Below are 57,671 nucleotides of genomic sequence, written 5' to 3'. Positions count from 1 at the left end.
TTAAATTAATATTTATTTAGCTAAAAAAGTATTAAAATTAATAAGAGGTGAAAATTAATGAACATATATAAAGCTAAAGATCTTATACAAAAAGAAAAAGATTATTGGGTTGAAGATTATACTAATTTAACATTTTCTATAAATGATATAATGGAGTTTGAAGAAGGAACAGATATTAAAACAAGATACTTTGTAAAAAATATAAAAGTTCTTGATAAATATATGGAAATTCTTGATAAGGGTGAAAGCATATTAAATAAAAAGAAAAAAGTATTATTTTTTACTGTAAATGATGCTGATTCTAATGAGATAAACAAGGCTATTAATGAATTTATGGATTATAAAAATAATTATAAAGATATATTAGATAAACTTAAATGTTGTTCTAAATGTGAATGCTTAAAATGTTTAAGAGATTGTAAGTTTCATAGCTGCTTATCCTGTGGGAAAACTGGAAGGGTAACTGAATGTGATAAAGAAAAATATAATATAACAATGTTTAAGGATTTTTATACTGAATTATATAATTCAGAAACTAATTCAAATGATAGAGTAAAGGTTCTTTGTCAAGTAGATATACTTTCAGAAGAAACTTCCTTTAGAGTTATTGAATCTTCTGGAGATTTCTTAATACTTACATATACAAATAGTATAGATGGTAAGGATAACTACGGTGCAGTGAAGGATAAAGAAATATTTAATTTTATAGCTGATTTATATGAAAGAAATACTGAAAATTTAGTATAAAAAAGTCAAAATAATAAACTTTTAAGAAGTAAAACAATTTTTTTATTGTAATACTTTTATTAGTTTATTATTTTGACTTTTTATTAATGTTAGATTTTAAAATAAATATTTACGTAAAATAGTATTTGTTAAATATTTTATATATTATCATTTAGAACAGAGAGTGTTTCTTCTTCACTATCTGTAACTTTAGCTTTATTTTTTTCAAAATTCTTATAAAGTAAATAAGCAATTACTCCAAATAGTAGAGGTCCACCACCTACCCAAAGGCTCTTTTGAACATTACCCTCTAAAGCTGGTTCTATAATTGAAAATATATTAGTAAATGTAACAACTACAAAACATATAACTCCAACTATTAGTCCCTTTTTCTTAGAGAAGAATTGATATTCTTTTACTATACTATCATTTTTCTTAAACTTTATATATGAGTAGATTATAAAAGAAAGAGGAACAGTTCCTGATACGAAAGTCATAAGAGTCATTTTATTAAATATAGCAGATACACTTCCACCACCAAAACCTAAAAGTAATATAAAAAATACAATTATACAAGTTTGAAGAATTATTGCATTTTGAGGCATACCATGTTTATTATCTTTTAAAAGTTTATTAGGTAAAATTCCTTTTGGAAGACCTTCAAACATATGCTTTATTGGAGTATAAATTCTAAGTGGAACAGAAGTTAATGCAATAAGAGATAAAATTTTCATAAGTCTATTTACCCATTGTCCAAGTAAAATAGAATCAGCATTATTCAATCCTAGTATTACACCTAATCTATAAAATTCTTGTTGGTATATATATACTGAAAAGTTAGCTAAGTTTACTTTATCAGATCCAAAAGTATCATTCCAATTACAAACCATACCAAGTATTAAAACTCCTAATATATAAAGAATTGTAATTACAATAGTTGATAGAATAATTGCTTTAGGAACATTTGTTTTTGCATTTTCAACTTTATCAACTAAACCGCCACTATTTTCCATTCCTGCAAAGGTGAATATAGAAAAGACTAAAAATGCAAGAGCTGGTAAGAAACTAGAATAACTAGGGTTTGGCCCGTAGAAATAAGAGCTAACATTTGAAAAATCAAAGCCTTGTGCAAAGTGACATCCTTGAAGAACAAATATTACTAAACCGCCACCTAAAATAAGTATATGTGATAGAATTACTGTTATCATTGATATATTAGAAAGAAAAGTTAATTTTTTTAATCCTTTTGTAGCAATAAAAGCAACAATTATCATATAAAGAGCACCAACTAAGGCTAATGTTTCAGGAGAGTTAAATCCTAAGAAGTGCCAATCTGAAGTGGTATCAACACCATAAACTGCAACTGATAGAGAGATACATATTGTTGAAGCACCAAACCATAGTATAACAAAACCGCCATACCAAATAAATGTACCTATAAGTGCAAATTTTTCATTTACACTTTCACGCATCCAAGAAAATATTCCGCCAGATTTATCTTTAAAAGCAGAACTCATCTCTGCAACTATAAATGAATAGGGAATAAAAAAGAATACTGCAGCTATTAAGAAATAAGTAATTGAAGCATAGCCCATTTGATAATAAACTTGAAGGCTATTACCAAGACCATATACAGTTAAAAATATCATTGAAACGAAACTCCAAAAAGAAATGGAATATTCTGTTTCCTCTTTAGTTTTTTCTAAATTTTTTTCTTTAGTTTTGCTCATGTCTTCGCATCTTTGATTTTAAGATAAGTTAAAAGTTATGATTAATCAAAAATGCTACCTCCTCCCAAATGTGTATATTTATACATTTTTACAATCTAAACATGTTTTTTCATGAAATACAAATGTTTTTATCACTTAAATTAATCTAATTCTACTCCATATTTTTTAATAAAAAATATATAAAATATAGATAAAGTATAAACTTTCCATTTTTATTTGTATAAAAAATGTATAATTAAACCTAAATATTGTAAATCTTAAATTTTGTATCAAGAAATTATTTCCATAAAATTTCCGTCATTAAATTGATTAAAAAATTTTCATATGATATTATTGAAAACAAAAGTCAGTAATAGAAAGGGTGTTTTTTTTGATAAATAAAAATTCTATTAAAGAAGTTGAAAGTAGTAGTTATGGAGAACTTAGAGTTCCTCTTTATGATAGTTATTGCTTTTCAAATATATTAGGTACAATAAAGAGTTTATTTAATATAGATACAATAAATTCATTACCAATAGATGTTCTTGGAAAGAAAAATATTTCTTCAAATAAAGTAGTATTTTTTTTAATAGATGCTTTTGGATGGAGTTTTTATGAAAAGTATAAACAATACTCAAAGTTTTTATTAGATATAGAGAAGGAAGGTGTTGTTTCAAAGTTAACATCTCAATTTCCTTCTACAACAACTGCCCATGTAACAACTGCCCTATCAGGAATTCCTGTTTATGAGCATGGTCTTTATGAATGGTTTTATTATGAAAAAGAGGCAGACGATATAATAACAGCATTCCTTTTTAAAGAAGCTAGAAATAATAAAAATCAAAGTTTAAAGGATAGAAATATAAATCCAAAAAGTTTTCTTCCAGATAGTATATTTAAAGAATTTAATAAATTTAAAATAAAAAGTACTGTTTATCAGCCTTCATATATAAATAATGGTGAATATACAAAAACTATGTGTGAAGGAGCCCGATTAAAAGGATATGAAAAATATGATGACCTATTTAGTAATTTAGCTAAAGATTTATATAAAAATAATAATAAAGAATATTATTATGTATATTTACCTGAAATAGATTCTGTGGCTCATGAGTTTGGGTGGAAATCAAAAGAATTTAATGATGAATTAATTAAGTTACTAAATTCTTTTGATAACTTTTATGAAAATATTAAAAAGGTTAATGATATTTCAATAATAATATCAGCAGATCATGGTCAAATAGAAACAGATTTAAATAATAAAAATTATTTAAATGAAATTTTACCAGAAATAAAAAATTATCTTAAGAAAAATAAAAATGGTGATTTTATGTCACCAGGAGGTTATTGTAGAGACTTATTTTTAATGGTTGAAGATAAGTATTTAGATAAGGCAAAAAATATAATTAAAGAAAAATTAAAAGATTCAGTTTATATTTTTACTTATGATGAATTAATAAATATAGGATTTTTTAAGGAAGATAGTAAAAGATTAAAGGATCGATGTGGAAATCTTATTATTATTCCAAAAGGAAATGATAATATTTGGTGGTATGAAAAGAATGTATTTGAAGTATTTCTTAAAGGAGTTCATGGAGGTTTAAGTCCTTTTGAAATGGAAATACCATTTTTATATTATAGAAAAGAAAAGTAATACAAAAAGAATAGGTAGCAATCTAACTAAGTTGTTGCCTATTATTTTTTTGTATAGGAATTGCTATTTTTTAGTACAATTTATTTGTTAACTTTTAGTTCATAAAGTTAACCAATTGACAATAAATATGGATTATGTAAAAATAAATATATATTTGGATTAAAATGTCGAAAAGTAAGGGGCTGGAAGTTATAAATAAGAAAAGATTATTAAGTTTAATATTATTGAGTATATTTTTATTAAGCAATTTTTTATGTATAAAAACATCAGCACAAGAAAATGATAAATATTTAAAATTTATTAATATGTCAACAAATGATGGATTATCTCAAGGCTCTGTTTATGCTATACATAGAGATGAAGATGGATATATGTGGTTTGGAACAAATGATGGTTTAAATAGATTTAATGGTTATGATTATGATGTTATTAAAGCAAATGATAAGGATGAAAATACATTATATCCTGGAATTATAGGTTCTATAGTTGAAGATAAAAATGGTTTTTTATGGATTGGTACAAGCTCTGGACTTTGTAAGTTAGACAAAAAGACGTTAAATGTTGAAAGAATTGGATCTGATGTTAATGATGCAAAAAAAACATCAAATAAACATATTTGGGATTTATATATTGATTCAAAAAATAATCTTTGGGTTGGAACTGAATGTGGATTAAATAAATATAATTTTGAAACTAAAGAATTTAAAAAGTATTTTAATGATAAAAGTAATAATGAATCTTTAAGCAATAATTTTATAACTAGTATTGTAGAAGGCAATAATGGAGAAATGTATATTGCAACTAAAGATGGACTTAATATTTTAGATACTAATACAGATAAAATTACAAGAGTTCCTAAAGAAAATTTACCAAGTGGTTATATAATAAAACTTTATAAAGACTCAAGAAATAATCTTTGGATAAGCACTCAAAACAAGGGTATAGTTAAATTAAATTTAAATACAAAAAAGTTTAATAAATTAGAGAAGATTAATAAACTATATGGTTTTGAAAAATTTGCAATAAATGATATGTATGAAGATTTTCAAAACAATATATGGCTTGGTAGTAAAGGTGGATTAATAAAATATTCTTTAAATGAGGATAAAGTGGAGAGGTATGTAAATAATCCATATGATAATGAAAGTTTAATAAATAATAGTATACAAAGTGTTTATAGAGATAAAGATGGCCTTATGTGGATTGGAACATATAATGGAATAAGTATAGCAAATCCAAATGAAAGATTTATTCATTATAAAAAGTTACCAGGACAAAAGGATACTTTAAGTGGTAACAGTATAGGTGGAATATATGAAGATAAAGATGGAGATATGTGGATTGGAACCACTAATGATGGATTAAATTACTTGGATAGAAAGACTAATAAAATAACCCATTATGAATACGATGATAAGAATAAAAACAGTATAAGTAGCAATACAATTTTCCAGGTAACTGGAGATAACTACGGGAATATTTGGGTTGGAACTAAAAATGGACTTTGTAGAATAGATAAAAAAACTGGAAATGTAAAAAGATATAAACATACAAATAATAAAAATTCATTAACTAATAATGATGTAAAAGAAGTATTTGTTGATGATAAAGGTTTTTTATGGATTGGAACTAGAGATGGGTTAGATGTATTTGATATTAAAAAGGAAAAATTTAAAAATTTAAATCATTTATTAAAAGAAAATAATATTGGGGAAACATTCATAAGAAGAATATATGAAGACTCAAAGGGAAATTACTGGTTAGGTACAGGTTGGAATGGTGGACTTATAAAATTTGATGTAAAGAAGCAAAAGGTAATAAACTATAAGTCAATTAAAGGTAATGAGAAATCTATAAGTGATAATGCTGTAAAAGGTATAGTTGAGGATAAAGATGGAAACATATGGGTTACAACATCCTTTGGACTTAATAGATTAAATCCAGAAACAGAAGAATTTAAAGTATTTACGGAAGAGGATGGACTTGCAAATAATTATGCTTATGGAGTTTTAACGGATAAAGAGGATAATATATGGGTAAGTACAAATGGTGGATTATCTAAATACGATAAAAAAAATAATATCTTTAATAATTTTACCTTTGTAGATGGAATACAAAATAATGAGTTTAATGGAACAGCAGAATATAAATGTAAAGATGGAGAAATGTTTTTTGGTGGAATTAATGGAGTTACAGCATTTAATCCAGAAAATATAAAAAATAATATAACAAGCTCACAAGTTACAATAGGAAATTTTAAAGTCTATAATAATAAAAATATAAAATTAAATGGAGATAGTGTAACTCTTAAAAACAATGAAAATACCTTTTCTTTTGAGTTTTTCCTTCCAGATTATAGAAGACTTAAAACTATAAATTATGAATATATGCTTGAAGGTTTTGATAAAGATTGGAATTTCTTAGATAAAAGAAATTATGTAAGATATACAAATATTGCTCCAGGAAATTATGTATTTAAAGTTAGAGCTAGAGATAAAAATGGGAATATAGGAGAAACTAAAAAAGTAAATATAAAAATTAATAAACCTTGGTATAATTCTAATTTAGCTTATATTATTTATTTTTCAATATTAATAGCAATAGTATACTTTGTATTAAACTATTTTAAAATATTAAATGGGCTAGTTAAGGAGAGAACTGAGGAGTTAAATAAGGAGCTTTTAGAAAATGAAAAAATATATAATAAGCTTTTAAAGTATGAAAAATTTAGAAATACTTATTTAGTTAATTTATCCCATGAACTTAGAACGCCTCTTAATGTAATACTTTCAAGTGAACAATTAATTTCCACATTAAATAATAGTGAATCTGGAATAGCTAAAAAGGATTTAGATAAATATATGAAAATAATTAAGAAAAATTCTAAAACCCTTTTAAAAGTTATTAATGATTTAATTGATAGTTCAAAAATTAGTTCAGGAACTTACAAACTTAATATGGAAGAAACTGATATTGTTTATTTAGTTGAAGAAGTTGCACTATCAATGAAAAGCTATATAGAAAGTAATGGACTTGAACTTATAATAGACCCTGAAGTTGAAGAAAAAGTTATTGAATGTGACAAAACAAATATAGAAAGATGTGTTATAAATCTTATTTCAAATGCTGTAAAATTTACAGAAGAAAAGGGAACTATATTTGTTGGAATTGAAGACCATGGTGATACAGTAGATATAATAATAAAAGATACTGGAATTGGAATACCAAAAGAACACCAAAATATAATATTTAATAGATTTTCTCAAGTAGAAACACAGGTTTCAAGCAAACATTGCAGTAGTGGAATAGGACTTACTTTAGTTAAAAGTTTAGTTGAACTTCATAATGGTAAAATAACTTTAGTAAGTGAAGTTGGAGTAGGTAGTGAATTTAGAATAACTCTTAAAGTAAAACAAGATAAAGAAAAATAAACAAAAAAAGCTTTACATTTTGTAGGGCTTTTTTGTTATTAATAGAAAGTTTATAATAAAGCCCTTTAAAGAAAATAATAAAGAGTTATTATGTAAGTATAAATAGTTTTTAAGGGGTGAATGAGAATGATTTTAAGAGCAAGGACCAAAACTTTAGAAGCAAAGTTAAAACAAGAATATAAAAAATTATCTAATAATGAAGCAACTATAGAAGAGATGGAAAAGGCTGTTACTGATCATTATTCAAGTGATGGAAAAATTATTGATGATTTATATGAATTTTTAGAGCAAAATTGCTAAGGGTATTTAAAAAGTTAGTTGATTATAAAATATAAATAAATTTTTAATCATCTAACTTTTTATTTTAAAGGTGTTTTGTACAATTTAATACAATTTTAATCTATAACTTAAAGGAAAAATGTTATCATATAATATGTAATATTAAAAGAAAAAACTTTACTATATAACTATATTCCTATATAGTTATATAGTGGAGGTGAAAGAATGGAAAAAATTGATTTAACAAAAGGAGATATTACTAAATCTCTTTTAAAACTATCATTACCTATAATAGCTACAAACTTTATACAAATGGCTTATGGAATGATAGATATGATTTGGATTGGAAGAGTTGGAAGTGGTGCAGTTGCAGCTATTGGTACAGCAAGTTTTTTTATAAATCTTGCAATGGCTTTATTTACATTAATAGTAATAGGAACTGGGGTTAAAATATCTCATGCAATTGGAAGAGGAGAAGAAAAAGAAGGTCAAGATTACATAGCAAATGGATTTATTCTATCTATTACATTAGCTATTTTATATACAATATTTATATTTATTTTTAAAGATAAATTAATAGGGTTTTATGAACTTTCTGATATTACTGTTGAAAAGATGGCAGAAAATTATTTAGTTATATCTGCTGTTGGAATTATATTTATGTATTTTAATTCTTTATTAACTACTATATTTAATAGTTATGGAGAAAGTAAAATGCCCTTTAGAGCAAATACTGTAGGTTTTATATTTAATATAATATTAGATCCAGTATTAATTTTTGGATTAGGACCAATTAAACCTTTAGGTGTATTTGGAGCAGCACTTGCAACTTTAATTGCAAGAATTATAGTATTTACAATGTTTTTGAGAATTTCAAAGGGCAGATTATCATTTTTAAGAAAAGGAATTAAATTAAATATAAAAAAAGCAAAAGAAGTTATGCAAATGGGATTACCAATAACAGCACAAAGGGTTATATTTACTCTTATAGCTATAACTATAGCAAAAATTGTTGCAAATTGGGGTGCAACTGCAATAGCAGTTCAAAAGGTAGGAGTTCAAATAGAATCAATTTCTTACATTACAATTGGAGGTCTTCAAGGTGCTATAGCTGCCTTTGTTGGTCAAAATTATGGAGCAAAAAAAGAAGAGAGAATAAAACGTGGATATTATAAAGCTTTAAAATTAACAGTTATATTTGGACTTTTAGTAACACTTACTTTCTTTATTTTTTCAAGACAGATATTTGGAATATTTTTATCCGAAAATGAAGCTTTAAATATGGGAAGTATATATATGAAAATACTTGGACTTTCACAAGTTTTTATGTGTATGGAACTTTTAACTGTTGGAGCTTTTAATGGACTTGGAAAAACCTATGCTCCACCTATTGTAAGTATAATTTTTAGTGGGCTTAGAATTCCAATGGCAATATTTTTATCAAGTGGAAATCTTTTTGGATTAAATGGTGTTTGGATGAGTATAAGTGTTAGTAGTTTATTTAAAGGAACAATACTTGTTACTTGGTTTTTAATAGAACTTAAAAGGTTAAAATTAGATATTTAAGAAAGGTAGAGGAGAATATGTATAGTGATTTATTAAATTTAGTAAAAGATAATAATTTAAGTAGAAATCTTTTAAAAAGTGGATTTGGTCTTGAAAAGGAAAATTTAAGGGTATCTGGTGATGGAAAGCTTGCAATGACAAAACATCCTAAAACTTTTAAAGAAGATAACCCTTATATAAAGAGGGACTTTTCTGAAAGCCAAGTTGAGATGGTTACTCCAATATGTAATTCAATAAATGAAGTTTATGATTTTATGGAAAATCTACATAATATAGTTTCAACAACATTAAAGGGAGAATATTTGTGGCCACAAAGTAATCCTCCAATAATACCAAAGGATGAAGAAATACCAGTTGCAATACTTCATAATGAAGATGAAATTAAATATAGAGAAGGACTTGTAAAAAAATATGGTGCAAAAAGACAATTAGTAAGTGGAGTTCACTTTAATTTTTCATTTAATGAGGATTTAATAAAAGAACTTTATAAACTTACAAACTGCAAAGAAGATTATAAAGATTTTAAAAATGGTATTTATTTTAAAGTAGGAAGAAATTTAATAAAATATAAATGGTTTTTAATATATTTAACAGGAGCAAGTCCAGTTTTTCATAGAAGTTATAAAGGAACTTGTAACAAACAATCTAGAAAAATAGGAAAAGATGATTATTATTTTAAAGGAGTAAATTCTTTAAGAAATAGTGAGTGCGGATATAAAAATGCAAAGGATTTTTATGTTTCATATAACAATGTAGAGGAATATGTAGAAGATATTAGAAGACTAATAGATGATAAATGTATTCAAGGTGCAAGGGAATATTATAGTCCAATTAGATTTAAAACTAAAGAGCAGGGAGATATGCTCCAAAATCTTATAAATGATGGAGTTAAGTATATAGAAATTAGATTACTTGATTTAGATCCTTTAAGTCCAATTGGTATAAGTAAGGATACATTAAATTTAATTTTCTTATTTATATTATTTACAGTATTTACTAAGGATGAAAAATATACAATTCAATTACATGAAGAGTATGTTGAAAATGAAAATAGTGCTATTGAAAATCATGAATATAAATTAATTAAACTTAATGGCAAAAAAGTAGGATTAAGAAAAGAAGGACTTAAATTATTAGACCAAATACAAGATATTTGCGATAAATTATTTAAAGGAAATGAAGAATTACAAAGAGCCATTAATATTTCAAGAGAAAGATTTAATAATTATAAAGAAACTATAGCAAGTAAACTTATTAATGGAATGAAGGAAACAAATTATATTGATTACTTTATGAATTTAAGCAAGGAATACTTAAAATATAGTGAAAAGAATGTATTTAAATTAAAAGGATATGAAGATTTAGAACTATCTACTCAAATTTTAATTATAGATAGTATAAAAAGAGGAATAGAATTTAATGTTTTAGATAGAAAAGATAATTTTATATCTTTAGAAAAGGATCATCATATAGAATATGTAAAACAAGCTACAAAAACTTCAAAGGATAGTTATATAACAGCTTTAATAATGGAAAATAAACTTGTTACAAAAAAAGTATTAGAAAAAAATAATATAAGAGTTCCTAAAGGTGGATATTATGATAATATTTCTGATGCTTTAGTAGATTTTTATAAGTATAAAAATAATAAAATTGTTATAAAACCAAAGTCTACAAATTTTGGAATAGGAATAACAATATTTAAGGGAGATTTTTCAGAAAAAGAATATAAAAGAGCTTGTGAAATAGCCTTTGAAAGTGATAATGAAATATTAATTGAAGAATTTATTGAAGGAAAAGAATATAGATTTTTAATTATAGATAATGAAGTTGTAGGTATACTTCATAGGGTTCCAGCTAATGTATTAGGTGATGGAATAAGTACAATAAGAGATTTAGTTAATGAAAAAAATAAAAATCCTCTAAGAGGAAAAGGGTATAAGACTCCCCTTGAAAAGATTTCATTAGGAGAGGCTGAAGAAATGTTTTTAAAGGAACAAAATAAAAACTTTGATTATATTCCAAAGAGTGGAGAAATAGTATACTTAAGAGAAAATTCTAATATAAGTACAGGTGGCGATAGTATAGATTATACTGATGATATTCACATAAGCTATAAGGAAATAGCCATAGAATCTGCTAAAAGTGTAAAAGCTAAAATAACTGGTGTTGATATGATGATTAAAGATATAAAAGAAGAGGCAAATGACAATAATTATGGAATTATTGAAATAAACTTTAATCCAGCTATTCACATACACTGTTATCCATATAAAGGACTTAACAGAAAGGTTGGAGATAAAGTATTAGATTTACTTTTTAAGGAGAAAAATTAAAATGGATGAAAAGACAAGTGAAATATTTAAAGCTTTAGCTCATCCAGTTAGAATAAAAATAATCAAACAGCTTTATGATGGACCTATATGCGTTTGTCATATTAATAGAAATATTGATTACTCTCAAGCTAATATTTCTAAACATTTAAAGATTTTAAAAAATGCAAAAATAGTAAAATCAACTAAAGAGGGAATGTATCAATATTATAAATTAACAGATGATAATATTAAAAAAATAATAACTTTAGCAGAAGAAATAATATTAAAATAAAAATAAATAGGAGTAATAGACGCAGCATGAAAATTAGAAATCCATATAACTACAAGGGAGAATTTTTAAAGGGAAATCTTCACACTCACAGTAAAAATAGTCCTTGTGGATATTATAGAGTAGATAAAGTAATAGAGATGTACACTTCATACAAAATGGAATATGATTTTTTATCAATTACAGATCATTTTTCCTTAACAGATGTTTCAAAGTTTAAAGATAGGGAAGATATTATAGTTATTCCAGGAGTTGAATATAAAAGAAAGAATCATCAAACTTTAGGAATTAATATAAAAGAATATGATGATGACTTAGATAATGATAATAATCATCAACAATTATTTAATAAAGTTACTTCAATGGGAGGAATAAATATAATATGCCATCCCCATGTGGAAAGAGATGATTACTGGACATTAGAAGAATTATTAAAGTTAGATAATTATACAGGAATTGAAATATTTAATAATAATGTTAGGATGGACTGCAAAGGAAGAGCAGTTGCAACAGATTTATGGGATGAACTTTTAAGTTCTGGAAAATATGTTTTTGGCTTTGCAAATGATGATATGCATATTTTTTCGAGAGTTGGGGGAGCCTATAATATGGTTCTATGTCAGGAGAAAACAACAGAATCAATAATAAATTCAATTAAAAGAGGAAGCTTTTATGCAAGTTTTGGAATGATATTAAAGGATATAAAATTAAATAATAATACAATATCATTAAAAAATGGAGATGAAAGAGTGCCTTATATATACTTTAAATTTATTGGTAAAAATGGGGTTACTCTAAAGGAAGAAAAGGGAAATGTTGGAACTTACGAAATCCAAGGTAATGAAGGTTATGTAAGAGTAGAAACCTACAGAGAGGATGGGGCAAGGGCTTGGCTACAACCTTTTATAATTGAATGTTAAAATTGAGAATATTTTGAAAATTATATTGAAATGATAAAAATAGTATGATATACTAAAATTGTAAATTAAATAAAGTTTCAAGTAGTTAAAGATTTTCTGGTTTTAGAGTTTTCTCCAAAGGTATAGAAAAGATTAATTATTTAGAACACTTTATATGTTTTGGAGGAATGAAAAATGGAAGATAAGACTATTGTATGTAAAGATTGCGGAAAAGAATTTGTTTTCACAGTAGGAGAACAAGAATTCTACAAAGAAAAAGGATTCGATAACGAACCAGTTAGATGTCCTGAATGTAGAAAAGCTAGAAAACAAAGATTTAACAATAGATAGTATTTGTTAATTACAAGTCATAGAACTTTTGTTCTATGACTTTTTTTGTGGCAAATTTTATATAAGATTATGTTAAAAATAATTAAAATAATAATTTATTTGATATAATTATTTCATAAATAAACTAAGGAGAGAAAATTTAAATGAACAGTTATTTATTTAATAATCATATAAATTTGGCTAGAAGTTTTAAAGAAGAAGGAAATAAACTTAAGGCACTTCAATTTTATAAAAAGGCTTATAATCTAGAAGAAGGAAAAAAGGATGTTGAACTTCTTTTAGATATGGCACTTTTATATCATGAGTTAGAACAAATTGATTTAGCAGAGGAAAAGTATAGGGAAGTTTTAGATATAGATAAGGAAGATGAGAGAGCCATTTATGGAATTGGAACACTTTATGATGAAGATGGTTTTTTTGAAGAAGCAAAGGAATATTATAAAAAGGCTATAGAACTTAATAAAAATTATGATAAAGCATATTTTTTTCTAGCAAATATTTATGATGAAGAAGGAGAAAAAGAAAAGGCAATAAGTCTTTATAAAAAGGTACTTGAAATTAATCCTATGGATCTTTGGGCAAATGCAAATCTTGCTTGTATAATGGAGGAACTAGGTAGACTTAAAGAGGGAGAAGAATATAATAAAAAAGCATTAGAAATAGAACCTAATCAATTTAGAATATTATTTAATATGGGAGTTATACAAAAAAGATTAGGAAATATTGAAATAGCTAAAGAATATTATATAAAGTCTATAAATAGTAACCCTAAATATCCTTTTAGTTATTTAAATTTAGGAGTTATTTATAGAGAAGATAAAAATTATACTAAAGCTATAGATATAATTTCAAAGGGAATAGAAGAAAATCCAGAGGTTGGATTTTTATATTATAATAGAGCCTGCTTTTATGCATTAATTGGTGAAAAGTATAAAGCACTAGAAGGTGTACTTAAATCTATAGAATTAGATGATTTTTTTGTAGATTATATGAAAAAAGATAAGGAATTAGATTGTATAAGAGAATTAAAAGAATATAAAGAAAAATTTTTATAAAATAATAAATATTAAATAAAATTAAGAAAAAAGACTAAGTAATAACCTTTAAAGGAGATTATTTAGTCTTTTTTATAGTATAAGATTTAGAATATAAATACATATAGGAATATGTATATAATATTGATAATCATTATCGTATATGGTATATTATTGTAGTAATTGTTAGAAAGGAGTAAGTTATTATGATGATAAATAAAAGACTAATAAATTTATGTAGTGAATCGAAAAAGTACATAGGACTTACTGTGCTGTCAAGTTGGATTACTACAATATGCAATTTAGTTATGATACTTTTAATAGGTAAAATAATAAATATTGTGTTTTATAATTTTAATTCATTAGAAGGATTAAGTTTTAAAGAATTTTTGGGAAAAGAAATAAGCTTATATTTAGGAATATTTATTATTTTATTAATAGTAAGGTTTTCTTCTAATATACTTTATGGATATTTTTCTAATAAATCTTCAGAAGTTGTAAAGGTGAAGCTTAGAGATAAAATATATGAAAAGTTATTAAAACTTGGATTAGATTACAACAAAGAGCTTTCAACTTCCTCAATTGTTCAAAGTGCAATAGAAGGTGTGGAGGCCTTGGAAATATATTTTGGAAAATATCTGTCACAGTTATTTTATTCACTATTAGCTCCAATAACTTTATTTTTTGTAATTTCATTTATTTCCTTAAAGGCTGCTATTATTTTTATATTATGTGTGCCTTTAATTCCATTATCAATTATTGCAATAATGAAATTTGCAAAAAAACTTCTAAAAAATTATTGGAATAATTATTCAAATCTTGGAGAAACATTTTTAGATAATCTTCAAGGATTAACAACTTTAAAGGTTTTTAATATTGATGAAGAAAGACATAAAAAAATGAATGAAGAAGCAGAAGGCTTTAGAAAAATAACAATGAAAGTTCTTAGTATGCAGTTAAATTCAATTACTGTTATGGACCTTATTGCCTTTGGAGGAGCAGCTTTTGGATCTATAGTAGCTCTTTATGCCTTTAAAAATGGGGAAATAAATTTAGGACAAACTATAGTTATAATATTACTATCTTCTGAATTCTTTATACCACTTAGATTATTAGGTTCATTTTTCCATGTAGCTATGAATGGGGTAGCTGCATCAGATAGAATTTTTAAACTTTTAGATAGTGAAGAAAGAATAAAAAATATTAATGATGATTCTAAGAATTTAGATAATATTAATATAGAAATAGATAATGTAACATTTTCCTATAATGGAGAAAGGGATATTTTAAAAAATGTTTCATTAAATATTAAAAATAAAGGATTTACTGCTATAGTCGGAAAGAGTGGAAGCGGAAAAAGTACTATTGCAAGCCTTTTATTAAATACATATGAAGTAAATAAAGGGAAAATTCTTTTTAATAATGTAGATATAAATAATATAGCTTTTGATGACATATATGAAAAGATAATTCTTATAAGTACTAATAGTTATATTTTTAATGGAAGTATATTAGATAATTTAAAGGTTGCAAAAGAAGATTTAAGTGATAATGAAATTCAATATGCTTTAGAAATATCAAATTTAAAAGGATTTGTACAGGGGTTAAAGGACGGAATTAATACTAAAGTTGGTGAAGGGGGATCACTACTTTCAGGAGGACAAAAACAAAGATTAGCTCTTGCAAGGGCAGTTCTTGCAAATAGAGAAATTTATATATTTGATGAGGCAACATCAAATGTAGATGTTGAATCAGAAGAAATAATTTGGAATGCAATAAATAAATTAGCTAAAGAAAAAACTGTAATTGTAATATCTCATAGATTAGCTAATGTTAAAAATGCTGATATTATTTATCTTTTAGAAGAGGGAGAAGTTTTAGAAAAGGGAAATCATAAAGAGCTTATAAATAAAAAGGATAAATATTATAAGATGATAAAAGAACAGGAATTATTAAAAAGAAGAGAGGTGATATAATGGAGAGAAAATCTGGATTTTATATTATGAAAAGATTAATTTTAGAATTAAAACCATTAATACCAGTTATGATAATTACTGTAACTATGGGAGTTTTAGGATTTTTATCATCAATTGCAATTACTTCCTTTGGAGCAGTTGCTATATTGTCTGTAATTAATAGCGGATTTAAAATATCTTTTATGGTATCTATTATAATAATGATAGTTTGTGCTCTTTTAAGAGGGCCTTTAAGATATGGAGAGCAGCTTTCAGGACATTATATTGCCTTTAAAATATTAGTTATTTTAAGGGATAAAGTATTTACTGCCCTTAGAAGACTTGCACCTGCTAAACTTGAAAATAAAGAAAAGGGAAATTTAGTATCATTAATAACTTCAGATATTGAACTTTTAGAAGTTTTTTATGCTCATACTATTGCACCAATTTCTATAGCTATAATTACAAATACAATAATAGCTATGATTCTTTATAATATTAATCCTTATTATGGGTTAGTATCATTAATTTTATATATTATAATTGGTTTTTGTATTCCTTATTTCACTTCAAGAATTGGTAAAAAAGCAGGAATGGAATATAGAAATAAATTTGGAAAAACAAACTCCTATCTTCTTGATTCTTTAAGAGGTCTTAAGGAAGTTTTAGTATTTAAAAATGGAGAAAAAAGAAAAGAAAATATACATAAATATTCAATGGAGTTAAATGAAAAACAAAAGAAAATAAAATTTCATGAGGGAGTTATAAGGGCAACAACTGATTTTACTATAATGATAGGAATGATTGGATTTTTATTATTAGGTATTTATCTTTACTTAAATGGAAGTATAGATTTTGGAAAGATGATATTAGCTATTGTTATTTTATCCTCATCCTTTGGACCTGTAGTTGCTTTAAGTAATTTATCCAATAATTTATTACAAACCTTTGCTTCAGCAGAAAGAATATTTAATCTTTTAGATGAAAAGCCAGAAGTTTATGAAAATGATGGAGATAGAGCTTTAAATAATACTGATATATCTTATGAAAATGTTACTTTTGGATATAAGGGAAGAGAAGAAATATTAAAGGATTTAAATATAGAAATTAAAAGAGGAGATAGTATTTCTATAGTTGGAGAAAGTGGAAGTGGTAAAAGTACCTTTGTTAAATTACTTATGAGATTTTGGGATGTAAATTCAGGAAGTATAAGATTTGGAGGAGAAAACTTAAAAACGTTAGAAACAAAAGCTTTAAGAGAGCATCAAGTATTAATGAGTCAGGAAACTTATCTTTTTAATGAAACAATTGAAGATAATATTAAAATAAGTAAGTTAGATGCAACTTATGAGGAAGTTAAAGAAGCTGCAAAAAAAGCAGCAATAGATGATTTTATTGAAAGTCTTCCAAAGGGATATAAAACGAAGGTTTTAGAACTTGGTGGAAACTTATCTTCAGGAGAAAAACAAAGAATTGGACTTGCAAGAGCCTTTTTAAGTAAGGGTGAAGTTTTAATACTAGATGAACCAACAAGTAATTTAGATACATTAAATGAAGGAGAAATATTAAAATCTATTAATGAAAATAGAAAAGATAAAACTATAATTTTAATAACTCATAGAAAATCAACTTCTTCAATATGTGAAAAAGTATATAGGCTTCAAAATAAAAATTTAGTTAAAGAATAAAATAAGGGGTGTTTTGATTTATGAATAAGATAAAAAAATGTTTTTATATTATTATAGGTTTTATTGCACTAGCGCTAGGAGCTATAGGAGTAGTCATTCCAGTTCTTCCAACTACCCCTTTTCTTTTATTGGCATCCTTTTGTTTTGTTAAAGGATCAGATAAGTTTGACAGATGGTTTAAAGGAACAAAACTGTATAAGAAGCATTTAGATGGCTTTGTTAAAAATAGAGAGATGACCTTAAAACAAAAGATAGTTATATTAGTATTTGCAGATACTATGATGATGATTCCAGTTATATTAATAGATTCTACAATTATGAGAGTGTCAATTTTACTAGTTATAGTAGTAAAACTATGGTATTTTATATTTAGGATTAAAACTGTAAAAAAAGAAGAATTATCAAAGGATGTAATGTAAATGAAAAAGAAAAATAGGATAGAAAAAGAAAAAGAGATAGTTAAACTTATGATAGAAATTTATTGTCATAAAAAGCATGGAAGAAAATCTGGAGAATTATGTGATGATTGTAAAGAACTTTTAGAATATGCTCAAAAAAGACTTACTCTTTGTAAATTTGGAAATGAAAAAAGTTCCTGTAGCAAATGTCCTATTCATTGTTATAAAAAAGATATGAAATTAAAAATAAAGGAAGTTATGAAGTTTTCAGGATGGAGACTTATAATTTATAAGCCTAATGAATTTATAAGACATATATTCAAATAGGTTAAATTTTTATATTATTTTAAAACCAAATTTTAGTTAAGTGGTTTTAAATATATTCTATTTTGAAAAAGGTGTTAATTATATTATAAACTGTATAATTAATGCCTTTTTTGAGGTAAACTTATATATAAGCTAGATTATATATTTTTTTTATTAGTATATGATATATATAATTAAAGGTGAAAATAAAGTAAGGTGACTTAAAGATGAAGCAAATAAAGAAAATTGTTTTTGTGATTTTAGGTATTGTATGTTTAATTTTAGCATTATTAGGTGGAATGCTTCCAATAATGCCAGGTGCAATATTTTTAGTTATTGCAGGAGTTTTTTTTGCTAAAGGATCTACTAGGTTTAACAATTGGTTAAAGAAAACAAAAATATATAAAAAATATTTAAAAAAATATATAGGAAAACATATTGGTGATAGCCACAATAAAAAAGAAGATAATAAAAGTTAAAGGAGTTAAGAGAATACTATATCTCATTAACTCTTTTTAAATGTTTATAAACTTTAAGTATTAGTGTAGTATAATAAAAGAAATAAGTTAAAGAAGAGGAAGGAAATAAAGATTTATGAAATCATTAGTTTTAGCAGAAAAACCTTCAGTAGGAAGAGAACTTGCAAGAGTTTTAAAGTGTAATAAAAAGGGAAATGGATTTTTAGAAGGTGATAAATATATAGTAACTTGGGCACTAGGACATTTAGTAACATTAGATGCACCAGAAGGATATAATCCAGAATGGAAGAAATGGAGCATGGAAACTCTTCCAATGTTACCTAAAAATATGAAACTTACAGTTATTAAAGGAAGTTTTAAACAATATAAGATTGTAAAAGATCAAATGTATAGAAAAGATGTAAATGAAATAATTATTGCAACAGATGCAGGAAGAGAAGGAGAGCTTGTTGCAAGATGGATTATAGATAAAGCACATGTTAAAAAGCCAATTAAGAGACTTTGGATATCATCTCAAACAGATAAGGCAATAAGAGATGGATTTAAAAATTTAAAGGATGGAAGAGCTTATGATAATCTTTATCATGCAGCACAGTGTAGAGCAGAGGCAGACTGGATTGTTGGACTTAATGTAACAAGGGCATTAACTTGTAAGCATAATGCACAACTTTCAGCAGGTAGAGTACAATCACCAACTCTTGCTATGATAGTTAATAGAGAAGAAGAAATTAAAAATTTTAAACCAAAGGAATATTACACAATAGATGTAAAAAGTGATAAGTGTAAATTTACTTGGGTAAATAAGGATAATAATTCAAGAATATTTAATAAGGAATTTGCAGAAAAGGTAGAAGGAAAAATTAGAAATTCTGAAGGAAAAATTGTAAGTATTACAGAAAGCAATAAAAAGACTTTTTCTCCAAAACTTTATGATTTAACAGAACTTCAAAGAGACTGTAACAAAATATGGGGATATTCTGCAAAGCAAACTTTAAATATAATGCAAAGACTTTATGAAAATCATAAGCTTTTAACATATCCAAGAACAGATTCAAGATATATTTCAAAGGATATTGTAGCTACAATTCCTGAAAGACTTAAAGGAATAGCAATAGGAGAATATAGAGCCATTGCAACAGAATTACTTAAAGGAAAAATAAATGGGAATAAAAGCTTTGTAGATGATACAAAGGTTTCAGACCACCATGCTATAATTCCAACAGAAGAGAGAGGTAACTTAGCAAATCTTAGCTTAGAAGAAAGACATGTTTATGATTTAGTAGTAAAAAGATTTTTATCAGTTTTAATGCCTCCATTTGAATATATTCAAACTACACTAGAGGGAGATGTAAATGGGGAGAGACTTATAGCTAAAGGAAAAGTCGTTAAAGCTAAAGGTTGGAAGAGAGTGTTTGATAGAGATGAAGAGGATGATGATTCAGATATTAAAGAGCAAAATCTTCCTAAATTTAACAAAGGAGATACCTTTAAAATAAAAGAAGTAAATCTTAAAAGAGGAGAAACAAAGGCACCTTCAAGATTTAATGAAGGAACACTTTTATCTGCAATGGAAAATCCTCAAAAGTATGTAAATATAGATAAAAATTCAGCTAAAACTTTAGGCGAAACAGGTGGACTTGGAACAGTTGCAACTAGAGCAGATATAATAGAAAAATTATTTAATTCCTTTGTTATTGAAAAGAAAGGAAAAGAGATTTTCCCAACATCAAAGGGAAAACAACTTATAGAGTTAGTTCCAAATGAGCTTAAATCACCACTTCTTACTGCAAAATGGGAAGGGGAACTTGAAAGAATTTCAAAGGGAAAAGAAGATCCAAATAATTTTATAAAAAATATGAAAAATTATTCAACTGCATTAGTGGAAGCTGTAAAGGAAGAACGTGTTAAGTTCCACCATGATAATTTAACAGGAAAGAAATGTCCAGAGTGTGGAAAGTATATGCTTGAAGTTAAAGGGAAAAATGGAACTATGTATGTATGCCAAGATAGAGAATGTGGTCATAGAGAAAATCTATCAAGAGTTACAAATGCAAGATGTCCTGAATGTAAAAAGAGATTAGAACTTAGAGGTAGTGGAGAGGGTAAAATATATGTTTGTCCAAACACTAATTGTAACTTTAGAGAAAAGGAATCTCAATTTAAGAAAAGATTTAGTAAAAATGATAAAGTAAATAAAAGAGAAGTAAATAAAATAATGCAAAAGATGAAAAAGGAAGCAAATGAAGATATAAATAATCCATTTGCAGATCTTTTAAAGGGATTTAATAAATAAAACTTAAAATATAAAGAAAGCAGTACAATATTTTTTGAACTGCTTTCTTTAATTTAGGTTTTATTTTTATGATCAATTTTATTATAACAGAATTAATGGATAATGTATATTACTTAATAATTATTTAATTAAGATGCAAGATGAAACTTATACTTATTTAGCTATTAAATGTTTAAATAATAATTCTATAATGTCTAATTTTCTAGTAAGCATAAAACTTATCTTGACAGTTTTTTATGAAATGATATGCTTTAAAAGTACATAGATATAAGTTTTGGAGTGGTAAGCTATGGAAAAGATTTTAAAAAACGAAATTTTTTTAAGGACTGTAATATATATAATTGGACTTTTAGTATTTTTTTCTTACTGGTATCTTCTTGGAACTATTAATGCCTTTGTTGGTGTTACTGTAGTTAAGGGATCATTAACATTATTAAATAAGGATTTAACAGCAAACCCAGTTAAAAATACTGTAGTATTTTTATTTGCATTTTTATATATAGGTATATTTTCCTTTTTAGGTTCACTTAATATATATGTAGGCTTTTTTATAAATTTTTTTGCCTTATTTTTTTTAACATATAATTTTGTATCAGATTTAAATATATCAATTTGGATACCCTTTGTTTTAGGATATTTATATCTTTTAGTTAAGCCAGTACCTTATTATGATATGCCAAAAAGATTACTAGCACTAGGTGCTGGATCTTTATTTATGATATTTAGTCAACTTATTTTAAATAAGAATAAATCAAAGGCAAAACTACAAAGTAATTTTTCTAAGCTTTTAGATAATATTTTAAATAAAATAGAAATACTAAAGGGTGGAAAAGTAAATGATAATAAAAAATTTAAATCACAGGATTGTTTAGAGAATATAACATCAACTATATATAACAGAAGAACTTCTTTTTTCTATATTGATGATAAAGATAGTATACTTTTAAATTTAATGGTATGTTTGGAACGTCTTGAATTTTCAATTAAAGAAATAAAAATTAATTCTAAAGATAAATGTGTAATGGAATTTTTAAAAGATTTATCAGATTTAATCAATAAGATGAAAACATATATAAAAGAGGATAATCCTACATTAGATTTAATTAGTGAAATTGAAAAGTTTTCAAGTAAATATAGTAAGTATTTAAAGGATGAGTATTCCTTTTATGATATTATACAAAATTTAGATATGCTTAAATTTTCTCTTACTAATTTAATGAAATATACTAATAAAAAGGAACATAAGTTAAAAACTATGTTTAGTTCTTTTAATAAATTTAAAATTAAAAATTTACTTAAATATAATTTTAAAAAATCAATAAAATTTACATATGCTTTTAGGCTATCATTCCTTTTAGCCCTTTCATATTTTTTAGTTGAAGCACTTAACATTCCAGAAGGAAAGTGGATAACTTTTACTATATTTACTGTAGTACAACCTTATATGGAGGATACTAAAAAAAGATTTGGTAAAAGATTTAAAGGAACTGTAGTTGGTATAATATTATTTAGTTTAATAGATATTTTTATTAAAGATGCTTATTTAAAGATAGCTATATTTGCTCTTTTATATTATATTTATGCTTTAGGAGTTAACTATACTTTAAAGAGCGTGTGTACAACTACTGTTGGAATAGGTGTATTTTCTATGATAACAGGAGCTCCAATTAGTGGTGGATTTTATAGATTTATATTTATGGGAGCTGGAATTGTTATAGGATATTTAGGAACAATATATATATTCCCTTATAGTTTAAAAGATTCAATAATTAATTTAAGTAAAGAATATTATAATATTAGTTTTAATATGTTTTACAAAGGACTTAAGGAAAAAATAAATTTATATTTTATAGATTATATAAATAGACAGTTACTATTATCAAAATTATTTGAAAGCAAAATAGTAGTAAATAATAGTACTTGCAAATTAAAAGATGTTAATGATTTTATTTATAATGAGAGATTTTTAAATAACGATATATATTTCTTGTTTTTTATTATTTTTGAAAGCAATGGAGAAAGTGATATATTTTTGAAAATAAAAAATATAATAATTAGTTCATTTAACATAAATAATGAATCTGTATCTATAGATTTAGCTTCTTTAGTAAAATTTAAAAATAATATGAAACCTCAATTTAATTCTATATTAGAGGAAGAGGATAAATTGATTTTTATTACTATATATAGAATAATATGCAAACTAGAAAAAGCTGATAGATTAGCTTCTACCATTGAAAGAAATTTAGTAAGAAAATAAAATTTTTAATATATTTATAAAAAGGCAAAATGATAAGTGGTTTATCATTTTGCCTTTTTATTTATATTATTTTAAATCCATTACATTTATTCCAGTTTCATCGTCTACATATCTTGAAACTTCACCATCAAATACAGTTAAGAAAATTTCAGAAGTTCCACTTATAGTACCTTCTACAAAGTGTCCACCATAAGTTGTACAATTTTCATCTGAAAAAGTTATATGAAGATGAAGATAAGGTTCACCATCTTTTGTAGTTATATTTCCTAAAAGACTTGTTACTTCATATTTATCATCAAATACTTTTTCGTTGTAAACCTTTGTATTTAGGTTAAAGTAACCTATTTTTATATCTGTTGCAGCACCTATTCCAGAGATTGAAGCAAGTTTTATATTATTTTCTTTGCAGAAATTTTTTATAGAACTTGCTATTTGTTCTCCTTTATTAATTTTTAAAATCCAGTCTTTGTTTACTTTTTTATAATCCATTACATTCCCTCCATTAACAAATTTTCTTTAGTTATACAATTTAATTATATACCTAGAAAATTTACTTTAAAAGAGAATTACATAGTTTATTTCTTAATCCATTCTATTACAGCTGGTGTTAAAGATGCAACAGAGTTTTCATTAACTTCTGTAACAAAAAGTAAATCAACCTTTTCTAAATAATTTTTAAGTTTATCTAAAATTTCATTTGCAGATAAATCTGATTTAAGTAAGAAACTAGTAGGCATAAAGTGAGCCCATGTTCCTAATTCCTTTATATGTCCTGTGATTTCATAGTCATCACGAATATCATGATGATGGTGATGATTTTCATCATTACAGTCACAAGAATGAGTTTCTTCCTTTAAATAATAAGTAATTGCAAAAATTTTCATAAGTCTATACCTCGTTAAATTCTTATTTTACATATATCATAATATATATATTATAAAAAATCTATAAATTTAGAAAAATAATTGAAAAAGATTTTCAATTGATAGAAATTAAAAATAAAATTATATATATGGTATAATAATATATAAAAAATTAGTTTTGGAGGAACAAAATGATAAATCCTAAAAGAGAATGGATAGAATTTAAATCAGAAGAAGAAAAGTTAGAAAAATTAAAAGAATTAAAAATAATATCTTCAAAATCAAAGGAAGTTAAAGAATTATATTATAAAGGTGTTTATACAGAAGATGCTACATTATGTGATGTTGTAGGTTTTGTAGATGATAATGAAATAATTTTAAATATAAATGGAGAATTTCATAGTATACATCCAGAATATTTTATAGACATGCAAAAAAAGGAAAGATTTATAATTGTTGATATAGAAACTCCAATGAGTTTTAAAAAAGAAGATGGAATAAGAGAAATAGCAGCAGTTGTAGTTGAGGATTATAGAGTTATAGAAACTCTTCATTTAGCAAAAGTAATTGATGAAGAAGAGTATAAAAAAGGTTATGGAAATGGCTTAGAGGCAATAGAAGAAAATGAAGAGTATAAAGAAAAGTTTAAAAAATTAGTAAAAAAATATAAGTGCCCATTAGTAGCTCATAATGCAAGGTTTGATAGGAAATTTTTATTACATTGGGGTTTTGTAGATAAAGACCAAAAGTTTTATTGTAGCTTAAATACAATAAAAGCTATGGTTAAATTAGAGAGCTATAAACTTGTTAATTTACTATCCTATTATGGAATAAAAGATGGACAAGACCATAATGCTATACAAGATGTATTAGATTTATTAGAACTTTTAAAGAAATTAAAGCCAGAAAAATGGAGTACTATAGAAAGAAGTAGTAATTACGGTTCATATAAGAGTAATGATACAAAAGAAATAAAGGAAAAGGCACCAGCAAAATTTGCAAGAAAGAGTAAGGCTGATAGGGAAGAAGAAAAAAGAAGATTAGAAAAAGCAAAAGAAAATATAATTAAAAATATATTTGATGGTAAAAAGATAGTTTTTACTGGAGATACAAAAAAGGATAGAATAGAGCTTCAAGAATTAGCAATAATGTATGGTGGAGCAGTTACTCAAAGTGTTAGCGGAAAAACTTACATGGTAGTTATAGGTGAAAATCCAGGAAGTAGCAAAATTTCTAAAGCTAAGGATCTTAATGTGAATATAGTTAAAGAAGAAGACTTTTTAGAACTTCTAAAATAATATATAAATTTAAAAAGCTATTGTAATATATTTTATTGTAATAGCTTTTATTTTGTATTAATTTTAGTTATTAAAAGATAATTGCATTTAAAATTTATTTAATTTTAAATTATAAAATAGAGGAACTAATTCTAAAAATAGTTAAATTTGTGATAAAATAAATAATAAAAGGAGGATGTTAATTATGTCTTTATTAGTTAAAAATGGAATTATAGTAACAGCAAGTGATACATATAAAGGAGATATTTATATTGAAAAGGGAATTATAAAAGAAATAGGAATTAATTTAAATAAGGAAGCAGATGAAATAATAGATGCAAAAGGAAAATATGTAATTCCTGGAGGGGTAGATGTACATACACATTTTAATTTAGATGTTGGAATTGCAGTTTCAAATGATGATTTTTACACAGGTACAGTTGCAGCAGCATGTGGTGGAACAACTACAATAGTAGATCATATGGGATTTGGACCTAAAGGATGTAATTTAAAACATCAAGTTGATGTTTATCATGGATATGCAGATAACACTTCTGTAATCGACTACAGCTTTCATGGAGTAATTCAACATATAAATGATGATATTTTAAAGGAAATGGAAAGTATAGTTAATGAAGAAGGAATACCAAGTTTTAAAATTTATTTAACTTATGACTATATGATTGATGATGAAGGAGCCTTAAAAGTATTAAAAAGGTTAAAAGAATTAAATGGTGTTATGACTGTACATTGTGAAAATCATGGAAGTATAAAATATTTAAGAGAAAAATTTGTTGAAGAAAATTTAAAGTCACCAAAATATCATCCATTAAGTAGACCTGTAGAAAGTGAAGGAGAAGCAGTAAATAGAATGATAAATATTGCAAAAATTGCAGGAGAAGGACCTCTTTATGTTGTACATTTATCATCAAGTTTAGGATTAGATTATATAAAACTTGCAAGAGAAAGAGGACAAAAGGTATATGCAGAAACATGTCCACAATATTTAGTATTAGAAGATAGCTTATATGAATTACCAAATAATGAAGGATTAAAATATATAATGAGTCCTCCACTTAGAAAAAATAGTGATAATGAAAATTTATGGGAAGGATTAAGAGATGGATATATTCAGACAATAGCAACAGATCATTGTCCATTTGCATTTAATAAGGACAAACAACTTGGAAAAGATGATTTTACAAAATGTCCAAATGGAGCACCAGGAGTAGAGGAAAGAATTCCTTTAATATTCTCAGAAGGAGTTATGAAAAATAGAATAAGTATAAATAAATTTGTTGATGCATGTTGTACAAAGCCTGCAAAAATATTTGGACTATATCCTAAAAAAGGAACAATACAAGTTGGATCAGATGGAGATTTAGTAATTATAGATAAAGAAAAAGAAGTAGTATTAAGTAATAAAAATCTTCATTCAAATGTAGATTATTCAGCATATGAAGGAATAAAGGTTAAAGGATATCCTGTATATACAATTTTAAGAGGAAAAGTAATAGCTAAAGACGGTGAGTTTGTTGGAAATAAAGGTTATGGAAATTTTATAAGAAGAGGAAAATCAGATTTTAATAAATAATTTAAAAGAAAGATTCTATCTAAATTTTTTTTATAGAATCTTTCTTTTTTTGCCTCTATAAATGAGACTAATAGTCAGTTGTGAACATTTTTTTAAAGTTATAATTTTGTGATTGATTTAACATACTTTTGTCAAGTATAATTAATTAACAAATTTATTAATATTTTAAAATACAAGGAAAATATTAATAAAATTTAAGTTAAAAGGGGGATTTGAAAATGAAAAAAATATTTAAATGCTTATTACTTTACATATTTATAATTAGTATTTCTTTTATTAGACCAATGCCAATAGCATTTGGAGATGAATTGGTAAATCAAACTGGATCAAAGATAAATGAAAGACAAGCTAATAGTACTGATATTAACAATGGAATTTATAATTTAAAATATAATCCTAATGAAGTATTAGCAACAAATGGGGAGAAAATAGAAAGCTTTGTAAAAAAGGAAGGAATAAAATCTGGAGGGAATTTTATAGTAGTTAATCATGAAAAGAAAAATATTTCATCAAAAACATCAGATATTTCTTTAATTGATGCTGTAAATGATAGAACTTATCCAGGAGCAATACAACTTGCAAACAGAGATTTAGTTGATAATAGACCAGATATAATAATAGCAAAAAGAAGACCTTTAACTGTAAGTGTAGATTTGCCAGGAATGGGATATGAAAATAGAGCAGTAGTAAAAAATCCTACATACTCTAATGTTTCAGCAGCTGTAGATACTTTAGTATCTAAATGGAACTCTAAATATTCAAAAACAAATACACTTCCTGCAAGAACACAATATTCAGAGTCTATGGTATATAGTGAATCACAGCTTTTAGCAGCACTTAAAGTTAATTCTAAAACAGTTGGAAGTTCACTTGGAATAGACTTTAATGCAATATCAAAAGGTAAAAAAACAGTTATGGTTTTAGCTTACAAACAAATATTTTATACAGCAAGTGTAGATTTACCAGATAAACCATCAGATTTATTTGGCAAAAATGTTACATTTAAAGAATTAACAGAAAAGGGTATAAATAATAATAACCCACCTGCTATAGTTTCAAATGTTGCTTATGGAAGAACAATTTTTGTAAAATTAGAATCTACATCAAAAAGCAAAAATGTAAAAGCTGCCTTTAAAGCATTAATTAAAAATGCAGATGTAGAAAGCAATGCAGAATATAAAGATATACTTAAAGAAAGTTCCTTTACAGCAGTTGTTTTAGGGGGAGATGCTAAGGAACATAATAAGATTATAACTAATAATTTTGATGAAATTAGAAATGTTATAAAAGCTAATTCTGAAATGAGTGCAAAAAATCCAGGATATCCAATATCTTATACTAGTGTACTTTTAAAGGATAATAAGATAGCTGCAATTAACAATAAAACAGATTATATAGAAACTACATCAACAGAATACTCAAATGGAAAAATAGTTTTAGATCATAGTGGTGGATATGTAGCTAGATTTGAAGTTAAGTGGGATGAAGTTTCCTATGATAAAAAAGGAAATGAAATTATAACACATAAAGAATGGGATGGAAACAATTGGAGTAGGACAGCACATTTTTACACTGAGATACCACTTGATGGTAATTGTAGAAATATAAGTGTTAAAGCTAAAGAGTGTACAGGTCTTGCTTGGGAATGGTGGAGAACAGTAATTGATGAAAGAAATGTTCCTTTAGTTAAGGAGAGAGTATTCTCTATTTGGGGAACAACTTTATACCCAGCAAAAAGTATAGAAGTTAAGGCTTAAATATTAGACTTAGAAGATATAGAAATATATTTTCTAAGTCTTTTTACTTTGTATAGAAATTTTTTTGTTTTAATATGTTTAAAAAGCTATTAATAGGTAGAAACTTGAAGTTATTAATTTATAATACTATAGTTAAATTATAGAAATAAATTAATAAATATTTTGGAGGTGTCCTATGTTATTACTATCTAGAAAAGATATTGAAAAGGTTTTTACTATGAGAGATTCCATTGAAGGAGTAAAAGATGCATTTAAAATTTTTTCAGAAGGAAAATCAGTTGTACCTCTTAGAACAAAAATTCAATGTCCAAAATATAATGGAGTATTTTTATTTATGCCAGCTTATGTTGAAGATATTGATTATTCTTCAATGAAAATAGTTAATATTTTCCCAAAAAATTTTGAAAATGGAAAACCTACTGCACCTGCACAGGTGTTTTTAATTGATGGAACTAATGGAATAGTTAAAGCAGTGTTAGATGGGACTTATATAACAAAACTTAGAACAGGAGCAGCATCAGGGGCAGCTTTTGATTTATTTGCAAAAAAGGATTGTAAAATTGGAGCCTTAATTGGAACAGGAGGACAAGCATCTTCTCAATTAGCAGGAATGCTTACAGCAAGAAACCTTCATGAAGTTAGAATATTTGATTTAAATTCTAAAAAATTAAAAGAATTTGTCTCAGACATGAATAAAAAATTTTCTAAGTTAAATACTAAAATAATTGCTGCAAAAAGTTCAGATGAAGCTATTTTAAATGCAGATTTAATAATAACTGTTACCCCATCAACAAAACCAGTATTTGATGGGAATAATGTAAAAAAGGGTGCAACAATAAGTTGTGTAGGCTCATATCAACCTAATATGCAGGAAATGGATCCTATAATTTTAAAAAGAGCAAGTAAAATTTATTTTGATTCAATGGATGCAGTTCTAGCTGAATCAGGAGATATAATAATACCTTTAAATAATAAAACTATTACAAAAGAGGATTTTACAGGTGAAATAGGAGATTATATTTTAGGTAAAATTCTTGGACGTGAAAATGATGATGAGATAATTGTATTTAAAACAGTTGGAATAGGAACTCAAGATTTAATTACTGCTAAGTATATATATGAGAAAGCCTTAGAAAAAGGCATTGGATTAAGTTGGGAAAGCTAAAAATAAGATTTCTAGTTCCTTTAAGGTTTACTAGTAAATGTAATTCATAAAGTTATTAGCTGAAAAATTAGACTGAAAAGGAGTTTTCATTATGAAATATTTAATTATTTTATTTGGGTTAATTATAATTTTAAAAGTATTAACTTCAAAAAAATCTTTAACAAAAATAAAAGGAGATTTAGGAGAAAAGAAAACAAAAAAAGTTTTGCTTTCATTAAAAGGATATAAGGTTTTAGACGATATTCTTTTAGAAGCAAAAAATGGAACGACTCAAATAGATCATATTTGTGTTGGACCTAAAGGAGTATTTGTAATAGAAGATAAAAATTATAGTGGTTGGATATTTGGTGATGAAAACTCAAAATATTGGACTCAAACTATTTATAAAGAGAAAAATAGATTTTTTAATCCAATTAGACAAAACTATGGGCACATAAAAGCTACAGAAAATGTAATAAAGGATGTAGTTGATATAGTTCCAACATCTATAATTGTTTTTTCAGATAGTTGTGAATTTAAAAGGGTAAATACAATTACTGAAGTTTTACATAGGGAGGATTTAAAAAGGTATTTAATTAGGTATAACTCAGAATATAATTTAAGTGAAGATGAAGTTAATAAGATATATGATGCTTTAAATAATGCTAATATAACTGATAGGAATCTTAGAAGGGAACATTTAGAGAGGGTTAAGAGTATTAAAGCTTCATAGTAAAAAGGTGCTAATAATTTTATTGGCACCTTTTTTAGGTGGCAAATAGATTTTTAAAATTAAACTTTTAAATTTTTTTGCTGTATAATATTTAGCGTGAATTATGGTATTAATAGAAATTTATACAAGGTGAATAATTAATTAGAATATAAATAATTTAAGTGAAAATAGGATATATATTATTAATAATTGGTAAATTATAAATAATATATATAAAATGTGGAATTAGATAATATACAATAGGAAATAAGTAGAATAAAATTATTAAATATTATTTATTTTAAACTTATATTTTATAAAAATATATCAATTTTAAAGTAATATATAATAAATTAAGGAGGTATTTATGTGTAATAATATTGAAACAATATTTAAAGCTAATGAAAAAAATACTAGTAGAATTCATTATGAAGATCATAAAGAACCTAGAAATGATTTTGATAGAGATAGAGATCGAATATTATATTCAAAAGCATTTAGAAGGTTAAGTGGAAAGACGCAGGTTTTTTTAAGTGGCAAAGACGATCATATCAGAAATAGATTATCTCATACTTTGGAGGTTTCGCAAATTGCAAGAACTATAGCAAAATCTTTGGGATTAAATGAATCTTTAACGGAAGCAATTGCTTTTGGACATGATATAGGACACACTCCATTTGGACATATAGGAGAAAGAACTCTAAATTATATTATGAGTGGTTGTGATAAATTAAGAGATTTTGATGATTGTTTGGAAAATGGCAAGGGCTTTAAACACAATTGGCAGAGTATTAGGGTAGTTACAAAGCTAGAAAGCAAAAATAAAAATTATAGAGGTTTAAATCTTACAAAATACACATTATGGGGAATATTAAATCATAGTAGTTTAGAAAATAATGAATGTAAGTCATATTACCGTTATAATGGAAAGAAAATGTGTACATTAAGAAGAAATAAAAAAGAATGTTGTAATAATACAGAAAAATTAGAATTAGATTTTTATGATAATTATAGAAAAGAAGTATTAGAGAATGAATCAGTTACTATTGAAGGATTAATTGTTTCAATTGCAGATGAAATAGCTCAAAGACATCATGATGTTGAGGATGCTCTAGAAATGGATATAATAAGTTTTGAGGAATTAATTGAAAAAATTAGTGAAAGTTATGGTGAATTTTCTAAAAATAGTAAAGGTAAAATAAATAAAATAAAAGAAGAATACAACAAAGATTTGCAAAAAATAATGTTAACCTCATTTATTGTTGATACATTAACAGAGACAGTAATAGAAAATTTAAAGGATAAGTTAGAATCATATAAAGACTTATATAATATAAATTCGATTGAAGATTTTAACGATAAAAAACAAAATGATAAATTTATTGAAATTTTAAAAAATGATATGAATTTTAATAAAGAATTAAAGAAAAAAGATGAGGAATTTCAAAATTTTATATGGAATAGAATACTTCACTCTCATAAAGTTCAGTGCATGGATGGAAAGGGTAATTTTATAATAAGAGAATTATTTAAGGCATATCTTACAAACCCACAACAGTTACCCGATAAAACTATTATAAGATTATTTGATAATTTTAGAGATGGAGAACATACATATGAAATTAAAGATATAGGTAAGTTAAGGAATGATTTGCAAAAGATTCACAATGATAATAATAAAAATTTAAAAGGCATTTTAATGAGAACCATATGTGATTATATTGCAGGTATGACAGATAATTATGCTTTAAATAGTTATTCTAATTTATACGAAAATAGATGATAATTAATAAAATTTTTAAGTATAAGAAGAATGTTAATAAAATAAATGAGATTTTAAATAATGATAATATAACTGATAAAAATATTAGAAAGAAATATTTAGATAGAGTTAAAAGTATTAAAGATTTATAGTAAAAAGGTATTAATTAAGAAACTTAATTAATACCTTTTTTAATGTTTAAATTTATACTTTATTCTAATATATGTTAAAATACTTACATAAAAACAAATAAGGAGAAAATTATGGATTGTTTATTTTGTAATTACAAAAAAGAAGACTACATAGCAGAAAATAATTTATGTTTTGCTATATATGATAAATTTCCAGTAAATGAAGGACATGTTCTTATAATACCAAAAAGACACTTTCAAAATTATTTTGATGCCACAGAAGAAGAAATAAAAGCAATGTATAGCTTATCAAAAGATATAAAAGAAATTTTAGATAAAAAATACAATCCAGATGGATATAATATTGGAGTAAATGTTGGCTTCTATGGTGGACAAACTATAATGCATCTTCATATGCACATTATTCCAAGATATAAGGGAGATATAGAAAATCCAAGAGGTGGAATAAGAAGAATAAAAGAGCAATTAGTTTTTTATAATGGTTAGGAGAAGTTATGAAAAATAAAGTAATAGAAAAAGAGATTAGTATAACAGAAATAAAAGAAAAGGGAATAGAAGAAAATATTAATTGTATAACAGGTGGAGATAGTAATTTTCTTATAAATAAATTAAGAGCTTCTTTTAAAAGAGCAAAAAGGGTTGATATAATTGTTGCTTTTTTAAGAGAAACAGGAGTTAAGCTTCTAAAGAATGATTTAAAGGTTGCCTTAGAAAATGGATGTAAAATAAGAATACTTACAGGTAATTATCTTGGTATAACAGAGCCATCTGCTTTATATTTAATGAAGGATATATTAGAAGATAAAGCTGATATGAGATTTTATAAGGACTCTAAAAGGTCTTTTCATCCTAAAGCATACATATTCCATTATGAAAATGGAAAGGGAGATATATTTATAGGTTCATCAAATATTTCAAAATCTGCTTTAACATCAGGGCTAGAATGGAATTATAGACTTAAAAAATCTCAAAACGAAGAAGATTTTAATTATTTTTGCAAAGAGTTTGAAAATTTATTTTTAAATGAGTCAATAATATTAAATGATCAGGAACTTAAAAAATATTCTAAATCATGGAAAAAACCTAAAATATATAAAACAGGGAATATAGAGGATAATAATTCTTGTGATAATAATATTATTATTCCATTATTTTCTCCAAGAGGTGCTCAAATTGAAGCTTTAGTAGAACTTAAAAGATTAAGAGAAGATGGAATGGATAAGGGGATTGTTGTAGCTTCAACTGGTATAGGCAAAACTTATCTTGCAGCTTTTGATTCTTTAGAATTTAATAGAGTATTATTTATAGCTCACAGAGAGGAAATATTAAATCAAGCTGAAGAAAGTTTTAAAAATGTACGAAATAACTTAAAAACAGGATTTTTTAGAGGGGAATCAAAGGATAAAGATGCAGATGCTCTTTTTGCTTCTGTACAAAGTCTTGGTAAGGAAGAATATTTAAATGAAAATTGGTTTTCTAAAGATTATTTTGATTATATTGTAATAGATGAATTTCACCATTCAGTTACAAAAAATTATCAAAACATAATAAACTATTTTAATCCTAAATTTTTACTTGGCATAACAGCAACTCCAGAGAGAATGGACAATAGAGATGTATTCTCAATATGTGATTACAACATAGCCTATGAGATAAGGCTTCCAGAGGCTATTAACAAAGGGTATCTTTGTCCCTTTAGATATTATGGTATTTATGATGAAACAGTAGATTATAACAATATAAATATTAAAAATGGTAAATACAATGTTTTAGAACTTGAAAAAGCTTTAATGCTTGATAGGAGAGCTAATTTAATACTTAAACATTATAGGAAATTTAACTCAAAGCAAGCTTTAGGATTTTGTTCTTCAAAGGCTCATGCTGAATATATGGCAAGATATTTTAGTGAAAATGGAGTGAAATCCTGTGCTGTATATAGTGATTCAAAGGGTGAATATTCTTTAAATAGAGAAGAAGCTCTTAATAGGTTAAAAAATAATGAAATAAATATAATTTTTTCAGTTGATATGTTTAATGAAGGTGTAGATATAAAATCTTTAGATATGGTTATGTTTTTAAGACCTACAGAATCTCAAACTGTATTTATGCAACAGCTTGGAAGAGGTTTAAGATTAGATAAAAATAAAGAGTATGTAAATGTACTTGATTTTATAGGTAACTATAAAAAGGCAGATATGATTCCAAAGCTTATTGGAGGAATTAAGCCAAAGGATAGAAGCATTTCTAATAATCCTAATTATTTTGAATATCCAGAGGATTGTTATATAGATTTTGATTTTGAACTTGTGGATTTATACAAGAAACTTTTAAGTAAGGAAATGAAGTTTGAAGAAAAATTAAAGGAAGAATTTTATAGAGTTAAAGAATATATAAATAAAATTCCAAACAGAGAAGAATTTATAACTTTAATGGATGGAGAAATTTATGGAGAAGTTAAAAAGAAGGGTAAAAAAAGTCCTTTTAAAAACTATTTATCCTTTTTAGATTCTATTGATGAATTAAATATTTACGAAAAAGCTTTAAAAGGTACAATTGCAGAAGAATTTATTAATTATATAGAATCAACTAATATGAGTAAAACTTATAAAATGCCAATACTTTTAGCCTTTTATAATAATGGAAATATGAAACTTTCAATTAGTGAGGATGATATATATAAATCTATGAAAGAATTTTATAGTAAACCTTCTAATAAGCAGGACATTATAGGTAAAAATAATAAAGACTTTTTAGAAAAATGGGAGAAAAAAGACTATATTAAAAAGGCTAAAGAAATGCCTCTTAAATTTTTATTAAAATCTGGTAGTAAATTCTTTTCTTTTGAAGGAAAAGATTTTACAATAACAAAAGAATTAGAAGAATTTTTAAGTAATGATATATTTAAAGAAAATGTTATTGATTCAATTAATATGAGAGTAATTGAATATTACAAAAATAGAGGAATAAACAATGCTAATGAGGAGGACTAACATATGAAAAAATATAATAAATTAGTTAGAGATAATATACCAAAAATAATAGAAGATTCAAATAAAACTTGCGTAATAGAGGTTGTAACTGGAAAAGAAAAAGAAGAATATTTAGAGGAAAAATTAAAAGAAGAAGTAAATGAATATTTAGAAGATAAAAATTTAGAAGAACTTGCAGATGTAATGGAAGTTTTATTTGCCCTTGCTGATAATTTGGGATATAAGGAAGAAGATCTTTTAAATAAAAGAAAAGAAAAAAAGTTAGAGCGTGGAGGCTTTAAAAAAGGAATAATACTTAAAGAAGTTAAGTAAGTTATAAAAATATTTTATAACTATATAAGTTAAAATAATTATAAAAAATGGCTATGTTTTAAATTAGTATTGTTTTTAGATAGATATTAAAATCATCTAAAATTAACTCAAAACATAGCCATTTTATTTAGTTATAGATTTAAATATGAAAAATATAATTTTTATAAATTAAAATAAACTAAAACAAACATAGATTTTCATTACACTTTGAACATCCTAAAGTTTCCTTAAGATAATTTAGATCCTTAATAGTTAAATAACCTCTATTAAAATCAATTAAATTTTCAGATTTCAATTTAGAAATCAATCTACTTATAGTTTCAGGGGTAGTTCCTATGTATTCAGATAAAATTATATTAGAAAGTTTTGTATTTATTTTAAAGCCAGCCTTTGTTTCTATTCCATATGTATTGTACAAACGTATAAGTATAGAAAATAAAGATATCTTTTTATCATATATACTAATATCCCTAAGCTGCAAAAATATTTTTTGGCATAGATAATCATGATATAAACATAGGTTTCTAAGAATATTAATGTCTTTATCTATTATATTTTTTAATGTATTTATTGATATAGTTCCAATAGTACATTCTGTTAAAGTACTTATTTTAAAAAGGGATGAAAAATTATTTTCCATATTAAAAATAGCTGGAAATATAATTACTTCAGATTTATAAATTCCAAGCAAAAGTTCCTTAGAGTTTGGAAGCATATGAGAAGCTTTTACTGTACCATCTAAAACAATAATTAATTTATCTCTTTCAGATTCCTGTTCCCATATAGACATTTTATCTTTTAATTTAATTTTATTTTCTATAAATGGTTTAAGCTCTTTTATTAAATCATGTCTTAAATTTATTAAATTCATACTTTACCTCAATTACTATATTTAATATTAATGATTATAACATAAAAATATAAAAAAGATGACAACCGTCATTTTTATAGTAGGCATTATGTTATAAAATGTATAAGTCATATAATAATCATTATTAAATGAAAATAATAAGTGAAATTTAAAATTAGTTATTAGAAAGGGAGGAAAAGTATGAAGGAAAGAAATTCTGAAATTTTATCAGCATGGCAAAAAATAAATGAAGAGAAAAATATGTGGCAATATTTATCAATAGAGGACTCTGCATTTTATTTTAATAAAGATAATAAGAAAGTTTTTTTAAGTAGTTTTAAGGATAAGGATCTTCCAAAGTCACCATATTCATTAACTTTAATGGGTAAAATCTTAACGAAATTAAGTGTTTTCGCTAATGTTATGTCTAAAAGACCTGGAACTGAAGAGGTTACTTTTTATTCAATTTTAAATAAGCCACAAAAGGGGATTTTTGGTTCTAACTTTGATAGCAAGATATTAAATGTAGTAGCACCACCTATAACTTGGAGAAGAAGAGAAATAGAAAATTCAATTAAAAATATAATAAAGAAGTACATATTTGAATATAAAGATTCATTTGCTTTCATTGATATTGGTTGTGGTGGGGGATTTGACAGCTTAGAGATAGAAAGAATAATTTTAGGAATGAATAATATTTTAGGAGAAAATGTTTTACATAAAGAATATGATATTTTAAATATAGATATTGATTTAAAGTGGTTAAGTAACAATGAAAAACTAAGTAAAAATATTTTTGGTGATAAATCAAGAATAAAAAGATGTAATATGTCTATATTTGATTATTTAAATAAAGAATCTTATATAAAAGAATTTGAAAATCAAAATAATTTAATAGTTTCTTGTAATGGATTTGCAGAATTTTTAAGTGATGAAGATTTAAAGAAATTATATATTGGAATACATAAGATGGCAGCTACATTTTCAGGAAGAGTACATATTATATTACCTTTTGCTAATAAAAATAAAAAGCAGGAGGAACTTGGAGATAAAATTGGCTTTAAGTTTAGAGCAAAAGAAAAGAATTATATGATAAATTTAATTAAAGACATATTTAGTGATTTTAAAATTTCATTTAGAGAAAAACATAGCCAAATAGTCCTTATTGTAGAGAAATAAAAAAATGCTGTTTAATTATAGGAGACAAGTTAATTTATGAATATAGATTTATTTTTTATTGATTCAATTAGAAGTATAAGGGGGAACTTTTTAGATACATTATTTACTAATTATTTTATTGAGAAGTCATTGTATATATGGATTATTTTAATAATAGTATTACTATGTATAAAAAAGACTAGAAAACTTGGAATAGTTGTAGGAATTTCATTTTTAATAACACTTATATTAGGAGAAGGAATACTTAAACATTTAGTTGGGAGAGAAAGACCTTTTGTAACCTATGGATATGAAATTATAGGCAAGATACCAACTTCTTTTTCTTTTCCATCAGGAAATGCAGCTTTAGCTTTTGCAGTATTTGGAGCTTTTTTATTTAGTAAAAATAAGTATAGTATTTTTATTGGGATATTTGCTTTAATTGCAGCATTTTCTAGAATTTATATAGGGGTCCATTATTTTACGGATGTTTTAGGAGGAATGACTTTAGGACTTTTATCAGCTTATTTTAGTGTTAAAATTAGTCCTAAAGTTTTCAAAAAACTTAATATTTAAATAAAAGAAAGTACTGATTTTAACTAAACAGTACTTTTAAATTTATAAGTAATTACTTAGGACTTATTTAAAGCTAGTTTATATATGAAATAATAATAATGGCAAGTATTATTATACAAAATGTAGCATACAAAGCTATAGATGTGTTAGCATTTATTTGTTTAAATTCTTTATTTTCAAAAACATCTACATTATCTAAATTTCTAATTACATCTAAATAATCATTTGAAAATGGTTTGTATTGTATTTCATATTCTCCCTTAATTTTTAATTCTAGTATAGCTTTCTCATTATGCATCATTATATTTATAAATTCTATATCTTCTAAAGGAATTGCATTTAAAGAAACTTTAGAGAAGTCTTCTCTTGTATTAATTAAATATAATTTTTTATTAGTTAGTACAAAGATAGTATTCCATATCCATTCATCAACAAATAAATATTTAAAGGTATTTGGCCCAGAAATAGGACTTTTTCTTTCTTTTTCAGCACTATAATTTAATGACTCAAAATATCCTTTTATTATCTCTCCATCATTTAAAGAGTTTTCTAATTCTAGTAGATTTTTTTGTATATTGTCATCTTTTATATTATTCAAAATTATAGTCCTCCTTTTAAAATTTTATATATAAATTATTTATATGAAGTTAGTATAATTAATAACATTTTAAATATTTTATATAGTAAGTATATTTAAAGAAAATATTAAATATAAGTAAAATATTTTAAAACAAAAATAAATTTAAATTTATTTAGAATTTTAAGGAGTAAAGAAGAAATATCAACTATTATGAAGGAATATAGAAATTTAATTAAAGATAGATAAGAAGAGAATTGTTAATTAATAGAAAACTAATTTAAATATTACAATAAAATTATGAAAATTATGGTATTATCTATGTGAATACGTTAACATTATTATATGAATTAATATATTTAAAATAATTTGTAAAGGGGAGTTTAGAAATTATGGATTTACAAAAAAATTTACCAGAAGTATTTAAGGAATTTGGAGAAGGAAGAAGAAATGCTTTTATAAAAGCAAAGGAATTAAAGGATAAAGATATTCCGTTAATAGGTGTATTTTGTACATATTTTCCACAGGAGTTAGCTTTAGCTATGGGTGCTGCTTCAGTGTCTCTTTGTGCAAGTTCAGATGAAACAATACCAGATGCAGAAAAGGATTTACCACGTAATTTATGTCCTTTAATTAAGTCAAGTTATGGCTTTGGAAAAACTGATAAATGTCCTTTCTTTTATTTTTCAGATTTAGTAATAGGAGAAACAACTTGTGATGGAAAGAAAAAAATGTATGAGTATCTTTCAGAATTTAAGCCTGTACATGTTATGCAACTTCCAAATTCTCAAACAGAAGATGGATTAAAGCTTTGGAAAAATGAAATTATAAGACTTAAAGAAGCTCTTGAAGAAATGTTTGGTGTAAAAATAACAGAAGAAGATATTAAAAAGGCAATTAAAATAAAAAATAATGAGAGAAAAGCATTAAAGAGATTTTATGAGCTTGCAAAAAAGGAGCCAGTTCCAGTACTTGGACAAGATATATTTAATGTTTTAACTGGAACAACCTTTAGCTTTGAAAGAGATAAAATTCCAGCTCAAATGGATGAATTAATCGAAAAGATTAATGCTGAATATGAAAAGGAAAAGAAATATGATAAAAAGCCACGTATACTAATTACAGGATGTCCAATAGGTGCTGCAACAGCTAAGGTTATTAAAGCAATTGAAGATAATGGGGGACATGTTGTTGCTTTTGAAAATTGTAGTGGAGCAAAGGCTGTTGAAGATTTAGTTGATGAAGATAATCCTGATGTTTATGATGCATTAGCTCGTAAATATTTAAATATTGGATGTTCTTGTATGACACCAAATCCAAATAGAATAAAACTTTTAGATAGAATGATTGATGAATATAAAGTTGATGCAGTTGTTGATGTTATATTAACAGCTTGCCACACATATAATGTTGAAACTTTATCAATTAAGAGATTTGTAAATGATGAAAAGAATAAACCTTATATGAGTGTTGAAACTGATTTCTCAGAAGCTGATATTGGTCAATTAAATACTAGAATGGCTGCATTTATTGAAATGCTATAGGAATTTTTATGAATACTTATACTTTAGGGATTGATTCAGGATCAACAACAACAAAAGGTGTTTTATATGATGGCAAGGATATAGTAAAGACTTTAATTATAAAAACAGCAGCAAAACCAAAGGAGAGTATTTATAAAGTTTTTAATGAACTTTATAGTGATTCTGTAAAATATGTAGTAAGTACAGGCTATGGAAGAAATCTTTTAAAAGAAGCAGATAAAAAGATAACAGAAATAACTTGTCATGCTCAGGGAGCAGCTTTTTTAAATCCAGATATTAGAGCTGTTATTGATATTGGAGGACAAGACTCAAAGGCTATTTTATTAGATAGGTCTTTAAATGTTGTAGATTTTTTAATGAATGATAAATGTGCAGCAGGTACAGGTAGATTTATTGATGTTATGATGAGAATTTTAGAAGAGGATATTAATAATATTGATGAATTTGTACAGGGTAAAACTCCAGTTAGTATATCAAGTATGTGTACTGTTTTTGCAGAAAGTGAAATAATAAGCCTTCTTGCAAATGATGTAGACAGAGGAGATATAGCCCTTGGAGTAGTTCATTCTATAAGTAAGAGAACTTCAAATTTTGCACAAAGGCTAAATATAGAAGGAGATGTATTTTTTAGTGGTGGACTTGCAACTTCAAAGGTTTTTAAGGAAACATTAGAAAGCTACTTAAATAAAAAAGTGCATACTCATAAATTAAGTCAATTTGCAGGTGCAATTGGAGCTGCAGTTATAGGATTTAGAAAAATAAAATAATTTAAAAGAGACTGTATTAAAAATAAAGAAAAAGTTTAAAATAAAATTTGTTAAAGATTTAAATTTTTGTATACTTTTTCATTGTTGTTTTTAAACAGTCTCTTTATTTTTAATAGGTTTTTACCTATTTATAAAATAAATAAACTGATATTTTACTTATATAAAATATGATTATAATATAAATGTAGAGAAAGACAGAAGAAAGAAGGTATTTATATGGCTATTAAATTAATTTGTATAGATATGGATGGTACCCTTTTAAAGGATCAACAAATAGTATCAGAGGAAAATAAAAAGGCTATAGAAGAAGCAGTAGCAAAAGGAGTAAAAGTTGCAATAACTACTGGAAGAATTTATGATTGTGCAAAACTTTACTCAAAGGAAATTGGATTAGATACTCCAATAATAGCATCAAATGGAGCATTTATTGGATATAATGATGAAGTTATATATAATAATCCACTAGATATAGATGATATAAAATTATTTTTTGATGTAACTAAAAAGTATGGTTTAAAGGCATATCTTACAGCAAATTTTGGAATAATTTCAGAGGAAGAACTTCCAGAAAATCATGTTTATAAAATATTAAATAAAACATTAAAAGAAGATGAAAAAGTTAAACTTATAGTTTCTAAGGACATAAATAAAGAAATAGAAAAATATAATGGAGAAATTCTTAAAGGCGTTTGTTCAAGTGAATTAGAAAAGGATAAACTTATTAAAGCAAGAAAAGAATTAGAAAGTTTAGATAGGAATATAGAAATTGTTTCATCATGGAATGATAATTTTGAAATTATGAAAAAGGGAAGTAGTAAGGGGGAAGCTGCAAAGGCTCTTGCAAAATATTTTGGAATTAATAGAGAAGATGTAATGTGTATTGGTGATAGTGAAAATGATTTATCTATGATTAAATATGCAGGAGTTGGAGTTGCTATGGGAAATGGAACAGAAGATGTAAAAAAGGCAGCAAGTTATATTACAGATACAAATGTAAATGATGGGGTAGCAAAGGCAATTAGAAAGTTTGTATTATAAATTTTAAGGAGAGATTTAAAATGAGGTATATGGTTAATTCTTTTAAAATAAAAGTTGTATGAAAAATTTATTTCATACAACTTTTATTTTTTAGAAAGAAGAATTTAAATATTTATTTAGTAAAATAATTTATACCTATTGCATCACGAACTTCAGTAAGAGTTTTTGAAGAAGTTTCACGAGCTCTATTGCTGCCATCTAAAAGTATTTTATATAAAAGTTCTTTATCCTTTGCAAATTCTTTTCTTCTATTTCTAATTGGTTCAAGTTCAGCTTGTAAAACATCATTTAAATATCTTTTTACTTTAACATCCCCAAGACCACCTTGTGCATATTGAAGTTTAAGTTCTTCTATATACTTTTTATCCTTTCCAAAGGCATCTAGATACATAAATACTGGATTGTTTTTAACTTCTCCAGGATCTGAAACTTTTATATGATTTGGATCTGTATACATACTCATAACTTTTTCTTTTATTACATCAGCCTCATCTGAAAGATATATTGCATTTCCAAGGGATTTACTCATTTTAGCCTTTCCATCAATACCAGGTAATCTTGCACAGCTAGTTTGTGGAATTAAAGCTTCAGGTTCTACTAATACATCACCATAAATTGCATTAAAGCTTCTAACAATTTCTCTAGTTTGTTCAATCATAGGTAATTGATCTTCTCCAACTGGAATTTTAGTTGCTTTAAAGGCTGTAATATCAGCAGTTTGGCTTACTGGATATACTAAAAATCCAGCTGGAATGCTTGTATTAAATCCTCTTAATTTTATTTCCTCTTTTATAGTAGGGTTACGTTCAAGTCTTGAAAGAGTAACTAAATTTAAATAGTGCATTGTTAATTCATTTAATTCAGGTATTTGAGATTGTACAAAAATTGTTGTTTTAGCTGGATCTATTCCAACAGCTAAGTAATCTAAAGTTACCTCTAATAGGCTATTTCTTATTTTTTCTGGGTTTCTAGCGTTATCAGTTAAAGCTTGTTGGTCTGCAATCATAATAAAATTTTCATAATTTCCTGTTTCTTGTAATTCATATCTAGTTCTAAGAGAACCTACATAGTGTCCTAAATGTAATTTGCCAGTTGGTCTATCTCCTGTAAGCATTATTTCTTTTTTCATATTAAAAACTCCTCTCATAATTAAAAAATAATAAAAAAAAACTCCGTCCTAAATAAATAGGACGGAGATAATATCCGCGGTACCACCTAATTTGCATAATAAATTAAATATTTTAGTTTATTATACCTCTTAATTTCAAGTACTGACATACTCTAACCTTTATAACGTAAGGTAAACGATATAAGATACTCTCTTTTTTTAAAGATTTCCCCTTATTCCTCTAAGGTCCATTCATTAAATTCTTTCTTGCTAAGTTCTCACCAAAATACTTAAAGCTCTCTTTACTGAACCTAAATTTAATTACTTCTCCTTATCAATGGATTTATATATCTGTGATTTAAATAAATCTTAACTCTTATGATTTTTTTTGTCAATAGGATACATTTAAGAAATTAAAAAACAAATTATAAAGTATTTATGTTATTATTTTATTTAAGAAAGTAAGCAATAGGAGGAAAATATGATAGTAATTTTATCACCAGCAAAAAAAATAGAAATAAAAAAATTAAATTATAATATAGATTTAACAGAAGTAAGATTTAAAAGGGAAGCAAAGAAATTAAATAAAAGATTAAAAGAGTTTAATCCAGATGAATTAGCTTCTTTAATGAAAATTTCAGAAAAATTAAGAGATGATACTTTTTTTAATATTCATAAATGGACTATAGAAAAGGAGGAGAACTCATTTCCTGCTATTTTAGGATTTAATGGTGAAGCCTTTAGAGGACTTAATATAGAATCCTATTCTAAAGAAGATTTAGAATATGCAAATAATCATTTAAGAATTTTATCAGGTCTTTATGGAGTTTTAAGACCTTTAGATATAATATCTAGTTATAGATTAGAAATGGGAACTAAATTAACTATTGGAGAGGATAAAGACTTATATTCTTTTTGGAAAGATAAAATAAACAAGCTATTATTAAAGGATATAAAAGAAAGTGAAAGTGATATTTTAGTAAACTTAGCATCTAATGAATATTCAAAATCTGCAAAACTTTCTAAGATGAATAAAGTTATAGTAATAAATCCTGTATTTAAAGAGTTTAAAAATGGGAAGTATAAAGTTGTAACTGTACATGCAAAGAGAGCTAGAGGATTAATGGCAACATTTATTATGAAAAATAAAATAAATGATGTTTCAGGATTGAAGAAATTTAATGAAGAGGGTTATGTATATAGAGAAGATTTAAGTAACAATACTGATATGGTATTTACTTTAGGATAATTCTCATTAAGTTAACAAATTAAATATAAATAAATATGTTAATATATTAAAGTAAGATTTTTTAAACTGAGGAGGAGTATATTTATGGTATACCTAGTAATTGCAAATATAATTATAGTTATTATAATGTTAATATTATTCTTTATAGCATCAAGTATTTTTAGAAAAGTTGCTGAAGGCAAAGGTGATATGGAGGTTGAAGGTAAAAAAGCAAAGAAGTATATGATCGCCTCTGTTATATTAGTTCCTATCAGTTTATTGTTAACTTTATATATGATATTTGTGGCATTAAAATAAAAATGAAACCCTATTAATAATAAATTTAGTAGGGTTTCATTTTTTATTTTATATTATTTTTCTTATTTAAAGCTTCATCTCTAGATTTTTTTATTTTAATAACATTATGGGTAATTAAAATAATTACAAATATTAAAGGTAGTCCAACTACTAAATATAATAATGGTTTCATAAGATACCTCCTAGTTTATTAAATTAATATATTATACATTCTACAACATATGAAAAAAATACTCTAGATTTAAATATAAGATTTAAAATTTAAGTGAAAATATGATAATATGTAGGTATAGGTTAGGAGGGATTATATTATGCTAACATTAGTTTTATTAGCAATTATTATTATAGTTATGATTACATTTTTTATAATGTCTATAGTTACATTTAAAAAGGCAAAAAGAGAAAATTGTGATGAAGATAAATTAAGAGAAATAAATAAAAAAGCAAGCAGATACATGATTTTATCTGTTATACTTGTTCCAATTGTTATACTTCTTTCATTTAAAATGATTATTGAATATTTCTTATTTTAAAAAGCAGCTCAAATATTTTGAGTTGCTTTTTATATAAGTTACTTTGTTAATTGGATAATATATTTACATATGTTATCATATAATTAAGCAAGATATGAGATTTTTATTATTATATTAATTTGAAAGGATTTTTGCTATGAGTAGAGTGTTGGTATTTGGTGGGACGAGGTTTTTTGGAAAGGAGCTTGTAAAAGAGCTTTTAATTAATGGACATGAGGTAACAATAGCAACAAGGGGAAGAAGAAAGGATGATTTTAAAGATAAAGTTAAGCGTATAATTGTAGATAAAAGAGATGAAAACGCTTTAATAAACTCCTTAAAAGGTAAAAAATATGATGTAGTTTATGATACTATTTCATATAGTCCAAATGATGGAATGAGAATGTGCAAAGTTTTAGAAGGAAAGACTAATAAATATATAGTTGTTTCTTCAATAGCTGTATATAATTATGGAAATAATATAAGTGAAAAATGTTTTAATCCAAATAAATATAATATAGTTATGGGAGAAAGAGAAGATTTTTCATATGGAGAAGGCAAAAGATTAATGGAAGCTGTAACATATAAAAATGCTAAGTTTAAAGTAATAGCTGTTAGATTTCCTGTAGTTATAGGAAAAGATGATTATACAGAAAGGCTTTTAACATATATTAAAGAAGTAAAAAATGGAGAAACTATCTATTCTACTAAATTAAGTTCTTATATGAATATGATAACCCAAAATGAAGCAGGAGTATTTTTAGCTTGGCTTTTAGATAAAGATATACATTCTCCAATAAATGCAGCCTGTTTTGGCAAGATAAGTTTAAAAGAAATTTTAAATTCTATTGAAGATGAATTTAAAACTGAAGCAATTGTAGATAAAAAGGAAGATAGGGAAGAAACTTCCCCTTATAATAAGTGGATGAATCTAACAATGAATATAAAAAATATAATAGGAATTGGTGGATATAGATTTAAAGAAGTTCATTCAGAAGTTAGAGAAATTATAAAGTATTATAAAAGTAATTTAAATATATAAAATTTTATATTTAAATTAGTGTTTGTTTTAGATAGAACTGTAAGATCAGCTTAATACAAAATTTTTTTGTAATTAAGTAAGTCTTTGTAGGGCTATCTAAAAACAACACCATTTAAAACATGGCTTTAATTATATTTTTCACATTATGCAAAATAACAACATATGATGTATTAAATATTATTTTGCTATAATGGAGGGAGAAAAATGGAAGCTCATGTTTTATTAATTATAGGTATTTTATTACTTGTGATTTCAGTAGTTTTATTTTTTATTAAATATAAAGTTTATAAAAATGGAATAAGGGTATTAGGAAAGGTAATAGATATTAAAGAATGTAATGAAGCTATATTAGATGAGTTTAATCAAGCTACATTTATAACTTTGTATAGACCTGTAATTGAATTTACTACTTTAGATGGAGAGAAGATAACCTTTGTTCATAACGATATTAAAGGTGAAAAAGCTTTAGCGATTGGAGATAAAATTAAAATCGTTTACAATAGAAAGAAGACTAAGGATTTTTATGTAGATGAAAAAATGGAATTTTTCAGGCTTCCTATAATTTTAGTTGTATTAGCAATATTATTTTTCGCATTTGCACTTACATTATATTTGCTTTAGGAAAATAATTACATTGAAAAATCCTATAGCATTATAGTATAATAGTTGGAAAAGAATATAGCCCCATATAAGTCTGATAATAAGGTTCAGATGTTTCTATGAGAAAACCATTAATTTTTTCACTATGGGTAAAAAACAAAGTGAATTTTAAAACTAGTATTGGTTTATCTAAAACCTACTAGTTTTTTTGTTTTAAAATAAAAAATGGAGGACAGTAATGAAAAACATTATAGAAAAAGTATTTAAACTTAAAGAAAACAAAACAAATGTGAAGACAGAAATAATTGGAGGATTAACAACCTTTGTTACTTTTGCATATGCACTTTTAGTAATTCCAAACATATTAAAGATGGGAGGAATGAATTCAGCAGGACTTAAAGGGGATGCAGCAGCAAATCTTACAATGGCTCATGATCCAATTATTGCATCTGCTTTTGCATCTGTTTGTATAGCAGCAGCTGTTGGAACATTAATAATGGCATTTCATGCTAATTTACCCTTTGTGTTAGCACCAGGATTAGGTCTAGTATCTTTTTTTGCTTATAACATATGTTTAAAATTAAATTTCTCATGGCAACAGGGATTAGCAGCAGTATTTATTTCAGGAATTTTATTTATAATTATTACTTTAACGTCTATTAGAGAAAAGATAGTACAGGCAATTCCTAAAAATTTAAAGTTTGCAATAACAGCAGGTATAGGGCTTTTTATTGCTTTAATAGGATTAAAAAGTGGTGGAATAGTTGTTGCAAATGAAGGAACTTTAGTAGCCTTTGGAGATTTTACTAACAAAGCAGTTATTTTAACTATAATAGGATTAATAATTGGAGTTATTCTTATGGCTAAAAGAGTTACAGGTGCAATGCTTATTGGAATAATTGTTACAACATTAATAGGGATTCCAATGGGTGTTACAAATCTTCAAGGAATGAAGATTTTTTCAATGCCGACTATAGGAAGCACATTTTTTGCAATGGATTTAAAGGGATTATTAACAAGTAACGGTGGTGGAGTTTTAGGAGCTTTACTTACTGTATTTATGGTTGTAATTACATTAAGTTTAGTAGATCTTTTTGATACAATTGGCACATTACTTGGAACAGCTCAAAGTTCTGGTATGATTGAAGCTGATGGAGAAGTTAAAAATTTAAGAAAGGCTCTTACTTCTGATGCAGTTGGAACAACTTGTGGTGCTATACTTGGAACAACAACTCTTGCAACAGTAGTTGAATCAGCATCTGGAATAGCAGCAGGAGCAAGAACAGGGCTTTCAAATGTTGTAGTAAGCATAATGCTTATATTATCATTATTTTTTAGTGGATTAGTTGGAATAGTGCCTCAAAGTGCAACAGCACCAGCTTTAATTATTGTTGGTATACTTATGATGAGTGCAGTTACTCAAATTGATTTTTCAGATTTTACTGAAGCAGTTCCAGCATTCTTTACTATAGCAATGATGCCTTTTACTTATTCAATAGCTAATGGAATTGCAATAGGAATGATTTTCTATCCAATAGGAAAGATAGCTACAGGAAAAGGTAAAGAAGTACATAAACTTTTATACATATTTGCAGTATTATTTATTTTAAGATTTGTTCTTATGCCAGATTAATAAAAATAACCTATGTATTTTAAATGCATAGGTTATTTTTATGTTAAATTATATTTTTTGTCAAATTTTTTGATATAATATAATTGGAGGAGATAATATGGAAAAAAGAAGGAGAATATTAACAATATCCACAATAACTGCAGTATCTTTAATTATTATTTTAGGAAGAGCTAAAGGAGTAAAGTTTTTTGCCACTCCTAAAAAGTATGAATTCAAAAAAAATACTATTAATCAATGTAGTAAATTAAAAGATGAAGAAAAAATAAAAAAAGACAAGGAAATAAAAGTAGTTTATGATAAAGAATTTACAGAGGTTAAGGATACAATAAATGAATATGTAAAGGATTCAAAGGATTATGGAATTTATTATAAAGATTTAGTTTCAAATAATACATATGAACATAATGGAGACAAGTCCTTTCTTGCAGCTAGCACAATAAAAGTTTCATTAGTTATGGATATAGCAGATAAGATTCATGAAGGAAAGCTTTCTAAAAATGGAAGTGTAAGATATATAAGTAGTGATTATGAAGAGGGTTGTGGAGTTTTGCAAGGAAATACTTCTAAACTTAGAAAACCTATTAAGTATACAGAACTAATGAAACTAGCAATTGTTTATTCAGATAATATTGCAACACATATGTTACTTAGGTCAGCTGGAAATCTTGATAAATACATAGAAAATATATGTGGTGAAAAGAAAAAACATGGAGGAAATTATATAACAGCAAAGCAACAAGGACTTATTTTAGAAAGGTTATATAATAATCCTAAAAAGAATCCAATGTATGATGATATAATTAAAAACATGAAAAATACAGTATTTCATGATAGATTAGATAAAAATATACCACATGAAGTATGTGCTCACAAAATAGGAGATTATAAATCCTGTGTTCATGATACTGGAATAATATTTACTAAAAGGCCTTACATACTAACTATATATACAGAAAATAAATTGTTAAGTGCAGATAAAACAATATCAGAATTATCTAAAAAAATATATGACATACATAGAGAAAGCGAAAAGAAAGTTTGTAATATAGAAAGTAACCATAAAGAAAAGATTAAAGAAATAGAAGATAAATATAAAAATAAATAGAAGTAATAAATAAGAAGGCAGGTGATAAAATATTATATAAGTGTATCATTTTGCCTTTAATTTTTAGTATAGGAGGATTAAATTTATGAAAATAACAACTGTTATTGAAAATAATAAAAAAGAAAATAGCAATTTAAATAATGAACATGGTTTGTGTTATTTTATTGAAGAGGAAGGATTTAATATATTATTTGATACTGGACAAACAGAAAAGGCATTATCAAATTTTAATAAATTAAACTTACCCCTTGAAAAAATAGATTATATAATTTTAAGTCATCCTCATTATGACCATGCTGGAGGCTTTAAAGAGTTTATTAATAATATGGAAAATAAACCAAAGGTTATAATTGGAGCTAATTTTTTTAATAGATCAAATAAATATCATTTAAAAAATGGTTATGAAAAATATATAGGAATTAATTTTGATGAAAAATTTTTTAAAAAAAATAAAATAAATTATAAAGAAATAAATAATATTTTTAAAATTGGAAATAATATGTATGTAATTTCTAATTTGCAAAATTTTAAAGAAGAAGAAATAAACCTTAACGATTATGATGATATATTATATAGAAAAGACAATGGTATACCTACAAGTGATAATTTTAGAGAAGAAATAGTTTTTATAATAGCAAAAGAAGAGGGAGTAGTACTTATAACTGGCTGTGCTCATACAGGTATTATTAATATTATTTTAAAAGTTCAAAAAATTATAGGAAAGAAAGTAATTGAAGTAATAGGAGGAATTCATCTTTCAAAGAATTCTTTAGAGGAAAATATGAAAGTTTTAGAGGATTTTAAAAAATTAAACATTAAAAAATTTTCTCTATGTCACTGTAGTGGAGAGAAGATTATTAACATTTTAAAAAATGAAGGAAATGAAGTTATAGAAGGATTTAGTGGAAGTATAATTAAATAAATTAATACATAAATTTAATATTACTTAATAAAAAATTAACTAATAATACCATAGTTTTTTCTAAAAATAAGCAAATGTTTTATTGACAAAGTACTTTGTTTATATTATAGTTTGATTATCAAATAATTTGAAATATAAAATATTTGACACCATTGATTTATTCATTAAAAATATTTATAGTATATATAGAATATACAAAGTGTGGAGGATTTATTAATGGATAAAAATAAAAAAGTATTAAATGAGTTATTGGTACAAATTTTTAATGATATACTTCAAATTGAAGAGCGAGCATTAAAACAAGGAGTTATTAATGATTTATCCGTAACAGAAATACATACAATAGAAGCAATTGGAATGTATACAGAAAGAACAATGTCTGAAGTAGCGGGAGATTTAAAAATTACTGTTGGAACATTAACAACAGCAATTAATAAATTAATTAAAAAAGAATATGTAGAGAGAAAAAGAATTGAAGAAGATAGAAGAGTTGTTTTAATTAAATTAACTAAAAAAGGAAAGCTTGCGTATAGATTACATGAGAAATTCCATAGCGATATGATTAATGCAACTATTAAAGGATTATCAGAAGATGAGGAAAAAGTTCTTATGTCCTCATTAGAAAGATTAAATGAGTTCTTCAAAGTGGAGTATAACTTAAGTAATTAAGGAGAAAATCATGAAGAAAGTAAAAATTAAAGGTGTAGGTTCTTATATTCCTTCAAGAATAGTTACTAATGATGATTTAAGTGAATTAGTAGAAACAAATCATCAGTGGATAATTGAAAGAACAGGAATTTGTGAAAGAAGGATTTCAGAAGGTGAAGATACATCAAGTATTGCTTATAAATCAGCAATTGCTGCACTATCATCATCAAATATTGAAGGTAATGAATTGGATTTAATAATAGTTGCAACTATTACTCCAGATTCATTTACTCCATCAGTTGCATGTATTCTTCAAAAGAAATTAGGAGCTATAAATGCAACAGCCTTTGATATTAATGCAGCATGTACAGGATTTATTTATGCATTAGAAGTTGGGGAAAGTTTACTTAAAACAGGTAGATATAAAAATGCCCTTATAGTTGGAGCTGAAACTCTTTCTAAAATTGTTGACTGGAAAGATAGAAGTACTTGCGTACTTTTTGGAGATGGCGGAGGAGCTGCTGTCATAAAAGCATCTGAAGATGATGCAAGTGGAATCATAAATACCTATTCAATTTCAGAAGGAGATAAAGGAGATGCATTAACTGCAGAAGCAAATAGTGTAATAAATCCTTTTGTAAAGGAAGAAAAAATTAAAGATCAATATATTAAAATGAATGGAAGAGAAGTATTTAAATTTGCTACTAAGGCAATGGTTACTTCTATAAATAAAGTATTAGAAAATACAGGCTACATATTAGATGATGTAGATTATATTATTCCTCATCAAGCTAATTTAAGAATAATAGATTATGCTGCAAGAAAGCTTAATCTTGAAAGTGAAAAGTTTTATACAAACTTAAATAAAGTTGGAAATACATCATCAGCATCTGTTCCAATAGCACTAGCAGATTTAAATAAGGAAGGAAAATTAAAGGCTGGAGATTTAATTGTGTTAGTTGCTTTTGGTGGAGGATTAACTTGTGGTGCTACATTAATTAAGTGGTAATTATAAATTAAAATATATAGATTTTTGTAAATTATGGAGGTAAGAAATATGATATTTGAAGAAATTAGAGAAGTTGTTTGTGAACAATTAGGAGTAGATGAAAGTGAAGTAACAATGGATACTACATTTGAAGATTTAGGAGCAGATTCACTTGATTTATTTCAAGTTGTAATTGAAATTGAAGAAAAGTTTGGAATTCAATTAGAGGATGCAGAAAGCATTAAGAGCATAAAAGATGCAGTAGACTATGTTGAAAAAAAGAAGAATAACTAATTATTTTTAAGGCTACAATCTGTTACTCATAGTAGTTTTAATCAGAGTTAACAGAATATTCTGAAAATAAAATCGGGTCTTAATTTAAAGCCCGATTTTATTTATTATGGATAAATTAAGTTTTATAAGTAATTTTAGGAGGAACTTTAATGAGTAATAGAGTTTGCAAAATATTAAATATTAAATATCCAGTACTTCAAGGTGGAATGGCTTGGATTGCAGATGCATCTTTAGCAGCGGCTGTAAGTGAGGCTGGTGGTCTTGGATTAATTACTGGAACAGCACCAATTGAATGGATAAGAGAAGAAATAAGAAAAGCTAAAAAAATTACAAATAAACCTTTTGGAGTAAATATAATGCTTATGTCTGAACATGCAGATGAAGTAGCAAAACTTGTTTGCGAAGAAGGGGTTTCAGTAGTTACAACAGGAGCAGGAAGTCCAGGAAAGTATATGGAAATGTGGAAATCTCATGGAATAAAGGTTATTCCAGTTGTTGCATCAGTTGCTTTAGCAAAGAGAATGGAAAAGATGGGAGCAGATGCAATTATTGCAGAAGGTAATGAATCAGGAGGTCATGTTGGTCAACTTACAACTATGACTTTAATTCCACAAGTTGCAGATGCTGTAAAAATACCAGTAATAGCTGCTGGTGGAATAGCAGATGGAAGAGGAACTGCTGCTGCCTTCATGCTTGGAGGAGAAGGAATTCAAGTTGGTACTAGATTTTTAGTTGCTAAAGAATGTACAGTACATCAAAATTATAAAAATAAAGTTTTAGGGGCAAAAGATATTGATACAGATGTAACTGGAAGATCAACTGGTCATCCTGTTAGAGTAATAAAAAATAAATTATCTAGAGAATTTCAAAAATTAGAAAAAAATAATGGAACAATTGAAGAATTAGAAAGTCTTGGAAAAGGATCTCTTCCAAAAGCAGCAATAGAAGGAGATGTTATTAATGGTTCTGTTATGGCAGGTCAAATATCTGGACTAATTAATAAAGAAGAAAGCTGTAAGGAAATAATAGAAGATTTAATTAATGGAGCTAAAGATACAATCTCAAAATTTGGAGGTTTATATGAGTAGTGAAAATATTGCTATATTATTTGCAGGTCAAGGATCTCAATATATAGGAATGGGAAAGGATTTATACGAAAATATTAAAGAGTGCAGGGAAGTTTTTGATAAAGGTGAAGAAATATTAAATATGAATATTAAAGATTTAATATTTAGTGGAAATGAAGATGATTTAAAGCTCACTGAAAATGCACAACCTGCTATATTATTAACCTCTTTAGCTATTGTAAAAGCATTAGAAAAAAATGGAATAATTGGAGATTATACAGCTGGACTTTCTCTTGGAGAGTATGGGGCTTTAATTTATGGAGGAGCATTAGATTTTTCAGATGGATTAAAGCTTATAAAGGAAAGAGGAAGGATTATGGGAAGCTCCCTTCCAAAGGGCCTTGGGAAAATGGCAGCTATATTAAAATTAAATAATGAAAAAATAGAAGAACTTTTAAATAGAGCTTCAAAGTTTGGAATAATTGAAGGTGCAAATTATAATTGTCCAGGTCAAGTTGTTGTATCTGGAGAAAATAAAGCAATAGAAGAATCTATAAAAATAGCAAAGGAACTTGGAGGACTTGGAGTACCACTTAAGGTAAGTGGACCATTTCATAGTTCATTACTTAAAGATGCAAGTTTTGAATTTTTAAAGGAACTTGAAAAAGTTAAATTTAATAAATTTAATAAAATAGTTTATTCAAATATTTCAGGACTTCCATATAAAGATGAAGATAATTTAAAAGATATTTTAAGAAAACACATAATGTCATCAGTATTATTTGAAAAAACTATAAGGGATATGTTAGACAAAGGTGTTGATACATTTATAGAAGTAGGTCCTGGAAAATCTCTTAGTGGATTTGTTAAAAAGATTAATAGAAAAGTAAAAATTTATAATGTAGAAAATTTGGAATCATTAAATAAAATTATAAAAGAAATGAAGGAACAATAGGAGGGTTATATGTTAAAGGATAAATGTGCAATAGTGACGGGAGCTTCAAGGGGAATAGGAAAGGCAATAGCAAAAAAGTTAGCTTCTCTTGGAGCAAATATTGTTTTAAATTATAGAAGTAATGAAGAAGAGGCAGAAAAGGTAAAAGAAGAACTTCTAAGTATGGGAATAGATGTACTTTTATATAAATGCGATATAAGCAATAGTAAAGATGTAGAAGAGATGATTAAGGCAGCTAAAGAAAAATTTGGTAAAATAGATATAATGATTAATAATGCAGGTATAACAAAAGATACTTTAATTTTAAGAATGAAAGAAGAAGATTTTGATAATGTTATAGATGTAAACTTAAAAGGAGTATTTAACTGCTTAAAAGGTATAACACCAGTAATGGTTAGACAAAAATATGGGAAAATAGTTAATTTATCATCTGTTGTTGGATTAGTTGGAAATGCAGGTCAAGTAAATTATGCAGCATCAAAAGCTGGTGTAATTGGAATGACTAAGTCATTAGCTAAAGAAGTTGGTAGTAGAGGAGTTACAGTTAATGCTATAGCACCAGGATTTATTGATACTGACATGACAGATATTCTTGGAGAAAAATACAAAGAAGAAATAAAAAAGAGTATACCACTTAAAAGACTTGGTAACCCTGAAGATGTTGCAAATATGGTAGCATTTTTAGTATCAGATGAAGCATCATATGTAACAGGTCAAGTTATGAATGTAGATGGTGGAATGGTAATGTAATTTTTTTTGGAGGAATTTTTATGAATAGAAGAGTTGTAATTACTGGAATGGGAGCATTAACTCCAATTGGAAATAATGTAGAAGAGTTTTGGAATAATGCAAAAATTGGAAAGCTTGGAATAGACTATGTAACATTAGTTAATAAAGACGAGGTTAGTGTTAAGGTTGCTGGAGAAGTTAAAAATTTTGATGGAGCAGCACTTTTAGGTAAAAAAGAAAGTAAAAGATTAGATAGATTTTCTCAATTTGCACTAGTTGCAACAGAAGAAGCAATTAAATCATCAGGATTAGATTTAGAAAATATGGATAAGAATAGAATAGGAGTTCTTGTTGGTTCTGGTATTGGAGGATTCCAAACTATTGAAACTGAAATAACTAAAATGGTTGAAGGATCAAAAAGGGTATCTCCATTTTTTATACCAATGGCAATAATAAATATGGCAGCTGGTAATATATCTATAAAATATGGATTTAAAGGACCTTCAACTTCTATTGTAACAGCTTGTGCTACAGGAACTAATAGTATAGGTGAAGCTTTTAGACAAATAAAACATGGTTATGCAGATGTTATGATAGCAGGTGGTGTTGAAGCACCTGTTACTAAGATAGGAATAGAAGGTTTTGCAAGTCTTAAGGCTCTTAATACATCAAATGATCCAAAGAAGGCATCAATTCCTTTTGATAAAGATAGAAGTGGATTTGTAATGGGTGAAGGAGCTGGAATATTAGTTCTTGAAAGTTTAGAATCAGCTAAAAATAGAGGAGCTAAAATTTTAGCAGAAGTTGTTGGATATGGAAGTACTTGTGATGGATATCATATAACATCACCAGATCCAGAAGGAGAAGGTGCTGCTAGAGCAATGCTTGATGCAATAAATGAGGCTTCAATTAAAAAAGAAGAAATTTCATATATAAATGCTCATGGAACTTCTACACCTTTAAATGATAAATTTGAAACAAGAGCTATTAAAAAAGCTTTTGGAGAAGAGGCTTATAAAATACCTGTTTCTTCAACTAAATCAATGACAGGACATCTTTTAGGAGCAGCAGGTGCTATTGAATCAATAATTTGCGTTGAAGCTTTATTAGATGATTTTGTGCCACCAACAATTGGCTATGAAACAGCTGATGAAGAATGTGATTTAGATTATGTACCTAATGTTGGAAGAGAAAAAGAAGTTAATTATGCTTTAACAAATTCATTAGGATTTGGTGGTCATAATGCAACACTATTATTTAAGAAGTGGAATGAAAAATAGGAGGTTATTTATATGGATATTAGTGAAATTAAAGAACTTATTGAACTTATAAATAATTCAGATCTTGCTTACTTTGAATATAAAGATAAGGATTCAAATATAAAAATGGATAAATCCTTAACAAGAGAAATTAGTAATTTAAACAAAAAAGATAATGATAAAAAAATAAATACAGAAGATATAGTTTTAGATAAAAATATTTTAGAGAAAAAAGTAAGTGATGAAGTAAAAGAAGATAAAACAAATAACCTTAAAGAAAACATTAATGAAAAGGAAGAAATTTCAGGAAGTATAGTTACATCACCTATGGTTGGAACTTTTTATGGGTCGCCTTCACCAGATAGTGAAAGCTTTGTAAAGGTTGGAGATCCTGTTAAAAAAGGTGATGTCCTTTGTATAATTGAAGCAATGAAACTTATGAATGAAATAGAAAGCGAATTTTCAGGAACTGTTGCTGAGGTTTTAGTAAAGGATGGGGATATGGTTGAATATGGTACTCCATTATTTAAAATAAAGGAGGGTATTTAATATGATGGG

55 protein-coding genes, 1 riboswitch and 1 other annotated feature (1 of these 57 only partly in view) are annotated in these 57,671 nt (G+C 25.7%); of the genes, 48 read left to right on the top strand and 7 right to left on the bottom strand.

The features are described from left to right. The first annotated feature begins 57 nt into the window (after window positions 1-57). On the top strand, window positions 58-747 hold the full coding sequence (locus J2S18_RS00575; RefSeq protein WP_307481851.1) for a hypothetical protein: 690 nt from the start codon (window positions 58-60) through the stop codon (window positions 745-747). A gap of 137 nt (window positions 748-884) precedes the next feature. Here J2S18_RS00575 and yjeM read toward each other — a convergent pair whose 3' ends face one another. Continuing rightward, window positions 885-2,456, bottom strand: coding sequence for a glutamate/gamma-aminobutyrate family transporter YjeM (gene yjeM / locus J2S18_RS00570; RefSeq protein ID WP_307481849.1), 1,572 nt, complete (start codon window positions 2,454-2,456; stop codon window positions 885-887). A 370-nt stretch (window positions 2,457-2,826) separates the two neighbouring features. Here yjeM and J2S18_RS00565 point away from each other — a divergent pair, with 370 nt between their 5' ends. The 16 genes from J2S18_RS00565 to J2S18_RS00490 all read left to right on the top strand — a co-directional run bounded on the left by J2S18_RS00565 (window position 2,827) and on the right by J2S18_RS00490 (window position 23,632). Next, a complete protein-coding gene (locus J2S18_RS00565; RefSeq protein WP_307481846.1) occupies window positions 2,827-4,089 on the top strand; it encodes an alkaline phosphatase family protein in 1,263 nt (420 codons plus the stop codon). Window positions 4,090-4,253: 164 nt separating this feature from the next. Then, window positions 4,254-7,520: a two-component regulator propeller domain-containing protein gene (locus J2S18_RS00560; protein ID WP_307481843.1), complete on the top strand. Its 3,267-nt coding sequence runs from the start codon at window positions 4,254-4,256 to the stop codon at window positions 7,518-7,520. Between the two features lie 126 nt (window positions 7,521-7,646). Then, a complete protein-coding gene (locus tag J2S18_RS00555; protein ID WP_307481841.1) occupies window positions 7,647-7,820 on the top strand; it encodes a hypothetical protein in 174 nt (57 codons plus the stop codon). A gap of 204 nt (window positions 7,821-8,024) precedes the next feature. After that, window positions 8,025-9,365: an MATE family efflux transporter gene (locus J2S18_RS00550; RefSeq protein ID WP_307481838.1), complete on the top strand. Its 1,341-nt coding sequence runs from the start codon at window positions 8,025-8,027 to the stop codon at window positions 9,363-9,365. 17 nt (window positions 9,366-9,382) lie between these two features. Next, complete coding sequence (gene gshAB / locus J2S18_RS00545; RefSeq protein WP_307481835.1) at window positions 9,383-11,701, top strand: bifunctional glutamate--cysteine ligase GshA/glutathione synthetase GshB; 2,319 nt, start codon at window positions 9,383-9,385, stop codon at window positions 11,699-11,701. A gap of 1 nt (window position 11,702) precedes the next feature. Further along, on the top strand, window positions 11,703-11,972 hold the full coding sequence (locus J2S18_RS00540; RefSeq protein ID WP_307481832.1) for an ArsR/SmtB family transcription factor: 270 nt from the start codon (window positions 11,703-11,705) through the stop codon (window positions 11,970-11,972). Between the two features lie 26 nt (window positions 11,973-11,998). Continuing rightward, window positions 11,999-12,889, top strand: a complete 891-nt coding sequence (locus J2S18_RS00535) for a CehA/McbA family metallohydrolase domain-containing protein (protein WP_307481829.1) — start codon at window positions 11,999-12,001, stop codon at window positions 12,887-12,889. A 174-nt stretch (window positions 12,890-13,063) separates the two neighbouring features. After that, entirely contained in the window at window positions 13,064-13,219 is a 156-nt protein-coding gene (locus J2S18_RS00530; RefSeq protein WP_209795408.1) for a zinc-ribbon domain-containing protein, read from the top strand. A 143-nt stretch (window positions 13,220-13,362) separates the two neighbouring features. Next, window positions 13,363-14,274 carry a tetratricopeptide repeat protein gene (locus J2S18_RS00525; protein WP_307481825.1) on the top strand — a complete coding sequence of 304 codons (912 nt, stop codon included), beginning with the start codon at window positions 13,363-13,365 and terminating at the stop codon, window positions 14,272-14,274. Window positions 14,275-14,459: 185 nt separating this feature from the next. Further along, window positions 14,460-16,229, top strand: a complete 1,770-nt coding sequence (locus J2S18_RS00520; RefSeq protein WP_307481824.1) for an ABC transporter ATP-binding protein/permease — start codon at window positions 14,460-14,462, stop codon at window positions 16,227-16,229. Continuing rightward, window positions 16,229-17,896 (top strand): ABC transporter ATP-binding protein, encoded by a 1,668-nt coding sequence (locus J2S18_RS00515; RefSeq protein WP_307481821.1) that lies wholly within the window; start codon window positions 16,229-16,231, stop codon window positions 17,894-17,896. The genes J2S18_RS00520 and J2S18_RS00515 overlap by 1 nt, the downstream gene beginning before the upstream one ends. Before the next feature lie 20 nt (window positions 17,897-17,916). After that, window positions 17,917-18,315: a YbaN family protein gene (locus J2S18_RS00510; RefSeq protein ID WP_307481820.1), complete on the top strand. Its 399-nt coding sequence runs from the start codon at window positions 17,917-17,919 to the stop codon at window positions 18,313-18,315. Further along, on the top strand, window positions 18,316-18,621 hold the full coding sequence (locus J2S18_RS00505; RefSeq protein ID WP_209795403.1) for a nitrous oxide-stimulated promoter family protein: 306 nt from the start codon (window positions 18,316-18,318) through the stop codon (window positions 18,619-18,621). A gap of 206 nt (window positions 18,622-18,827) precedes the next feature. After that, the gene (locus J2S18_RS00500; protein ID WP_307481817.1) at window positions 18,828-19,079 is read left to right on the top strand and encodes a DUF454 family protein; all 252 of its coding nucleotides are present in this window, start codon (window positions 18,828-18,830) and stop codon (window positions 19,077-19,079) included. Between the two features lie 115 nt (window positions 19,080-19,194). After that, on the top strand, window positions 19,195-21,372 hold the full coding sequence (locus J2S18_RS00495; protein WP_307481814.1) for a DNA topoisomerase III: 2,178 nt from the start codon (window positions 19,195-19,197) through the stop codon (window positions 21,370-21,372). A 289-nt stretch (window positions 21,373-21,661) separates the two neighbouring features. Next, window positions 21,662-23,632, top strand: coding sequence for an FUSC family protein (locus tag J2S18_RS00490; RefSeq protein WP_307481812.1), 1,971 nt, complete (start codon window positions 21,662-21,664; stop codon window positions 23,630-23,632). Between the two features lie 66 nt (window positions 23,633-23,698). Here the strand turns inward: J2S18_RS00490 and J2S18_RS00485 are convergent, their stop codons facing one another. Together J2S18_RS00485 and J2S18_RS00480 are read right to left on the bottom strand one after the other, a co-directional pair. Then, entirely contained in the window at window positions 23,699-24,121 is a 423-nt protein-coding gene (locus J2S18_RS00485; RefSeq protein ID WP_307481809.1) for a PPC domain-containing DNA-binding protein, read from the bottom strand. 86 nt (window positions 24,122-24,207) lie between these two features. Continuing rightward, the gene (locus J2S18_RS00480) at window positions 24,208-24,516 is read right to left on the bottom strand and encodes a hypothetical protein (protein ID WP_307481807.1); all 309 of its coding nucleotides are present in this window, start codon (window positions 24,514-24,516) and stop codon (window positions 24,208-24,210) included. 170 nt (window positions 24,517-24,686) lie between these two features. Here J2S18_RS00480 and J2S18_RS00475 point away from each other — a divergent pair, with 170 nt between their 5' ends. The 9 genes from J2S18_RS00475 to J2S18_RS00435 all read left to right on the top strand — a co-directional run bounded on the left by J2S18_RS00475 (window position 24,687) and on the right by J2S18_RS00435 (window position 36,195). Continuing rightward, window positions 24,687-25,793 (top strand): 3'-5' exonuclease, encoded by a 1,107-nt coding sequence (locus tag J2S18_RS00475; RefSeq protein ID WP_307481805.1) that lies wholly within the window; start codon window positions 24,687-24,689, stop codon window positions 25,791-25,793. Window positions 25,794-25,977: 184 nt separating this feature from the next. Further along, window positions 25,978-27,366, top strand: coding sequence for a dihydropyrimidinase (gene hydA / locus J2S18_RS00470; protein ID WP_307481802.1), 1,389 nt, complete (start codon window positions 25,978-25,980; stop codon window positions 27,364-27,366). Window positions 27,367-27,584: 218 nt separating this feature from the next. Then, window positions 27,585-29,123: a thiol-activated cytolysin family protein gene (locus J2S18_RS00465; protein ID WP_307481800.1), complete on the top strand. Its 1,539-nt coding sequence runs from the start codon at window positions 27,585-27,587 to the stop codon at window positions 29,121-29,123. Between the two features lie 175 nt (window positions 29,124-29,298). Beyond that, window positions 29,299-30,288 carry an ornithine cyclodeaminase family protein gene (locus J2S18_RS00460; RefSeq protein WP_307481798.1) on the top strand — a complete coding sequence of 330 codons (990 nt, stop codon included), beginning with the start codon at window positions 29,299-29,301 and terminating at the stop codon, window positions 30,286-30,288. Between the two features lie 91 nt (window positions 30,289-30,379). After that, window positions 30,380-31,000: a nuclease-related domain-containing protein gene (locus tag J2S18_RS00455; protein WP_307481795.1), complete on the top strand. Its 621-nt coding sequence runs from the start codon at window positions 30,380-30,382 to the stop codon at window positions 30,998-31,000. 346 nt (window positions 31,001-31,346) lie between these two features. After that, window positions 31,347-32,762 (top strand): deoxyguanosinetriphosphate triphosphohydrolase family protein, encoded by a 1,416-nt coding sequence (locus J2S18_RS00450; RefSeq protein ID WP_370873728.1) that lies wholly within the window; start codon window positions 31,347-31,349, stop codon window positions 32,760-32,762. A gap of 218 nt (window positions 32,763-32,980) precedes the next feature. Next, window positions 32,981-33,379, top strand: a complete 399-nt coding sequence (locus J2S18_RS00445; RefSeq protein ID WP_307483499.1) for an HIT family protein — start codon at window positions 32,981-32,983, stop codon at window positions 33,377-33,379. A gap of 8 nt (window positions 33,380-33,387) precedes the next feature. After that, window positions 33,388-35,883 carry a DEAD/DEAH box helicase family protein gene (locus tag J2S18_RS00440; protein WP_307481792.1) on the top strand — a complete coding sequence of 832 codons (2,496 nt, stop codon included), beginning with the start codon at window positions 33,388-33,390 and terminating at the stop codon, window positions 35,881-35,883. A 3-nt stretch (window positions 35,884-35,886) separates the two neighbouring features. Further along, window positions 35,887-36,195: a nucleoside triphosphate pyrophosphohydrolase gene (locus J2S18_RS00435; protein ID WP_307481789.1), complete on the top strand. Its 309-nt coding sequence runs from the start codon at window positions 35,887-35,889 to the stop codon at window positions 36,193-36,195. A 178-nt stretch (window positions 36,196-36,373) separates the two neighbouring features. On the opposite strand, the gene J2S18_RS00430 is transcribed toward J2S18_RS00435, so the two are convergent. Beyond that, on the bottom strand, window positions 36,374-37,066 hold the full coding sequence (locus J2S18_RS00430) for a Crp/Fnr family transcriptional regulator (RefSeq protein WP_307481786.1): 693 nt from the start codon (window positions 37,064-37,066) through the stop codon (window positions 36,374-36,376). A gap of 180 nt (window positions 37,067-37,246) precedes the next feature. Between J2S18_RS00430 and J2S18_RS00425 the strand changes: the two genes are divergently transcribed. Both J2S18_RS00425 and J2S18_RS00420 read left to right on the top strand, forming a co-directional pair. Then, a complete protein-coding gene (locus tag J2S18_RS00425; RefSeq protein WP_307481783.1) occupies window positions 37,247-38,224 on the top strand; it encodes a hypothetical protein in 978 nt (325 codons plus the stop codon). 36 nt (window positions 38,225-38,260) lie between these two features. Next, complete coding sequence (locus J2S18_RS00420; RefSeq protein ID WP_307481780.1) at window positions 38,261-38,779, top strand: phosphatase PAP2 family protein; 519 nt, start codon at window positions 38,261-38,263, stop codon at window positions 38,777-38,779. A 73-nt stretch (window positions 38,780-38,852) separates the two neighbouring features. On the opposite strand, the gene J2S18_RS00415 is transcribed toward J2S18_RS00420, so the two are convergent. Next, the gene (locus J2S18_RS00415; RefSeq protein ID WP_307481776.1) at window positions 38,853-39,377 is read right to left on the bottom strand and encodes a hypothetical protein; all 525 of its coding nucleotides are present in this window, start codon (window positions 39,375-39,377) and stop codon (window positions 38,853-38,855) included. A 371-nt stretch (window positions 39,378-39,748) separates the two neighbouring features. Between J2S18_RS00415 and J2S18_RS00410 the strand changes: the two genes are divergently transcribed. From J2S18_RS00410 to J2S18_RS00400, 3 genes are all read left to right on the top strand, one after another. Continuing rightward, window positions 39,749-40,900, top strand: coding sequence for a double-cubane-cluster-containing anaerobic reductase (locus tag J2S18_RS00410; protein WP_307481774.1), 1,152 nt, complete (start codon window positions 39,749-39,751; stop codon window positions 40,898-40,900). Window positions 40,901-40,908: 8 nt separating this feature from the next. Continuing rightward, window positions 40,909-41,667 (top strand): acyl-CoA dehydratase activase, encoded by a 759-nt coding sequence (locus tag J2S18_RS00405; RefSeq protein WP_307481772.1) that lies wholly within the window; start codon window positions 40,909-40,911, stop codon window positions 41,665-41,667. A gap of 216 nt (window positions 41,668-41,883) precedes the next feature. Continuing rightward, the gene (locus tag J2S18_RS00400) at window positions 41,884-42,705 is read left to right on the top strand and encodes a Cof-type HAD-IIB family hydrolase (protein ID WP_307481770.1); all 822 of its coding nucleotides are present in this window, start codon (window positions 41,884-41,886) and stop codon (window positions 42,703-42,705) included. Between the two features lie 112 nt (window positions 42,706-42,817). On the opposite strand, the gene trpS is transcribed toward J2S18_RS00400, so the two are convergent. After that, window positions 42,818-43,834, bottom strand: coding sequence for a tryptophan--tRNA ligase (gene trpS / locus J2S18_RS00395; protein ID WP_307481768.1), 1,017 nt, complete (start codon window positions 43,832-43,834; stop codon window positions 42,818-42,820). A 54-nt stretch (window positions 43,835-43,888) separates the two neighbouring features. Beyond that, window positions 43,889-44,160, bottom strand: a binding site (T-box leader). 134 nt (window positions 44,161-44,294) lie between these two features. Here trpS and yaaA point away from each other — a divergent pair. After that, on the top strand, window positions 44,295-45,062 hold the full coding sequence (gene yaaA / locus J2S18_RS00390) for a peroxide stress protein YaaA (protein WP_307481765.1): 768 nt from the start codon (window positions 44,295-44,297) through the stop codon (window positions 45,060-45,062). Between the two features lie 84 nt (window positions 45,063-45,146). Next, on the top strand, window positions 45,147-45,359 hold the full coding sequence (locus J2S18_RS00385) for a hypothetical protein (protein ID WP_307481762.1): 213 nt from the start codon (window positions 45,147-45,149) through the stop codon (window positions 45,357-45,359). A 43-nt stretch (window positions 45,360-45,402) separates the two neighbouring features. Here J2S18_RS00385 and J2S18_RS00380 read toward each other — a convergent pair whose 3' ends face one another. Continuing rightward, window positions 45,403-45,531: a hypothetical protein gene (locus J2S18_RS00380; RefSeq protein WP_307481760.1), complete on the bottom strand. Its 129-nt coding sequence runs from the start codon at window positions 45,529-45,531 to the stop codon at window positions 45,403-45,405. Between the two features lie 139 nt (window positions 45,532-45,670). Between J2S18_RS00380 and J2S18_RS00375 the strand changes: the two genes are divergently transcribed. The 15 genes from J2S18_RS00375 to fabZ all read left to right on the top strand — a co-directional run. Beyond that, window positions 45,671-45,892 carry a hypothetical protein gene (locus tag J2S18_RS00375; RefSeq protein WP_307481758.1) on the top strand — a complete coding sequence of 74 codons (222 nt, stop codon included), beginning with the start codon at window positions 45,671-45,673 and terminating at the stop codon, window positions 45,890-45,892. Window positions 45,893-46,028: 136 nt separating this feature from the next. After that, on the top strand, window positions 46,029-46,913 hold the full coding sequence (locus tag J2S18_RS00370) for an NAD-dependent epimerase/dehydratase family protein (RefSeq protein ID WP_307481755.1): 885 nt from the start codon (window positions 46,029-46,031) through the stop codon (window positions 46,911-46,913). A gap of 204 nt (window positions 46,914-47,117) precedes the next feature. Beyond that, window positions 47,118-47,534 (top strand): DUF3592 domain-containing protein, encoded by a 417-nt coding sequence (locus J2S18_RS00365; RefSeq protein ID WP_307481753.1) that lies wholly within the window; start codon window positions 47,118-47,120, stop codon window positions 47,532-47,534. Window positions 47,535-47,577: 43 nt separating this feature from the next. Further along, window positions 47,578-47,679, top strand: a riboswitch (purine riboswitch). A gap of 72 nt (window positions 47,680-47,751) precedes the next feature. Next, a complete protein-coding gene (locus tag J2S18_RS00360) occupies window positions 47,752-49,146 on the top strand; it encodes an NCS2 family permease (RefSeq protein ID WP_307481751.1) in 1,395 nt (464 codons plus the stop codon). A 97-nt stretch (window positions 49,147-49,243) separates the two neighbouring features. Next, on the top strand, window positions 49,244-50,251 hold the full coding sequence (locus J2S18_RS00355) for a serine hydrolase (protein ID WP_307481748.1): 1,008 nt from the start codon (window positions 49,244-49,246) through the stop codon (window positions 50,249-50,251). Between the two features lie 85 nt (window positions 50,252-50,336). Next, a complete protein-coding gene (locus J2S18_RS00350) occupies window positions 50,337-51,173 on the top strand; it encodes an MBL fold metallo-hydrolase (RefSeq protein WP_307481746.1) in 837 nt (278 codons plus the stop codon). A gap of 216 nt (window positions 51,174-51,389) precedes the next feature. After that, entirely contained in the window at window positions 51,390-51,842 is a 453-nt protein-coding gene (locus J2S18_RS00345) for a MarR family winged helix-turn-helix transcriptional regulator (protein WP_307481743.1), read from the top strand. Between the two features lie 10 nt (window positions 51,843-51,852). Then, window positions 51,853-52,830, top strand: a complete 978-nt coding sequence (locus tag J2S18_RS00340; RefSeq protein ID WP_307481741.1) for a beta-ketoacyl-ACP synthase III — start codon at window positions 51,853-51,855, stop codon at window positions 52,828-52,830. Window positions 52,831-52,878: 48 nt separating this feature from the next. Then, a complete protein-coding gene (acpP, locus tag J2S18_RS00335; protein WP_209795378.1) occupies window positions 52,879-53,103 on the top strand; it encodes an acyl carrier protein in 225 nt (74 codons plus the stop codon). Between the two features lie 149 nt (window positions 53,104-53,252). Then, window positions 53,253-54,191: an enoyl-[acyl-carrier-protein] reductase FabK gene (gene fabK, locus J2S18_RS00330; RefSeq protein ID WP_307481737.1), complete on the top strand. Its 939-nt coding sequence runs from the start codon at window positions 53,253-53,255 to the stop codon at window positions 54,189-54,191. Further along, window positions 54,184-55,125, top strand: coding sequence for an ACP S-malonyltransferase (fabD, locus tag J2S18_RS00325; RefSeq protein WP_307481734.1), 942 nt, complete (start codon window positions 54,184-54,186; stop codon window positions 55,123-55,125). Before fabK ends, fabD begins: the two co-directional genes overlap by 8 nt. 9 nt (window positions 55,126-55,134) lie before the next feature. After that, entirely contained in the window at window positions 55,135-55,875 is a 741-nt protein-coding gene (gene fabG / locus J2S18_RS00320) for a 3-oxoacyl-[acyl-carrier-protein] reductase (protein WP_307481732.1), read from the top strand. Window positions 55,876-55,895: 20 nt separating this feature from the next. Then, a complete protein-coding gene (fabF, locus tag J2S18_RS00315; RefSeq protein WP_307481729.1) occupies window positions 55,896-57,134 on the top strand; it encodes a beta-ketoacyl-ACP synthase II in 1,239 nt (412 codons plus the stop codon). A 12-nt stretch (window positions 57,135-57,146) separates the two neighbouring features. Then, the gene (gene accB / locus J2S18_RS00310; protein WP_307481726.1) at window positions 57,147-57,662 is read left to right on the top strand and encodes an acetyl-CoA carboxylase biotin carboxyl carrier protein; all 516 of its coding nucleotides are present in this window, start codon (window positions 57,147-57,149) and stop codon (window positions 57,660-57,662) included. A gap of 1 nt (window position 57,663) precedes the next feature. Next, window positions 57,664-57,671, top strand: the 5' portion of a protein-coding gene (gene fabZ, locus J2S18_RS00305; RefSeq protein WP_307481725.1) for a 3-hydroxyacyl-ACP dehydratase FabZ. 415 nt of this gene lie beyond the right edge of the window; the window shows 8 of its 423 coding nt (coding positions 1-8); it begins with the start codon at window positions 57,664-57,666; its stop codon lies off the right edge, out of view.

This window comes from Eubacterium multiforme (assembly GCF_030813415.1).
In the GTDB taxonomy this organism is placed as follows: Bacteria; Bacillota; Clostridia; order Clostridiales; family Clostridiaceae; genus Clostridium; species Clostridium multiforme.
The sequence above is the reverse complement of the archived record's forward strand: the minus strand, read 5'-3'. Positions and strand labels throughout refer to the sequence as shown.

Coding starts and splice junctions, on each gene's coding strand:
- J2S18_RS00550 (WP_307481838.1), top strand. CDS start 8,025: ATGGAAAAAATTGATTTAACAAAAGGAGATATTACTAAATCTCTTTTA.
- J2S18_RS00420 (WP_307481780.1), top strand. CDS start 38,261: ATGAATATAGATTTATTTTTTATTGATTCAATTAGAAGTATAAGGGGG.
- J2S18_RS00355 (WP_307481748.1), top strand. CDS start 49,244: ATGGAAAAAAGAAGGAGAATATTAACAATATCCACAATAACTGCAGTA.
- J2S18_RS00475 (WP_307481805.1), top strand. CDS start 24,687: ATGATAAATCCTAAAAGAGAATGGATAGAATTTAAATCAGAAGAAGAA.
- J2S18_RS00500 (WP_307481817.1), top strand. CDS start 18,828: ATGAAGCAAATAAAGAAAATTGTTTTTGTGATTTTAGGTATTGTATGT.
- J2S18_RS00480 (WP_307481807.1), bottom strand. CDS start 24,516: ATGAAAATTTTTGCAATTACTTATTATTTAAAGGAAGAAACTCATTCT.
- fabD (WP_307481734.1), top strand. CDS start 54,184: ATGAGTAGTGAAAATATTGCTATATTATTTGCAGGTCAAGGATCTCAA.
- acpP (WP_209795378.1), top strand. CDS start 52,879: ATGATATTTGAAGAAATTAGAGAAGTTGTTTGTGAACAATTAGGAGTA.
- J2S18_RS00435 (WP_307481789.1), top strand. CDS start 35,887: ATGAAAAAATATAATAAATTAGTTAGAGATAATATACCAAAAATAATA.
- J2S18_RS00485 (WP_307481809.1), bottom strand. CDS start 24,121: ATGGATTATAAAAAAGTAAACAAAGACTGGATTTTAAAAATTAATAAA.
- accB (WP_307481726.1), top strand. CDS start 57,147: ATGGATATTAGTGAAATTAAAGAACTTATTGAACTTATAAATAATTCA.
- J2S18_RS00360 (WP_307481751.1), top strand. CDS start 47,752: ATGAAAAACATTATAGAAAAAGTATTTAAACTTAAAGAAAACAAAACA.
- J2S18_RS00370 (WP_307481755.1), top strand. CDS start 46,029: ATGAGTAGAGTGTTGGTATTTGGTGGGACGAGGTTTTTTGGAAAGGAG.
- J2S18_RS00400 (WP_307481770.1), top strand. CDS start 41,884: ATGGCTATTAAATTAATTTGTATAGATATGGATGGTACCCTTTTAAAG.
- J2S18_RS00340 (WP_307481741.1), top strand. CDS start 51,853: ATGAAGAAAGTAAAAATTAAAGGTGTAGGTTCTTATATTCCTTCAAGA.
- fabF (WP_307481729.1), top strand. CDS start 55,896: ATGAATAGAAGAGTTGTAATTACTGGAATGGGAGCATTAACTCCAATT.
- J2S18_RS00350 (WP_307481746.1), top strand. CDS start 50,337: ATGAAAATAACAACTGTTATTGAAAATAATAAAAAAGAAAATAGCAAT.
- J2S18_RS00530 (WP_209795408.1), top strand. CDS start 13,064: ATGGAAGATAAGACTATTGTATGTAAAGATTGCGGAAAAGAATTTGTT.
- fabK (WP_307481737.1), top strand. CDS start 53,253: ATGAGTAATAGAGTTTGCAAAATATTAAATATTAAATATCCAGTACTT.
- J2S18_RS00535 (WP_307481829.1), top strand. CDS start 11,999: ATGAAAATTAGAAATCCATATAACTACAAGGGAGAATTTTTAAAGGGA.
- J2S18_RS00455 (WP_307481795.1), top strand. CDS start 30,380: ATGAAATATTTAATTATTTTATTTGGGTTAATTATAATTTTAAAAGTA.
- J2S18_RS00520 (WP_307481824.1), top strand. CDS start 14,460: ATGATGATAAATAAAAGACTAATAAATTTATGTAGTGAATCGAAAAAG.
- J2S18_RS00460 (WP_307481798.1), top strand. CDS start 29,299: ATGTTATTACTATCTAGAAAAGATATTGAAAAGGTTTTTACTATGAGA.
- J2S18_RS00405 (WP_307481772.1), top strand. CDS start 40,909: ATGAATACTTATACTTTAGGGATTGATTCAGGATCAACAACAACAAAA.
- J2S18_RS00430 (WP_307481786.1), bottom strand. CDS start 37,066: ATGAATTTAATAAATTTAAGACATGATTTAATAAAAGAGCTTAAACCA.
- J2S18_RS00540 (WP_307481832.1), top strand. CDS start 11,703: ATGGATGAAAAGACAAGTGAAATATTTAAAGCTTTAGCTCATCCAGTT.
- J2S18_RS00410 (WP_307481774.1), top strand. CDS start 39,749: ATGGATTTACAAAAAAATTTACCAGAAGTATTTAAGGAATTTGGAGAA.
- J2S18_RS00375 (WP_307481758.1), top strand. CDS start 45,671: ATGCTAACATTAGTTTTATTAGCAATTATTATTATAGTTATGATTACA.
- J2S18_RS00380 (WP_307481760.1), bottom strand. CDS start 45,531: ATGAAACCATTATTATATTTAGTAGTTGGACTACCTTTAATATTTGTA.
- J2S18_RS00555 (WP_307481841.1), top strand. CDS start 7,647: ATGATTTTAAGAGCAAGGACCAAAACTTTAGAAGCAAAGTTAAAACAA.
- J2S18_RS00490 (WP_307481812.1), top strand. CDS start 21,662: ATGGAAAAGATTTTAAAAAACGAAATTTTTTTAAGGACTGTAATATAT.
- J2S18_RS00510 (WP_307481820.1), top strand. CDS start 17,917: ATGAATAAGATAAAAAAATGTTTTTATATTATTATAGGTTTTATTGCA.
- J2S18_RS00450 (WP_370873728.1), top strand. CDS start 31,347: ATGTGTAATAATATTGAAACAATATTTAAAGCTAATGAAAAAAATACT.
- trpS (WP_307481768.1), bottom strand. CDS start 43,834: ATGAAAAAAGAAATAATGCTTACAGGAGATAGACCAACTGGCAAATTA.
- J2S18_RS00465 (WP_307481800.1), top strand. CDS start 27,585: ATGAAAAAAATATTTAAATGCTTATTACTTTACATATTTATAATTAGT.
- J2S18_RS00560 (WP_307481843.1), top strand. CDS start 4,254: ATGTCGAAAAGTAAGGGGCTGGAAGTTATAAATAAGAAAAGATTATTA.
- gshAB (WP_307481835.1), top strand. CDS start 9,383: ATGTATAGTGATTTATTAAATTTAGTAAAAGATAATAATTTAAGTAGA.
- J2S18_RS00365 (WP_307481753.1), top strand. CDS start 47,118: ATGGAAGCTCATGTTTTATTAATTATAGGTATTTTATTACTTGTGATT.
- yaaA (WP_307481765.1), top strand. CDS start 44,295: ATGATAGTAATTTTATCACCAGCAAAAAAAATAGAAATAAAAAAATTA.
- hydA (WP_307481802.1), top strand. CDS start 25,978: ATGTCTTTATTAGTTAAAAATGGAATTATAGTAACAGCAAGTGATACA.
- J2S18_RS00505 (WP_209795403.1), top strand. CDS start 18,316: ATGAAAAAGAAAAATAGGATAGAAAAAGAAAAAGAGATAGTTAAACTT.
- J2S18_RS00495 (WP_307481814.1), top strand. CDS start 19,195: ATGAAATCATTAGTTTTAGCAGAAAAACCTTCAGTAGGAAGAGAACTT.
- J2S18_RS00515 (WP_307481821.1), top strand. CDS start 16,229: ATGGAGAGAAAATCTGGATTTTATATTATGAAAAGATTAATTTTAGAA.
- J2S18_RS00345 (WP_307481743.1), top strand. CDS start 51,390: ATGGATAAAAATAAAAAAGTATTAAATGAGTTATTGGTACAAATTTTT.
- J2S18_RS00575 (WP_307481851.1), top strand. CDS start 58: ATGAACATATATAAAGCTAAAGATCTTATACAAAAAGAAAAAGATTAT.
- J2S18_RS00440 (WP_307481792.1), top strand. CDS start 33,388: ATGAAAAATAAAGTAATAGAAAAAGAGATTAGTATAACAGAAATAAAA.
- J2S18_RS00385 (WP_307481762.1), top strand. CDS start 45,147: ATGGTATACCTAGTAATTGCAAATATAATTATAGTTATTATAATGTTA.
- fabG (WP_307481732.1), top strand. CDS start 55,135: ATGTTAAAGGATAAATGTGCAATAGTGACGGGAGCTTCAAGGGGAATA.
- J2S18_RS00425 (WP_307481783.1), top strand. CDS start 37,247: ATGAAGGAAAGAAATTCTGAAATTTTATCAGCATGGCAAAAAATAAAT.
- yjeM (WP_307481849.1), bottom strand. CDS start 2,456: ATGAGCAAAACTAAAGAAAAAAATTTAGAAAAAACTAAAGAGGAAACA.
- J2S18_RS00525 (WP_307481825.1), top strand. CDS start 13,363: ATGAACAGTTATTTATTTAATAATCATATAAATTTGGCTAGAAGTTTT.